This window comes from Microcoleus sp. B4-C1, assembly GCF_036705285.1.
In the GTDB taxonomy this organism is placed as follows: domain Bacteria; phylum Cyanobacteriota; class Cyanobacteriia; order Cyanobacteriales; family Microcoleaceae; genus Microcoleus.
Window position 1 is genome coordinate 38208 of record NZ_JAUBUC010000020.1, and the last position, 57671, is coordinate 95878.

Here is a 57671-nt window from a genome sequence, read left to right on the forward strand (position 1 = left end):
ATCCCATAAATATTGCTGTAGGGGCGGGTTTTACCAACCATAATTGCCTAAAATCAATAATCTCATAAACCCGCCCTTTCCGAGGCTAATTAATCCCATAAATATTGCTGTAGGGGCGGGTTTTACCAACCATAATTGCCTAAAATCAATAATCTCATAAACCCGCCCTCCACAACCCGTGAATCGGGGCTGGTTTATGTAGATAGTGAGTTGCAGTCAAATATTGTTTGTGAAATCATGTCCCGTAGCATCATCAGTTGGGGCGGGGCGGGTTTACGAGATTGTTAGTTTGAGACGTAAATAGTTGGTAAAACCGCCCCTACGAGCATGGGGATTTTAACATTTAGTCTATTTCATCTCCCGATGCGAGATTCTCCAATTTTTCCCAATCCAATACAATAATTTTACCGCCTCGACTGTAGGAGACAAACGGCTTGAGTTTCTTAAACAACCGCACGCATTCTTCGTAGGTAATTCCAATACTGCGAGCAATCTGATAGTAGGGAAAACGTTTTTCTAAACATACACTATTATCCGCAATCTTTGTACCTTGCTCGACGGCAAAGTAATGAATAAATCGGGCCAGCCGCACGATCGCCCTTTCCGACACCAAACCGTGCACAGTCTCGTGCAGTTGCTGCAACCGCTGATTAAACACCGCCAATATTCGCAAGGCAATCTCAGGATTTTCCCGAATTGCTGCTAGCAAAACTTCCCGTTCTGTGGTAAGAACTTCCACATCAGTTTCTGCCGTCACCGTTGCGGGGGCAATGCCGTTGCCTAGCAAAGCAGGTGCAGCAAAAATATCTCCCTGAAATAAAGTGCGGAGAATTGTTTCTTTGCCCGCCGCCGCTGTTTTTGCAACCCGCAGAGAACCGCTCAAAAGAGTGTATAATTTTTCGGGGATGCGATCGCCCTCATACATCACAACTTCTCCCTGTCGGTAACTCCGAATTACTGTGTGTTCTTGCAATCGCTCTAATTCAGTTTGGTTTAAGCTGGCAAATATTCCAATTTTAGCCAGTTGCTCGACATTTGCTTTCATAGATTTAACTCTACCCGATCCGAGTCCATTGAGAGTATAGTAACGGTGAATTCAGAATATATCGAGACAAGCAGAGCCATCTACGAAAAGGCAGAACCAGAATATCGGCGCTATTATTTTGATGAGATAGCTGGCGGATTTGTACTCGTCCACCAAGACCATAATCTTAATAATTCCGAAATTTTTGTGTCTGAAGTTTTGGCGAAAATGGGAAAGAGAGTTAGACTTTTGAGCGAACAAGCACCGTCGGGAACTAAAACTCCAGACGCTGACGTTGACGGTCAAATTTGCGAATTTAAGGAATTAACAAAAGAGTCGAGTAATTTAAAAAATAGAGTCCAAGAAGGGTTGGGAAAAGCCAAAAATCAAAGTGCAAATGCAGTAATTTTTCACGTAAATATAGAAATTTACGACATTCGAGAGATAGACGAAGGCATCAGGCAAGCCATATATTGGGATGTTAAGCATCTCATGCAAACTATCATTTTGGTTTTCAACAACCAATCTGTTCTAAAAATTACTAGAGAGGAATGGGAAAATGGGCAGCGTTTTTCAAGAATTTGAAGAAATCGTAAATAACGGTATAAAAAATAATATGCCGCGGGATGCAAGATTGATTATTGTTGGAGAGATCCTCTACGCAGTAACTCGGGACGAACTCACCAATAAAGAAGGTTGGCTGCTAGAAAATATGCTCGGAGGCAGAGAAGAATGGGAAAAGGGGCTAGAATATGCTATTTTTGGAGACCCAAAACACGGACACATAGCGCCACCCCTCACTATCTCCGATCGACCTCTGGTTATTGCCGGCAAAACTTTTCATTCTCGTTTGATGACGGGGACGGGAAAATATCGCAGCATCGCAGAAATGCAGCAAAGTGTCAACGCTAGCAGGTGCGAAATTGTGACTGTAGCTGTGCGGCGAGTGCAAACAAATGCTCCGGGGCATGAAGGATTGGCAGAGGCTCTCGATTGGACTAAAATCTGGATGCTGCCAAATACTGCCGGTTGTCAAACTGCGGATGAGGCGATTAGAGTAGCTCGTTTGGGGCGGGAAATGGCGAAACTTTTAGGGCAAGAAGACAATAATTTTGTCAAATTAGAAGTGATTCCCGATGCTAAATATTTGCTGCCAGATCCGATCGGCACTTTGGAAGCGGCAGAACAATTAGTTAAAGAAGGTTTTGCCGTTTTGCCCTACATCAATGCCGATCCCCTGCTGGCAAAACGCCTCGAAGAAGTCGGTTGTGCGACAGTCATGCCTTTAGGTTCCCCCATTGGTTCAGGACAAGGGATCAACAATGCGGCCAACATTCAAATAATTATTGACACGGTGAAGGTTCCTGTGGTTGTCGATGCGGGGATCGGAACCCCCAGCGAAGCGGCGCGAGCAATGGAAATGGGAGCCGATGCACTGTTGATTAATTCCGCGATCGCCAATGCCCAAAATTCCCCGGCAATGGCAAAAGCAATGTCCATGGCAGCAGAAGCGGGGCGGATGGCGTACTTAGCAGGCAGAATGCCGATCAAAGATTATGCGATCGCCTCTTCCCCCCAAACAGGCACCGTCACGTCAAAATAAATTCCTGAATTTTCCTGGGCGCTTTTTTGGTACAGTTGTAAACATCAAAAATATTAAGGATTGTGACTGATGCCTTACATCAAAGATGACGATGGACGCCTGAACAACTTTGCTAAAGAGCCGAAGGTGTATGAAGCCGTACCTCCTAACAAGAACCAGCAGCGGAACTACATCATCCTGGGTATTGCAGCAGCCATGTTAGTCGCCGGTTTGGTGTACGTGGCTGCCTCCGTCTGAAAACTGGCCTGAGACTCAAAGCTGCTTCAAATCGCAATTTTAAATAATCCTTCGAGAAACCATGTTTTCCTTTCCCAAGGAAACATGGTTTTTGTGTTTCAATAAAAGCAGGTAGTTGCGACAATCCTGAAGCGTGCCGAGCGAGCCCGAAAGCTAAATAAGACAAGCAGAAATTTGGTTTTTTCCTCTCTGCTTTCGGGTTCAGGGACTTGGGTTGCAAATACTAACACGGGTTCGTCACCCACATAAAATTGCCAATTGAACATCTACAATCCTTTAGTCATCACCGGTGCGATTGACAATCAAGCATCCAGGATACCCGCCACGTGATTCATTCCGAAAGCAGACTCAGGGCCCAGAAATAAAAAACCTGTATCCGATAAAGGAGCCCCCGAATTTATCCGTGCGGTCAAGGCTTCAATCTAAAATCTCAAATCTAAAATCTAAAATCCATTGACTACTGCCTTCTACCTTCAGAAGACGCTCAACGTCTATAATCAGCAAGTTAAATATTTACTGCAAGACATATGGAAGCACCACATAAAGATTTGCTACAACAAATAGCCCGACTATCGGAAACTTATGCTAATTTGGCCGATCGCCTATCAATGGCAGCAAAACAACTGCAAGAGTCCGGGCTTCCTCCCTCTGACAGCTTGCTGCAAGAAGTAGCCGCCTACAGCCGCAACTTTGCCGCAGTCCAAAAACAAGCTCTCGATCTCAACAAATCCGGTATCGCCCCAGGAGAAATTACTTCCCTCAAAGACATTCAAAACTTAGTCGAGACTGCAGCAGCTTCTGAAGGTAAAGCAGAAATTCGCGATGCAGCATTGAAAGTGATCGATCGAGTATTGGCGATCGCCCACCGCGAACAAAGCGACTTCGCACCCTTACAATCAGTTCATGCCAGAGCCCGCGAACTGCAGCGCGCGATTTCCGAATCAACCCCGACTCAACTGCATTCCGACGCAGAATCCTTAGTCAGCGGCAAACACCCAGTTTCAGCAGTGCTCGCCTTGGTGGAACAGCAAGACAAATTAGACGACGAACAGTGGGTAATTCTGGAAGAAACAGTCAGCGCCGCTTTTGGCAAACAAATAGCCGTAGCCATTTCCAGAGGCAAATTAACCATTGCTGAGATGGTAAAAGCAGCACCTGCAAAAGTCGAACCCGCATTTAAACCAGCGCCAGAACAAAAAATCAGCGCGGAACCTTTGCCAGAAGTGATTGTCATCCCGTCAGGAAATGTTGCACCGAAACAAGTTACAGTTGCGCCACAGATCCAGATTTTGGAATCCCCCGCACCTTCTGTCCCCATGCACGAGGTAATTATTGTTCCCAGCGTGGAAGTACCTAAGTCCCTCCAGACAACCGGTTCCGGGAACATTGTTTTTGGGGCACCTAGGGACATTCAACAACCGGTGGCAGTAGAGGGCGGTTTGGGAATCAAAGTTTTGGTGCACATTCAGGGAATTGGCGATCGAACTTTCGGTTCTCAAGAATACGCGGGTACTAAAGCTCAAGGGCGGCGCGTCGAAGGATTTCAAATTAATATCGATCCGCCAATTCCCGGCTTAAATGTCGAGTACATGGCTCACGTCGAAGGTGTTGGCGACACTCCTTGGCTCAGTCAGGGAGAATTGGCCGGTTTTCGGGGTCAAGCGAAACGAATTGAAGGATTTGCAGTGCGATTGAGCGGGCCGCAAGCTGATAAGTACGACGTATTTTATAGCGCTCACATTCAGAATATCGGCGACACCGACGTGTCCTCCAACGGCGAATATTGCGGTACTCGCGGCAAAGCTTTGAGAATCGAGGGTATCAAAGTTTGGATCGCGCCGTCTGCGAGTTCCCAAACAGCGGCGCCTGTGGGTTTAAAAGTGTTGGCGCACATTCAAGGAATTGGCGATCGAACTTTTAGCGATCGCGAATACGCGGGTACTAAAGCTCAAGGCCGCCGCGTGGAAGGATTTCAAATTAAAATAGAGCCTCCCGTTGCCGGTTTAAATTTGCAGTACATGGCTCACGTTGAAGGAGTTGGCGATACTGCTTGGATCTCGGAAGGAGAGTTAGCCGGTTTCCGGGGCAAAGCTAAGCGGATTGAGGGATTTGCCGCGCGGCTGACTGGGCCGCAAGCTGATAAATACGACGTATTTTATACGGCTCACATCCAGAATGTGGGCGATACTCCTGTTACTGCTAACGGTCAATATTGCGGCACTCGCGGCAAAGGTTTGAGGGTTGAGGGGATGACGGTTTGGGTTGAGCCGAAAGCGTAAAAATTAAGAATGAATGGAAAATTTGCAGTTGCATTTTCCATTCATTTAGCACCGGGTTTTTCAACCAAAATATGCCATGACAGTCAGGGTATTAGGTGAAAAAATCCGGTTTATCGCCACCCAACGACAGGAATTATAGCGCAGGATCTCAGAAACCTGGTTTCTGAGTGTATTTTTCGTACTCAACCGAAATTTGTCGCAGAAACCCGGTTTCTCGTCACCTGCAAAGTCTTGGCGCACGCTAATCTCACTACTATTTGTTAAATTGGTTGAAAATAATGCTTGAACCCTAGGTAAAAGCTTCAAAAACAATAGTTAAGTTTAATTAAATTTTGTAGATAGTGGTTTCTATGACTTGCATATTTAGCCCTTCATACCGTAAATCAGCAACGCCAGTTTTGGTTGGGTAGAGTTTCGATTCGCAATGTACTCGACAAAACTCGACAACCCGACCAATAATCCGTCACTCAACTCGATGACTTATTTCCCTTGCAACACCGTACCGTTCGAGGAGAATTGTAGCCGCGATTAATATCATTTACAGTAATTAATAGCGAAACAAAACCTATAATGGTCAACTAGAAAAAATTATGCCATACAGTCAATTTACTACGATCGCCAAAGCGAAACAAGCTTTCGGTCTCACAGTCCAAGAAGGCTCTCGCTTTATACCTCCGCTAAACCCGATCGCACCCTCAGACATCCTCAGCGGCACCCTCAAAGATAGCCTCCCCATCGTCGCTACATCGGGAAGTGAAAAAGCGCGATCGGAAGGAATTATCTATCCCGTACTGCTGGAAGTGAGGCGGATTCTCGATCGCCAAATTAGCCTTTTCTCCGGCGAAGACTTCACCATCGACGAAGCTGTCGGACTGAATGGAGTGTTTGATTTTCTGCTGACGCGATCGTCCGAAGTCCTAGAAATTGAAGCCCCCGCCGTTGTAATTGTCGAAGCAAAAAAGACCGACCTCAAAAGCGGATTGGGTCAGTGTATTGCCGAAATGGTTGCCGCTCAACGCTTCAATCAAGCCAAAGAAAAAAACATCCCCATCATCTATGGGAGCGTGAGTAATGGCATTCAATGGCAATTTATCAAACTCGAAAATCAAACTGTGACGATCGACTTATCCGTCTATCCTTTGCCCCCTGTCGAGCAAATCCTCAGCTTTTTCGTTTGGATGATGCAGAATGGTGCCGTTAACTCAGAAACAATTTAACCTTCCAAAGCCGCCAAAAGACACAGCAACAAAGCCTCCGTCCACTCGACTACAGCACCGTAAGTATCGCCCGTGTGGCCGCCCAAACGGTGGTTAAACCAGGCTCCGGCAAAAATTCCGATCGCACTTCCCCCCAAAGCCATCCCCACCGCCAACAGCCACCGATCGCCCTCCAAGACAACTTGCACCACACTCAAACTCAGCAGCAACAGCACTCCTGGGATAAAATCAAAAGGAGAATAAATCGATTCTTTGTGAAAAGCTCCCTTACCCTCAGCCCGGAGATAGGGATAGCGGGCGATCGCCACCAGTTGGGCCCACCTCCCCCAACCCGCGACACCCATCAAAGCCAGCCACCGATAGTTATTCAAGTCCGACAGAGCGGCAGTTTTCAGCAGCACGATCGCGATCGCAGCCATCGCCCCAAAGGCTCCTGTAACGCTGTCCCGCATGACTTCCAGCCTGCGTACCGGGTCGGGTACAGCCAGCCCGTCAGCCGCGTCCATTGCCCCGTCTAGGTGCAGCCCGCCAGTCACGGCGATGCCCAAGACTACCACCAAGGCCGATCGAGTCAGAGCAGGCATTCCCAACAACTGCAACCCAACATCCGCCAGTCCCACCATCCCCCCAATCAAAAGCCCGATCGCCGGTGCCAAGCGGGCAATGCCCCGAAACTCCAAAGTCCAAGACACCGGTACCGGCAAACAAGTATAAAAAGCGACTGCGGCTGCGATGGCAGCGCCTTGATTCCGGAAAAAGTCGATCGTAGAGCGAACCCATTTATCATGCACCATAAGATAGAAAATTTTTCATCTGGTATGCAGTTGTCAATCGATTAGCGTGTGCCAGAATTGGACTGTAACACCCTAGTTTTTTGGATCGAGCATTCCTCCTGTCGCCCGCTCTTTTCCCCGGAAAACCTCTGTCGGCAGCGATCCCCAAGCTCCCTATCTAAAAAGACTAAACTCAAGATCCGCGTTTCCCGTACCAAGAATTCTAGCTAACTCCCTGATTTTCAAGACGGGAAAATACTACAACAGAGGCTTTTACTCCATGAGTCACGATCAATTGAATAACAGGGTAGTTGCTCCTTGCATCATCGATACAGGGATCGTCGTCAACAAACGCGATATCAAAAGATTGCTGTTTGATTTAGGACGTGTCCGCTACCTTCACATACAAGATGGCCAGATTTATAGCGAAGGGGAAGGTTATGTACTCGAAGTCTTCGCCAACCCCCAGCGTTCTACCCTGATTGCCAACCATGCGCTTTATTTGAACGTGTATAGTTTTGATTACCTGGAACTGAAACAGTCTCCTGAAGATGGTGCTTATTTTGACCTGGTTCAAGACGGACGGCTGTTGCGGTTAATTCCCCTCTCCAATCCTTTGCAAGAGCAATTCGCCCGGAATTTAAATGCTGCGGCTTTGGATGCGGTTGTCGATCAGGTACTCTCAGGCAACTGGGATCTGCAATTGGACGAAGATGATTCCCCCTTTTAATGGTCAGTCACTCGATTTTAGATTTTAGATTTTAGATTTTAGATTTACTCGCAGCGCCGTGAATCTGGGAGATAGAACTAAGGTCTAAAATTTTTTGCCCTCCACGACGATTGTCGGAAACTTGTCTCCGTTTTTGGGCGGGGTCATGGTTTTTTTTGTCGCGATGTCATCAACAATAGATTAAATAACACTCACATCTTGCACCATTCTCGCTTAACAGGCTTTTCGGCCTGTTCCACAAAGAGTGAATTTTCTTGTGGAACAGGCCGAAAAGCCTGTTCCTAAACAAGTAATTGAGAATGGTGCAACATCTCAAATAACACGGACGGCCGAGTAGCGGTTAACGAGCATCGAGGACTAATGACTGAGGACAAGGCGAAATTTTCTTTTAAATGTCAGGCTAATTGCAGCCATACCCAAGCGCGTGCAGGGGTTTTTGCGACTCCCCACGGTGTGGTGGAAACGCCTAAATTTATGCCAGTGGGGACGCTAGCTAATGTCAAAACTTTGACACCGGCACATCTTGAGGCGGCGGGTTCTCAAATGGTTTTGGCAAATACTTATCACTTGCATTTGCAGCCGGGGGAAGCGATTGTCGCAGGCGCAGGTGGATTGCATAAATTTATGGCTTGGCCGGGCCCGATGCTGACGGATTCGGGTGGCTTTCAGGTGTTTAGCTTGAGCCAAATGCGGACTATTTCTGAGAATGGGGTGACTTTTCGCTCTCCCCGCGATGGCCGCATGATTAATTTGACGCCGGAACGATCGATCGAAATTCAGAATCAGTTGGGCGCCGATGTGATTATGGCCTTTGACGAGTGTCCCCCTTACCCAGCTACGCGGGAGGAGGTGGAGGCTGCCACAAATCGCACTTACCGCTGGCTGCAACGCTGCATTCAAGCTCACTCGCGCCCGGATCAAGCTTTGTTTGGCATCGTCCAGGGGGGCGTTTTCCCCGATTTGCGATCGCGCGCGGCGAACCAGTTGGTAGATTTGGATTTACCAGGCTATGCCATCGGCGGGGTTAGTGTGGGGGAATCGGGGGATTTGATCGCAGAGATTGTGAAGGTGACTGCGCCTCTGTTGCCGGCAAATAAACCGCGTTATTTGATGGGGATTGGGACTTATCGGGAAATGGCGTTGGCGGTGGCGAGTGGGGTAGATATGTTTGACTGCGTGATTCCGACTCGCCTCGCCCGCCACGGGACGGCTTTTGTTGGTGGGGAACGCTGGAATTTGAAAAATGCTCGGTTCCGGGAGGATTTTGCTCCGCTGGATGAGTCTTGTCCTTGTTATACCTGCCAAAAATTCAGTCGGGCTTATTTGGCTCATTTGGCGCGGGCTAACGAAGTGCTGGGGTATACTTTGCTGGCGATTCACAATGTGACGGAGTTGATTCGCTTTACTGGGAGGATGCGGGAGGCGATTTTGGCAGATCGATTTACTGAAGAGTTTGCCTACTGGCTTGCACCGACAGTCGATCGATCGTGATTGCCTTGGGTGAAGATATGCGACAATTATCTGAAAATTGGGTTTAAAACCCAGTCGTTGTAGGACGGCTTTTTCCACACCGTGCGAAGTCAGAAATCCTAGGTATTTGGGTAAACATATCCACGCGCTTTGTGTGGTATGCTATCGAGATCAGACAAGATTTAAAAACCTACCCCCGGACTGGGGGAAAGTCTACGCCCAAAACATTCTTGAGGAGACATGACTACGCACGTAACGTGCATACGTGGTCAGCCTGGGAACCCTAGCAATAGGGATATTAAGACTCAAAAGTCTTAAAAATCCTCACGCCTTTAGGCTGAGGAGTGTCAAGAAAATTGTGTTGGATAGGTAGGTTGATTCATGGAAGCTGCATTACTCTTAGCAAAACTGCCCGAAGCTTATTCGATTTTTGAGCCTTTGGTTAATGTTTTGCCGGTCATTCCCGTATTTTTCTTGCTGCTGGCTTTTGTTTGGCAGGCGGCTGTCGGATTTAGATAAGTTTGATTTTAATAAAAGCAGGGGCAATTCTGGAATTGCCCCTGATTTTACGTGTTGAGTTTTTGGGCTGATCTCGTTTACGGTTGTTTCGGAATGATTTAACCGCAGAGACCGCAGAGACCGCAGAGGAAGAGAAGAGAGAGATGAATAATTAATCCGTGTAGTGCCATCCTTCAGCTACCGCCGATCGCACTTTTGAATGCCGGTCTTTCTGAGATCCGCTTGATGTAATCTACAACGGCGGGATAAGCACTGAGGTCTAGTTTTAGCATCATCGGAATGTAGGCCAACATTGAGCCGACTGCTGCGTCAGCGACGCCAAATTCATCGCCCATTAAAAATGGCTGTTTCTCGAAGATTTCATTTAACGGTTTTAACAACTTGGGAGTTTCGCGATCGCGAGTTGCTTCAGTAAATATTCCCGGCCCCAACGTAGCGTTAGCAAACGTGACCCACTGCACGATTTGAGCTTGCTGCTCCAAAGTGTCTGGCATTTTACCATATTTTTGAGCTAAATACAGCAGAATTGCGCCGGATTCCCAAAGTTTAAAATCTCCGTCGGCGATCGCTGGTACTTTGCCGATCGGGTTAATTTCGAGAAACTCTGGCTGCAAGTGTTCCCCTGCTTGCATATCCAGCATGACGAATTCGTAAGGAATTCCTATTTCTTCTAGATACCACTTGACAATTGAGGCCCTGCTGCGGGCTCCGCCGTAAAGTTTCAGCACGAAATTTTTATCCTTTAACACAATATTGCTGTTATAGCATTTTTTGGGAATTGGGAATTGGAAATTGCAGCCCACAGAGACTTTGATGTCACTCTTCGACTAATAACTACTGACTAATGACTAATTGCCGATAACTAATGGCACTTCTGTCAAGTGCATAAACAAGATTCTGCTGCCAATGAAAATCAAAATTGCTCCGCCCACTATCTCAATTTTATTTGCAAATAAGTTGCCGCATTTGTGCCCGATAAACACGCCTGCAAAGGTTAAAAAGAAAGTAATAAATCCGATCGCAGTCACCGCAAGAGCAATAGAATCTTTCAGGACAGCAAATCCGAGGCCAACTGCGAGGGCATCGATACTCGTCGCCACCGACAGCGTTATCAAAGTCCCAGTATCTAAGGGATTGAACTTTTTCTCGCATTCTTCGCTGCTTTGCAGCGATTCGTAAATCATTCTCCCGCCAATGAAACTCAAAAGCCCAAAAGCTATCCAATGGTCGATCGGTGTTATCAAAAAACTAAAACTAAGACCGATTAACCATCCTAGCACGGGCATTAGAGCTTGAAAAAATCCGAAGAATAAGGCAATTTTTAAAGCTTTATTGACCTTCATGTGTTTGATTGCTAAACCGCTCGAAACAGCGACAGCAAAAGCATCTGCTGCTAGTCCCAAGGAAAGTAAAACGGTAGTGGCTGCATCCATTTTTGTAAAATGTTAGGTGTTATAAGGAGCGCGAATTAAATAACTTACAATTTTAATTGTTATTGTGGGATGGGCGTCCCGCCCGTCCTTTTTGGATGGGCCCGACGCCCATCCCACAAACTTGTGGAAGTTATTTAATTCTCATTCCTAAGTAAAGTATTCCTCTTGACTGTTTTAGTTTACACTAAGTTTTGATATAATTGCGTTTTTATCATAATCTATTCATTTTTGACTCACATTTATTTCACAATTGGCGAGGGTTGAAAAAATCAGCGCTTAGCTATATTCTGTAAAAGATTATTTATCAAGTAGCAGAATTGACTATGCCTCCATCTAGACCCTACCAGCCATTGCTGCTCAGGTTACTGCACGGGGTTAACGCTGCGATCGCCCTTTTAGCAATTTTGAGCGCATTTCTGGTTTACAACACCTACGATGGACGGTTTGGCAAAGTCCCCGTGCCTCAGATTGCAGATATTATCGGGATTCACGGCACTTTTGGCAAGATGTTGCTGTTAGGAATAATGCCGGCTTTTGCATTGTACAGTTTCCACGCAGGCCAAAAACGCTTGGTGCAGCCGGATTCTTTTGGGAAACTAACGCAGTTGGGAAAACCGATTTGGTGGTACAGTTTGCACCGGATTGTGAATACGTTGATGTTGCTAGCACTGACTTTTTCAATCGCTTCTGGCAGTATGGTTAAGGAAGAATGGCTGCCGGCTGGGGAATTGACGCGGGTTTGGTATTATTTACACGCTTCGGGTTGGGTGGTATTGGTATTTTGTCTGGCAATGCACTTGTTGATGAGTGCGAAGGTGGGGGGTTTGCCGCTAATTTTGTCGATGTTTGATGCCGCCTATCGCCCGGAAGATTCGCCGGCTGCTTGGTGGAAGAAAATTCGCTCTTTTGTCGATCGCTCTTAATATGAAAATGCTTAATGTGAAAATGAACAGAAATATTTTATTAATTGTTGCGGAAGTCTTGGTAATGGGAGGCTGGTTGTTTGCTGTGGTTGCACCTTTATTATTTCCCTAATCCTATGCTATCAATTTTTGTTAACAAATGATAGTTAGCTCTATACTGAGGACTTCAGCCCTCCGTTTTATGATGACTAAAGTCTTGACTATGGGATGAGAATTAAATAAAATCCACTTTTCATGACTGTTGTGGGATGGGCGTCCCGCCCGTCCTTTCTGGGCGGGCGGGACGCCCATCCTACAAGAAAAAAGGGAAATTATTTAATTGACGATCCTAGGAAGCCAAATTAAGCTTTTCGCGCCGCTTACTAGCAAGATTTGCGACGGGTTTTCCTGGCGGCAAAATGCGATATCAAACGATCGGCAATTTTACCATAAACTCAGCACCGCCCCCAGTTTGAGATTTAATTTGAGGTTGAACCGGAGATTCAACTTTCAGCCTGCCACCGTGCAATTCTACAATAATTTTATAGCACACCGACAGATCCAATCCTGTAAATTTTTTAAAGGATTTAGTAGGGCCAAACTCCTCAAATATTATTTGTTGAATTTCCGGCGGAATTGTTGAACCATTGTGGGCGATAGATACAACAATAAACCTACCTGTATCATCCTCGAAAATATCGGTTTTGATAGTAATAATTTGAGCCGATTTTTCAATACTTTTAACTGCATCTATAGCATTGATGATGAGACTCGCGAATACCTGGCTCAGTTGACCTGGATAACACAAAATTGGCGGCAGGTTGTTGTACTCCTTGACTACTAATATTTTTTGCTCCAGTCTGTGAGCCAGCAACAGCAAAAGATTGTCGATGCTCTCATTAACGTTGGCGTGTTCTTTGTTGGCTTCGTCAGGAAGTGAAAATTTTCGCAAAGCTAGGACTATCTGGCGAATGCCATCGGCTCCTATTTTCAAAAAATTGAGGATTTGTGGCAACTCTTTGCTGATAAAATCTAGGTCGCAACGCTCTATTTTTTTGGCAATTCGCGGCACAGGTTCGGGATATTGTTCGCGATAGAGGCGAATTATACTAAGCAAATCTTTGATATAATCGTTGAGGTGTATCAGGCGACCGTAAATAAAGTTAATCGGGTTATTGATTTCCTGGGCAACTTCGGCGGCTAGTTGACCCACCATTGTAATTTTTTCGCTTTGTACTAAATGCTCTTCGGTGATTCTGAGTTTGGCTAATACTTCTTCCAAAAGTTTGAGTTCTTCTTGAATTTGCCCGTGGAGTTGGGATTGGGAAATTGCGATCGCCAGCGAGTCGGCAATTGCTTCCAAAACTTGCACCTCGTCGGGACTCGCAAATCGGCGGTTTGCACAGGCGAACAGATATCCAAGCCGATGATTCTCAGTTAGTACGGGTACTGCTGCGTAGTGACTATTTGTAAGTTCGATATGGGCGTGTTCCTCAGACGCTGTGGCATCAGGGGCGGCGGTTTTATGTAGCAGTATCGTTTCGCAGCGGTGAAGCCGTGCAGCTAAATCTCCAGAGGGCCCTCCTGCAACACCAAAGATTCCCAAGCGCGTCGGCAAACCTTCCCGGCAATATTCCCAGCCAAATTCTAAAGTATCTTGTCGGGGATCGTACCATGCGAAAATTGCTCGATCGAGCTTCAGTAAAGTACCGAGTTCGTCTACTGTAGTTTGGAGGATGCGATCGAGCTCCAAGCAAGCGCGAATGCGGCCAGTCAAGCGGTGGAGAAGGGCTTCTGTGCGACTGCGAATGCCATTTAGGGCAAACAGCTTGAGCGCCACAATTGCACAGAAAATAGCTGCTGCAGCAAGTACGCCGGCGGCTACTGCTAGTATCTTGAAAGGAAGGAGTTCTTTTTCGAGATTGTCGCGGGGAATTACGAGGGCGATCGACCATTCAGCTTGTTCTAAAGGAAGATAGGCAACATAAACTCTGGCGTCGTTGATTTGAGTCAGCACAATGCCAGTTTTTTGATAAACCATCTCCCGCGCTACATTTGCCAAATTAGCATCTGCAGACTCTAAAAGACTGGGAGCCGAATTGTCGATATTTCCGATTAATCGAGCGTCGGGATGCACAATCGGCACTCCTTGAGAATTGAGAACAAAAGCGTAAGTTCCGGGGCCATATTCCAGCTTTCTTACTACTTGGGCAATTCGATCCATGCTAATGACGCCGTTCATTACGCCGATCGGCTTTTGTGCTGTTTTCTCAAGATTATTTGCCGAATTTGACCACACCGGAGCCGAAATGGGAACAATACTTTGTCCTTTGAGCGTGCGAGAAATGGTAGGATCGGAAACATAGACTTCCCCAGCCATTGCCTTTTTGAAGTGTGCGCGGTCGCTGACATTAATCAACGCTCTGCCGACTTTTGTGGTGAAATAAGAACCGTCAGGATCAATTAATGTGAAGTATTGGAATTTTTGTAGTCGATTTACTTCCGATTTTAAATAAGGCTCTGCCACTGACCAATTCATCGAACGAACGGGAGCAGTATTGGCGAGGACTTCGATCTCAGCCTTTCTAGTGCCGAGCCAGCGATCGATCTTGTTGGCCCGCTCCCTAACTTCTAACAAAGCATTTCGCTCGCTTTTGGTAATAATCAAGCGGCGAACGCTTTGATAGCTCATACAACCAGTGATGCTAGCTGCCAGAATTGTTACGCCCAAAATTAAGAGCGCAGTTTGGTACCCAATAAGGTATTCGCCCTTTAATCCCGCTGGCAATAGTCTAGTTAATTTCCACCACTTTACTCTCGCAAAGCTTCGCATGGTTTGACCAATTTGTGAGATTGAAATCTTTAGCTCACCTACGATATACTCGCCCGCCTGCCAGTAGTCTTAAACTACTAGCATTCAATAATTGCGGGGATTTTTTAATTTTTCCCGCCGAGCGGCTCCTATCGTTTGCGGTTACACTCCTTATGATATAAAGGACACGGCCGTGCCGTTTTCCTACCCAGATTAATTGTAAGGACACGGCACTGCCGTGTCGAAAGCGGTGGGTAATATTAATTCTGATGCTACTCGATTTGATATCACTTTGTTAAACAGGAATAATATTATACCACTTTTTTGACAAATTAAAAAAAATTATCAACTACTTAATTCTTTTTGACAGGCGTTAATAATTGATGTTATTTAGGTGATGTGAGAAGTAGACTTTTTAGGTTGAGATGCTTGGTGTGTGTCTTAATCAAAAGTCCTGACTGTTTTTACTTCGTAGTCTGAAACCCTAGATTTTCAGTTGATAGTTCGATTGCTGAATCGCCTTAAAACCCTTATTCTACGGTTGTCATCAAAAACTGTCAGCAGTATTGCTTGATAACGAAATATTGAAAATTTTTCGTTCATTATTAATGAAGGAAAAACTTGTTAAATATTTTATTTACATCTCAAAAATCAAAACTTTTTGCGGTGCATCCGCTGGCTGAGGCACTGTTAAATTGCCCCAGTTGCGGGATTTGTTTAAAGAACCTTGTGAGTGTGTTCGTGCTGTTTCACATTGTCTTCAGTACGAATGATGCGCTCGGAGTTGAGCACTCTTTTGCGTTCTAAGGAATAAGTAAAGTCGTTGCGAACTGTTCCCAAGGGAATGTGAAGTTGAGCTTGGGGGCGGATTTTGTAAGTGCGGGCAGCAGCGATCGCCCGAAAGCCAAATTCTTCACTAAACTGAGATGATGTCGGGAATTGTGGCAACATTTTGGGTGTTTCGCCGTCGAGCACTGCTCCCAAAGTCGTCCCGCAAATCATTAAATAGGATGTGGGAATTCCCTTCAGAATTGCTTCTAAAGCTGCTGAGGGAATAGCTTCGATTACTTGCACTTCAAAAACTTCGCCTTCTTCTTTGATGAAGCAGGTAGCTACACCGACTGCTATGTAGTCGTCGGTGCAGAGATCGGGAGCGTTGGGATAAACTGTTGCAGTCGTCATAAGAAAAGCTTGGTAGTGTGGAAACCGGAAACGAGAAATTAAGCGATTTTAGATTTGAGATTTGAGATTTATTCCACGATTTTTTTCGGGGATTTTACGTTAAAAATCTCAAACCGGCTGTTCTAATAGCTAAAATTTTTTGGTTAAGCTCCAAGGAGCCGATCGCACGATTGTGTCGATCGTACCACATCAAGGTAGATGGCGGATGATTCGGCAAGGATTCCCCGCCGCCACGACGTTTGCGGGAATATTTTTGACAACCACACTGCCTGCGCCGATCGTGCTATTGTCGCCAATAGTGACTCCTGGACAAATAATACTGCCGCCACCAATCCAAACATTATTGCCAATATTAATTTCAGCGGCGAGTTCTCGGCCAGAAAGTCTAATTTCCGGGTCTGTGGGGTGAAAAGCGGTGTAAATTTGTACATTTGGCCCGCACAGCAAATTCTCGCCAATGTTAACTCGATTGCAGTCGAGAATCACGCAGCCAAAATTCATGTACAATCCGTTTCCCGCATAAATATTGCTGCCGTAGTCGCAGTAGAAAGGTGGCTCGATTTCAACTTTTGGCCCAACTGCACCAAACCATTCTGCGAGAATTTCTAACCGTTTGTCTGGTTCGTCTTCGCGGGTAGAATTGTAGGTTCTGGCGAGGCGGCGGGCTCGCTGGCGCTCTAAAATTAATTGCTCATCAGCAGCTAAATACAATTCACCTGCGAGCATTTTTTGTTTTTCGGTTTTTTCCACAGTTTTTTCCACGGTAAGAATCGGCGGTTTCAACCGCTACTTCACCAACGAACTTCATCTCTAAGAGACTGAAAAATAATGTAGGGTGCGAAGGGCGCACCTTACCGCTATAAGCTGTTGCGGCATTTAAATTGTCTGTCAAAAAAAAATCTTGTGGGGAGTAGGGGTTGGGCGTCCCGCCCGCCCTGAATATACAATTTAAATGCGCGACAGCTTAATTAGCGCGTCAGATCATTTTTTGATTTTGTAGCATACATTTAGGGTTCAGGTTTGGCCTGCAAACAAGCAGCTAAATCCAGATTGGCTAATTGCTCAAAAGCTCGATCGATCGAGCCTTTTCCCCGCAAAAAACCAGTATTTGCACCGGGACAAATATACTGTAAAGTTTCTGGCGAAAATCGATCGATAATTGACTTCACGCTGTTAATTTGCCGGGGCCAGTGAAAAGTTTTTGGCGTCCACAGCGGTACTGGGGCGGCTTCTCGGTTGGGGAGCAAGTGCCTACCCGAAAACAGCACTCCACCGCTGCCACTATGATAAAGGCAAGAGGAACCAGGAGAATGGCCAGGAGTCCAAAATGCTTTGATTCGATCGCTCACAACAAATTCTCGCTCAAAAACCGTCACCTTCAAACCCGGCAGTAAATAAGCTTCCTGCTCTTGAATCAGGATCTCGCACCCCGTGGCTTCCTGAATCTCCCGCGCCAAGGCGATAGCGCCACGGTGGGTGAGAAACAGCAGTCGCACGCCGCCGTGTTCCCGCAAAAATGTTTGGTTAATCTCATCCCAAGCGGGACAATCCACCAGGATGTTAGTTTGGTTTTCTACAATGAAATAGGCTGTTGCACCCAGGGTATCCCGGTTAGGGGGGAAAGCCAGGATATTGTCGAGCACGGGCCTGGGTTGTTTGGAGACTGAACTCTGTTGTTTCAAGGAAGTATTTCAGAAGGGAATGGGATAAATATTATGTTCTTTTTACTATGGTTGTTCGTATTGGGGCTGATCTCGTACTACTTGTTGCAAAACGGCACCAGCCGCATCACCAAGACTCCGATATGGCTGCTGTGGCTGGTAATGATGGCGCCCGCGCTGATTTGGGGTGGTTGGATGTTAGTTTACGGCACGAGCAAAACTGTACCGCCGGAGTTGGTAATTATACCTTTTCTGGTTTGCCCTTTTTTGTATTGGTTTTTGGTACAGTTGGGGCGCAAGAAAATTACCGCCGAAACTGCACAGCAGGTAGCAGACTCGGAGACTGAACCTGCAAAGCCAAAACCGCCCGTGCGGCCGATCAATGCAGCAGAAGAAGCGAGTTTGCGCGATTGTTTTCCTTGGTCAATTTACTTTTTGCGAGATTTGGAATTTCGGCCGCAGGCTGTAATTTGTCGCGGACAGTTGCGAACCAACCCGGAGGCGGCTTATCAGGCAATTCGGGAGAATGTGGAGAGGCTTTTTGGCGATCGCTTTTTAGTAGTATTTCAAAACAGCTTGAGCGGTCAACCTTTTTTTGCTATAGTTCCCAATCCCAGCCACCAATCAGGGGAAACTCCTGTCAAAACCGAATCTGTAACCCGGCCATTTTTCGCATTAGCTTTGCTGCTGATTACGGTGTTTACGACTACCCTTGTCGGGACGCGACTTGCCGGAGTTAGTGAACAAGCTTTGCAGTCTAACCCATCAATGTTGCTGCAGGGTTTGGCTTACTCGCTGGCTCTAATTACATTTTTGGGAATTCACGAATCCGGCCACTATTTAGCGGCCCGATTTTACAAAATTCGCACGACTTTGCCTTATTTTATTCCGATTCCTTTTTTCTTGGGAACTTTTGGCGCCTTCATTCAAATACGGAGTCCCATTCCCAACCGCCGAGCTTTATTTGATGTTAGTATTGCCGGGCCCCTTGCCGGTTTAGTTGCGGCAGTGCCATTATTGATTTGGGGTTTGAATCATTCGACTATTGTACCGCTGTCTGAAAAGTCGGGAATGTTAAATTTTGACTCTTTCAAACCCAGTTTTTCGCTGCTGATGACTTTGTTGAGCAAGTTAACCTTGGGTGGTGCTTTCAATGCGGAAACTGCGATCGATTTGCATCCGGTAGCGGTGGCGGGTTATTTGGGTTTGATCGTGACGGCGTTTAATTTGATGCCGGTGGGACAACTCGACGGCGGGCACATTGTACACGCGATGTTTGGCCAGCGAGCGAGTATGGCGATCGGGCAAGTTGCTAGACTTTGTATGCTGCTGCTTTCTTTTTTGGAACAGGGTTTGCTGCTGTGGGCGATTATTTTGTTTTTCACGCCGCTAAACGACGAACCGGCGTTGAATGATGTCAGTGAATTGGACGATCGGCGGGATTTTTTGGGGCTAATGGCGATCGGGCTTTTGTTAATGATTTTGTTGCCTGCGCCCAGGGTACTCCTTGAGTGGTTAAATGTTTAGCAGGAAGAGGGAAATTCGGCAACGGATTCGCTCGACGGATTTAACTAACGGATGGATGTCGAAGTTCGAGGTAATAGAGAGGAAGGAAGAAAAGAGAGGTTGACAAAATCCTGCAAGGGTTGCTATACAAGCGAGTTTAGAATTTATCCACTCGCTTTCTATCTCGAAGTAATCTTTATTTTCACCGACTGATTAGAGAAATATGTCTTACAAATCCTTTACTTTCCAACAATTAGAAGAGCGATTTGGATTGGAGCTATCACTCAGTCCTATTTTGAGTGCCAAGGTGATTCCTGTAGAACCATCCGAATGGCTTTGGAGAGCAATCGAAATTAGTTCTAACACTGCTGTTACAACTGTAAAAGAACGTTCGGAACGGATTATTTCTCCTATTCTGTTAGAATTTAGAGAAAGGAATAACCGACAATTTTCTATTTTTTCTGGTTGGTCATTTGATGTAGATGCTGAGCTGGGATTGAATGGGGAATGCGACTTTCTATTGTCTTCCGTGCCGTTTGATTTTGAAATAAAAGTTCCGGTTTTTGTATTGAGAGAAACCAAAGGCGGAGAAATAGAATCTTGTCTGCCACAGTGTGCAGCACAAATGGTAGCTGCTCAGCTATTTAACGAACGCGAACACAATTCCATACCTGCAATATATGGCTGCGTAACTACTGGCGTTGTCTGGCGGTTTCTTAAATTAGAAGGAAAGAATTTAATTATTGATGTTGATGTTTATTGTCTAGATAATGTTCCTATGATTTTAGGTGTTTTGCAAACAATTGTTAATTTATACCAATAGTTTGACGACTATAATAAAATAGGTTTATAGGAAAAATCCCTGGTTATTACCAACTTAATAATCTTTTTTTACCAGAGGCAAGAGCGAAAAAAATTACCGAAAATCAAATACAGCATATTCCATGTATATGTGGTACACACAAGAAGAGAGACGCGAGTAAGGTGCGTCGCCACCCGTCAATCTGCAATCTTTATCAAAGATGAAGGAGCGACGCACCCTACGGACTAACACCACATAATATAGCTGCTCCTGTACTTCATGAACCACCGAATATGCTGTAATATCAAATCCCTTGGCATCGGAATGATTCACCTGTCTCTTCCGTTTCTCTGTATTCTCTGCGCCCTCTGCGGTTTAATCATTCCAATACAACCGGAATTCATTTAATATAGCTGTACCAATAATCGCAATGACTCCAGAAAAAACAGCGCTAATTCCGATTTATCGCGAGCAGTGGCGAGCAATTGGACTTTCGATCGCACCGATCGATCGCCCCAAGCGACAGCGGCCATCAACACCGCCTACAACATCATCCGCTATCTTGAACCGGAAATTATTTTCTGTGACAGCCATGACGCTGCTTTGCAAGCTTTTAAACCGCTAATAGAAGGCGATTTGGGCAGCGAGTTGGGCAGGGAAATTCGCGAGAAAATTCACATTGAATTGTACAATCAATTGAGGTATCAACTCGGCAGCGAACTGCAAAACCAACTTTACAGCCAACTTTACAACCGGCTGTACGACCCGATATATCAATTGCACAGTCAAATTAAAGATGAACTTCTAAACAGATTTATCGGCGAATTAGATAGTAGCGATTGGGACAGCATCCTGAACCGCCAATTTTACAACAATAACTGCATAGTTTCAGAATTGTCCGCTTTTAACGGCAGTTGGGTTGATTTTTGCATTTCAGTGTTAAATTTGGAGTTCGATCGCCCTTTATACTCAGCCTTTAAATCATTGGTGGAAAACTGCGGCTGGATTTACCCGTTTGAGAAAATGTGCTTTGTGTGCGATCGCCCGATCCAACTTCATTTTGATAGCGAATATTTGCTCCACGCTTTATGTCAACCAGCGGTTGAATTTGCTGACAAGTTCAGTGTATACTCTTATCGTGGCGTGCGACTGCCGGAAATAATCGGTCAAGTTCCGCCCCAATCTTGGCAAGCTTCATGGCTATTAACAGAACAGAATGCCGAAGTGCGGCGAGTTTTGATTCAGGCGATCGGCTATCCGAAAATTTGTCAAGAATTGCAAGCAACCGAATTGGATAAGTGGGTAGCCACGGGGGGCTACCCCTACCAAGAATATACTTTGTTGAAAATTGAGAATAATATTGACATAGAGCCAATTTATTTGTTAAAGATGACTTGTCCGAGTACGGGACACCTTCATGCTTTGCGAGTGCCGCCCAAAGTGCTAACGGCTAAAGAAGCGATTAGCTGGGTAAATTGGGGAATAGATCCCGAAGAATTTCAAGTCCAGACTTGAGGGGAAAGTTGAGAGTTTTGAGGGCGCGAGTTGACAGTTAAAGAATTACAGCGCCACAAAAGCAGCGTTCTGCACAAGTCCAGAACAATTAAAAAATGTAGAATTGCAGCCACCGCTTGATACTATGTACTCTGGCAGCTAAAACCCACAACTTCAAATCGACGTCAGGAACCTCAGCCCTGACGGCATGAGGCTTGAAAGAGAAATCTAACAAGCCATCCTGACCAGCCTAAGTCTTAACTGACTACGTTTTTTGAGTCACGACACCGGGCGGATGCGAAGCTAGTCCCCTGCTCTGTCGCTAGTAGTTAAACAACTTTAAGGTCACTGAAGTAGTGCTGCTAGCCTAACAAGCTCAGAAAACCTTGGCGAAGCTAACTTTACCCCAGAAATGGGAGTTTGAGGCAACCATACCTCATCGGAGGGGCAACGATACCCCTCCACCCCGCGAGGGGATTTAAATTAATGTAAAGCCGTGCTAAAAGCACGGGGTTTCTACCCATTTTTCTGATGAGCCAGCATTCAGACCGCATTGCCCCTCACGGCGGCATCCTGGTCAACCGCATTGCCACACTAGACCAAAGACAAGAATTTTTCGACAAAGCAGAGTCCCTGCCGCGAGTTCAGCTTTCAGATCGATCGATCTCCGACCTGCAAATGATCGCCATCGGCGCCCTGAGTCCCCTCAAAGGGTTCATGAACGAAGCTGATTATCGATCGGTCGTTAAACAAATGCGCCTCTCCAACGGCCTTCCGTGGTCGGTTCCCATCACCCTCTCGGTAACAGAAGAAGTCGCCGCCCCCCTGAAAGCAGGAACTTTAGTGCGCCTCGACACCCAGGCGGGCGAGTTTGTCGGCATCTTGGAACTTGCAGAAAAATATCACTACAGTAAAGAAGAAGAAGCCATCAACGTCTACCGCACCGACGACATCAAACACCCAGGTGTCCAAGTAGTAGACCAATCCGGGCCCGTTAACCTCGCAGGCGACATTTGGCTGCTGGAACGCGAACTAGATGTTCGCTTCCCCCAATACCAAATTGACCCGGCGAAATCGAGAATGCTGTTCACAGAAAAAGGATGGAAAACCATAGTCGGTTTCCAAACCCGAAACCCCATCCACCGGGCCCACGAATACATTCAAAAATGCGCCTTAGAAACAGTAGACGGCTTGTTCTTGCACCCGCTAGTCGGGACGACAAAAGAAGACGACATCCCGGCTGATGTGCGGATGCGCTGCTACGAAATTCTGCTAGAAAAATACTATCCAAAAGATCGCGTAATTTTGGCAATTAATCCGGCGGCGATGCGCTACGCCGGGCCGCGAGAAGCAATTTTTCATGCTTTAATTCGCAAAAACTACGGCTGCACTCACTTTATCGTGGGGCGCGATCACGCTGGAGTTGGCGATTATTACGGCACTTACGATGCCCAACATATTTTTGATGAATTTGAGCCGGGAGAATTGGGAATTGTGCCGATGAAATTCGAGCACGCTTTCTATTGCACACTGACGGAACAAATGGCTACAACTAAAACAAGCCCCAGCACTCCCGAACAACGGGTGCATTTGTCGGGAACCAAAGTTCGGGAAATGCTGCGCGCTGGAAAATTGCCGCCGCCCCAGTTTTCCCGGCCGGAAGTCGCTGCTGAATTAGCCAAGGCAATGAATATTTTTAGTTACGAGATTTAAATCTTGAACTTTGGTGGGGGCGACATTCTGAAGAGTTTTGAATTTTGAGTTTTGAGTTAAAATTTTATAATTTTAAACTTAAAGCTCAAAACTTAAAACTTAAAACTTATCTTAATACTAAACACTCACAACTTAATTAAATTCCCTAAAATTATTGCGGGGAATTTAACTAAAAAGTCACAACTTAAAATTCAAAGCTATTTAAAAATGGGACTCAAGCGGCGGGAATTTTTGCAGCAAGCTGGCCGGGTGCTGGCCGCCATCGGAATCGGCGAGGCCCTGTGGCTGCCGTTGGGCGATCGCTACCTCCAAGCCTTAGCGCAACCGACAGCCAGGAAATTGGCTTTGTTGGTGGGCGTTGACAAATATCCAGACTCGCCCCTGCACGGCTGCGTCACGGATGTGGAAATGCAGCGGGAACTGCTGATATATCGGTTTGGGTTTGTGCCGTCGGACATTTTGACTTTGACTGACGCTCAAGCTACGAGGGAGAATATCGAGACGGCTTTTGTGACTCACTTGACTCAACAAGCAAAACCCGGTGACGTGGTAGTTTTTCACTTTAGTGGCTGCGGTAGCCGAGTCAGTTTGGGCGAGTCTCCCGGAAAAATCCAAAACAGTTTGGTGCCGGCGGATGATGTTTTGCCGTTGTTAGCCAACCGGGCGGTGAACGATATTTTAGAGGAAACGCTGTTGCTGTTGATGCGATCGCTCGCGACAGAAAATGCGATCGCCATCCTCGACACCAGCTACCACTATCGGGGTTTCCCCACCAACGGCAATTTTCGCATTCGCTCCCGCCCCCGCCCCACCATCGGCGAGCCTCGCCTTGCAGAATTAACGTTTGCCCAAGGCCTCCGAACCCGCAAAAATCTCCGTCCTGCAGCCGCCGTACTTGCCGCAGGTGCGGATTCCCAACTCGCCGCCGAACAAGAGTGGGACGGATTTACCGCAGGTTTGTTTACCTACGCCCTCACCCAAACTTTGTGGTGGGCAACTCCCGCTAGCAGCTTCAGCGTCAGTTTCAGTCGTGCTGCGGGCAATGTTTACAGCAAGCTGGCGGGGTTATCGCAGCAACCGCAAATTCTCAATCACGATTTAACAATCGCGCCGGCGGTGAATTTTTCAAATTTAATGTTGAATTCCCCTGCATCTGACGGCGCTGTGACGGCGGTGGAAGAGGGGGGCAAAACTGTGCAGTTGTGGCTGGGGGGGTTGTCGCCCTCGGTTTTGGAGTTCTCCGAGGGTTCTGTGTTTGCTGTGGATTCCTCCGAGGGCGCGAGGCTTTTGCTGCGGGGACGCACGGGCCTTTCTGCTAAAGCCCAAGTTTTAGATGGGTCTGCTCAAACAGACGGCCAATTAACAGTCGGCGAATTGGTGAGGGAAGAAATTCGGGTATTGCCGCGAAACATCGGTTTGACAGTAGCTTTGGACTCGGGTTTGGAACGCATCGAGCGGGTGGACGCTACCAGCGCTTTTGCGACTGTGCCGCAAGTTTCGGCGGTAGGCAGCGAGCAATTGGCTGACTGTCGGTTCGGCAGAGTCCCGGAAACGACTTTAGCCGAAACTTCTTCGGCTCACGAGCCTGCTTTGTATCCCAGCCGTTACGGTTTGTTTTCTTTGGCTCAAACGCTGATTCCCGATACTGAGGGCGACGGGGGAGAAGCAGTTAAGGTGGCGGTGCAGCGCTTGACTCCGCAGTTGAAAGCGCTGCACGCTGGGAAGTTGCTGCGGCTGACAGCCAATGAGGGGTCTTCGCGCCTGAAGGTGCGGGCGGTTCTGGCAACTACCGCACCGCAAGCGCGGGCTGTGGCGCAGCGAGAGCCGGTGCGGGCCGGCGGTGATTATCGGCTGGAACCGCTGAGCGGAGAAAGTGAGAAATCCGCCAGTGCTCATATATTAAGTGTGAGCAACAGCAGCCGAATTCAGTGCAGATTGTATAACGACAGCGATCGCCCGGTTTACTTTGCGGTGTTTGACTCGGGCAGCGCGGGACGGCTGTCAGTGCTAGGCTATGAGGGCAAAGACGGTGTGGGGGGGATGTCGCGGCCGATCGCTCCGGGGGAGAATTTGATTGTACCGGCGGCTGGGGGGAGCGGATGGGCGGTATCCTTGCCGATCGGACTTGCGGAAACTTTCATTATATTTAGTGAGAGTCGCTTCGATCAAACTCTAGCTGCAATAGAAGCCGAGATCCAGCAAACGAGGGCTTCCTTGCCAATTCGAGTGCTGTTGAATCCTTTAAATGTGGCGCGGGCGGTGATCGAAGATTTGCACGCTGCTAGCATTCCGGGGGTGCAGAAAGCGGGGATATCGACGGACGATTTGGCTTTGGATGTGAATGTTTGGGCAACTCTGAGTTATGTTTATCGGGTGGTTTAATTGTTAAAAACTCCTCGATCAGAGTCGGCGATTGAAATCGCTTTTGATATTATGTCCGGTCGATTACCCCTAATACGGTAGGGGCGGGTTCACGAAAAAAAAATATCTGTCAATAATTGACAATCTCAAAAACCCGCCCTTTTAATCGCGGTCACTCGATCGGACTCGGACTTTGTTTGACTCTCGACAGCGGTTTCAACCGCCGCATCATAAAGGGGGTGGATTTCGCCGGATTTGGTATCAGAAATCAAGACTGATAAAGCTTTTCTACCATTTGAGCCAAGCGTTTCATAGCAGTTTCAATCTCATCATTTGTTGCAGTCAAACTGATGCGTATACACTCATGTTTGTGCTGCCAATCTTCCCGCAAACCGGGGAAAAAAGAACTTCCTGGCACCACAATTACGCCGACTTTTTTCAACTCTTGATACAGTTCCCAATCAGTCATTGGCAAATCTTTCAGCCACAACCACGCGAAAATTGCTCCTTCGCCCCGGTGCAAAAACCACGGCAAATCTTTCGGCATTGCTTGTTCTAGAGTGCTTTCTACGATCGCAAATTTGCTTTGATAGTACGGGCGAATTACGTTGATGGAGATATCGGCAAGAGCGCCGGAAGCAATGGCACGAGTTGCGATCGCCTGTCCGTATCTTGGCGAATGAATGCACATATTGGTCTGAAAACATTCTAATATTTGAATGATTTTTTCATCGCCGATCGCAATTCCGATTCTTTCACCCGGCAATCCGGCTTTCGACAAACTCATACAGTGCACGATATTGCCACCAAAAATCGGCGTCATTTCGGTAAAATTCAAGGACGGGAACGGAGGGCCGTAGGCAGAATCCACGAACACCGGTGCGTCAAAAGCGGCCGCTAAATCGGCAATTTTCTTCACTTCGTCGTCGCTGAGAACGTTGCCGGTGGGGTTGCAGGGACGGGAAAAAATGACGCAACCGGTGGTTTGGTCGATCGACAATTGGCTGAAATCCGGGCGATATTTGAACCTGTGGGCGGCCGCATCAATATCGAGGGTAGGTTTGCAGGCGACTACCGCTTCGGGAATCAAGCTCACGCCGCCGTAACCGGTGTAGTCTGGGCTCAGCGGTAGCACGATATTTTTAAGGCTACCCCCCCTAGCCCCCCCTTGGTAAGGGGGGGATTGATTGGCCGTTGCCCCCCCTTGGTAAGGGGGCGATTGATTGGCCGTTGCCCCCCCTTGGTAAGGGGGGGATGGGGGGGGTGCGGTGTAGCCGCCGAAAGCGTTGGCTGCGTAGAAGTAAATTGATTGACTTCCGGGAGTAATTAGAATATTGCGATCGGTCAAATTCAGTCCGTAACGCTGATTAAAATCCGCCAAAACCGCATTGATAAACGGCTGATAACCTTGACTGGAACCGTAGCGACAAACCACCTCGCCGTATTCCGGGCCCGCCAAAAGTTCCGCAGTGCAGTCGCGCCACAACTGCTCGACTTCCGGCAAAATCACCGGGTTTCCGGCGCTCAAATTGATAAACTCCTGCCCGCTGCCGGCTCTGAGAGTTTCAATAATATCTTTCATAATTGCCCGAACTCCCGTGAGGTGGGACATCTGAGCGCCAAATTGAGTCAGGGCAGGGTTCATAGCAAATGCAGCGACAATGATAGAAGTTTACAGTTTACCCATGATAACTCCAGTCGCCGGCGTTAGCCTAGCTGATCTGGGGCATGGGTTGTCGATCGAGCATCTGATTAATTCAATAAACTCGATGCACAGCGTTTTATTTCTTCCCCTGTGCGCCCGCCGGAGTATAAGATTGTGGCCATTTGTGGAGTTCGATCGAACTGAGATGTTGCACCATTCTCAATAAGCTTTTTAGGAACAGGCTTTTCGGCCTGTTCCACAAGAAAATTCACTCTTTGTGGAACAGGCCGAAAAGCCTGTTCTTGACAATGGTGCAAGATGTGAGATCGAACAGTGTTTTTTACCTAAAAATTAGCGAACCGAACAGCCATCTCTAATTCAAGAGTTGTGGTAAGATTTCACGCCGTCGCGCCCGATGAATTGCCGCTCCTTGACAACAACCATTGGGAGAATCTAAAATTAGTCGTAAAACCCGATCGCAACAGAATTTTATGGGAGCCTGTTACTGCTATAATTACAGGTTTAATCCAGCCTCAAAAATCCGATTTGTTGCTAGCTCATTTTCATGATTCGCGGTTTTTTGACAGCGGTGCATTTTATTATCAATCCGACTCAAGCCAATATCTGTCGTAAGATCGACCTTTGAGTGGCATTACATAACAAAAACGTAAATTTTCACCCAATTAATTGCCGTAAAATTCAATAAAACAATGACACACTTTCCACTTATAGAATACGAGCAACTTACAGATCCTAAAGCCAAAGCAGTGTACGAAGAAATCTTGACAGACTTGGGGTTTGGCATCGTCCCCAACCTGTTCAAGTCAATGGCAATCAACCCTGACATATTAGAAGCAAATTGGAAAAAATTCCGGGGAACAATCCTGCAAGGAGACTTACCCCGCACGCTTAAAGAAATGGTCGGCGTCGCTATTTCCCAATCAAATAATAGCGAGTACGCTCTCCAAGTTCACCTACACGGATTGTCAGCCTTGGGGATGAGCGAAGAACTACTGCGAACCCTAGTTTCTGACTTTGCCAACTGCCCTTTGCCAAAACGTGATAAAGCCGTAATTACCTTTGGCTTGCTGGCTGCTACAAAACCCCTGGAAGTGACAGAAAATGATTACCAAAACCTGCGGGATTTAGGGCTAGATGATTCTGAAATATTTGAGATTATTGCGACAGCAGACTTGTTTAGCTTTGTCAACCGATATACGGATGCAATAGCCCTGGAAATAGATGCTTTGTAATCTATATTGTATACCCCTATTATGGGCGATCGGCTAGAAGATCAAGATCGAGAAGAACTTCTGTTGACAGCCCGCCGTTTGTTAGCAGAAGCTCAAGCCCTTTCCATCCGCATTTCCGCCGTCAACGAAGTTGCCACTGCCATTAACCGCACCCTCGATCTGGGCCAGATTTTGCGGGTAGTAGGCAAGCAAGCCAAATGGTTGCTCGACTTTGAACACTGTAGCGTTTGCCTGCACAGCACTAATGCTTGCATGACTTTATTTGGCCCACATATTCCTGTAGATATTGCAGCCCTCCCAGAGGGCGGCCCTATTCACAAGGCCTTCAACACACGTCAACCTCAATTAATTCAAGAAGCAGAGGCTACTGCTATTTTATCCCCCTACGCTTCGCAAATAATCCTTCCTTTGGAAAGCGAAGGTAAGGTTTTAGGAACCATTAATTTTGCCACAACCAAGCCGCGAGCTTACACTCAAGAAGACTTGCGGATTGGCTATCTTTTGGCTTTGCAACTATCCTCAGCCATCCGCAATGCTGAACGTTTTAAAGAAATAAATAGGCTGTATTCCGAACTCGATGCCGAAAAGCACAAATCCGATCGGCTACTGTTGAATGTGCTCCCGGTTGAAATTGCCGAGGAACTCAAAAATAACGGCAAAGTGGAACCACTTTATTATGATAACGTATCGGTTTTATTTACTGACTTTAAAGGCTTTACTCAGTTATCTGAAAAAATGACGCCGCGAGAATTAGTTGACGAACTAGACTATTGTTTTTCTTATTTCGATCGCGTGATGGATAAATACTCTATGGAAAAATTGAAAACTATTGGCGACAGCTATATGTGCGCCGCAGGAATTCCTACGCCTCGCGCAACACACGCTTTTGACGCTGTACTTGCTGCCATAGAAATTCGACAGTTCATGGATTTGCGAAAAATACAGAAAGCTCAAGAAAATATCCCTTATTGGGATATCCGCATTGGCATTCATTCAGGCCCAATACTTGCTGGGGTAATTGGCAATAAAAAGTTTTCCTATGATGTCTGGGGAGATACAGTTAATACTGCATCTCGGATGGAATCTTCCGGCGTACCTGGAAATATCAATATCTCTCACGACACGTTTGAATTAGTTAGAGATTTTTTTGAATGCGAATACCGAGGCAAAATTTATGCTAAAAATAAAGGGGAGTTGGATATGTATTTGGTTCGCTATCTTAAATAAATTTGGGACTGGCTAATTGCTAAGGGAAAATGGCTAAGCGAGCCATACCATTTTAGATTTTAGATTTTAGATTTTAGATTTTAGAATTGGGGATTACTGATTACTATCACGGTTTGGATCGCTGGCCTACAGTTGCAGTTTTTTTAAGGGCTGTTAGATATTGCAATCCTTGCAGGAGTCGTAAATTTTTTACCCCACCCCAACCCTCCCCTTATAAAGGGGAGGGAGTAAGAAATTCACAAATGATGCGAGGATGGCTATATCGCTCGAAGTTTTTTTCAAAGTTCGGTATTGTATCGGATTGTCACCAAGCTATATTAAAATTATCGAGTTGTAGATTTTATTTTTTAATTATTTATGCGTATTTGGCAAGCCGATTTTTACCGCCGCCCTCTCCAAGACGAAACTGGTAAACCACTGTGGGAACTCTTAATTTGCGAATCGGAAGGCAGTTTTCAATTTAGCGCTGTTTGCAGCCAGGGGGACGCAAATTCTAATTGGCTAGCCTCGCAGTTGCAGCAGCAAGCTCAAACCCAGAAGTTGCCGGACTTAATTCAAGTATTTAGGCCTCAGTCTCTGGGCTTAATTGAGGCTGCGGGCAAAGTTTTGGGTGTCAAGGTGGAAGCGACTCGGCGCACTGCGGCTCTGAAATTGCTGCTGCAACAACGCGCAAAAGAATATTCGAGTCTGCCTAATTATACAGGTGAAACTTACAGTGCGATCGCCCTCGACTCGCCGCCACCCGTACCCTTACCCGAAAACCTCTGGGGCGATGGCTGGCGTTTTGCTTCCCTACCCGCCGGCGACATTGAAGAGGCTTTCCAAGGGCGTCCCGTGCCCATCTTGGAAATGCCAGAATTGCTGTTACCGCTGAATTTAGGCTTGGCCTCAACAGTACCCGTACCGGGAGTTGTAATTGACGGCGGACGCCAGTCTATGCGGTTGGCTAGATGGCTTCAGGATGCCAAACCTTTTGCTTTGAATTATATTGCTGGAGAACCAGACGGATTGATATTGGAAGCTGGGTTAGTAGATAGGTGGGTTGTGGCTACTTTTGAAGATAGCGAGGTGAAAGCCGCGGCCCAAATTTACCAACAGCGCAAGCAATTAAGTAAAGGATTACATTTTTTGTTAGTGCAGCCCGATGATAGTGGCATGACTTATACAGGCTTTTGGCTGTTGAATTTTGATCGATAAGATGTAAATAATATTATTTATGATGTTGATAAATCGCGCGCCGAAAAATAGTAAAACAGCGCTCGAACTCAGTTCCCGCCGATACAGACTCAAACACAAATTTTAAAACAGCTTCTGGAGCTAACAAGAGATTGTGCTGCCAAGTTATTCTACAACTAAAATCAATCCGTTTTGGATGCCCTGACACACTCGGTTGATGTGACACTGGTCTTTTTCGTTCAGACCTTTCTGGGCTAGCATGGCTGATTTCAGTAGCCGTCTGTCAAGGGGGGTAATTTGACGAAAAGCAAAGATGCGCTGGACGATCGCCTCGATCGAGATTTTGGGGAGGTTAGCAGAGCTGACTGTCATGGTCTTAACACGCTAAAAATAAGTAACAGAACTATGTACCTTTATTTTTAAAGATTTTGTGAAGCTACTTTGTGATTATGATCACAAAATTTTCGTGACAAAATAGTGTATGTGGGGTGACTGTTGTCACCAAATCTTCAATTATCTTTACACCAACTTAACGATGGCCCGATAGAATCACTGTGGTAAAACTCAAGCAGAGGGTAAAAATGGCACAAGCAAAAATCGGAATTATCGGCGGCAGCGGTTTGTATAAAATGGAGGTCCTCAAAGATATTGAAGAGGTGAAAATTGATACACCTTTTGGATCGCCATCCGATGCCGCCATTGTGGGAACATTGGACGGTACGCCGGTAGCATTTCTGGCTAGACACGGCCGCAACCACACTTTTTTGCCCTCAGAAGTGCCGTATCGCGCAAATATTTATGCCATGAAGAGTTTGGGAGTTGAGTATTTAATCTCAGCGTCGGCGGTTGGTTCCCTGAAAACAGAGGCGAAACCTTTAGATATGGTAGTGCCGGATCAGTTTATCGATCGCACAAAAAATCGAGTTTCTACCTTTTTTGGAGAAGGAATAGTCGGTCACATCACATTCGGCGATCCGGTTTGCGGCGAATTGGCTAAAGTGTTAGCAAGTGCGATCGAATCCTTGAATCTTCCCGACGTTAACCTCCACCGGGGCGGCACTTACGTCTGCATGGAAGGCCCCGCATTTTCCACAAAAGCAGAATCAAACCTTTACCGCAGTTGGGATGCCACAGTCATTGGGATGACAAATTTGCCGGAAGCAAAATTAGCGAGAGAAGCTGAAATTGCCTACGCAACTTTAGCATTAGTCACGGACTACGACTGCTGGCATACCGAACACGACAGCGTAACTGTAGAAATGGTAATAGCAAATTTGCACCGTAATGCAGAGAATGCTCAAAAAGTCATTCAAGAAACAGTCCGTAGACTAACAGAAAATCCACCTGTTTCTGATGCACATTCTGCTTTGAAATATGCAATTCTGACTCGGCTGGATCAAGTGCCGACGGCCACTAAGGAGAAAATGGGTTTGCTATTGCAGAAATATTTGTAAAACGAACCGCGAAGACGCAAACAGCGCGAAGGAAAAACTGCATCCCTTCTTTCTCTTCCTTCGCGTCCTTAGCGTCTTCGCGGTTCATTTAATCTTACGACTATTTGTTATCGTAGAGATTACGATTATTTCTGAAGGATTAATTAATCAACTGCTTGAATGCGTCATGTTCGCGAATCTTCTCCAAATCAGCTTCAGTTTTTGCCAACTCTTTACACACATTCGGATTGAGATTGAGGGCGCGCTTTAAATTTTCAATTGCTAATTCAATTTTACCTTGTAGCGCATAACATCGGGCTTTGTTGTACCAAATTCTGTAAAAATCAGGCCTGATTTTAGCAGCATTGTCGTAGGAAGCGATCGCAGCTTCGTATTTTTGCAATTTGGAGAGTGCAACGCCTCGATTGTTCCAAGCGTCAGTATAATCATTTTTAATTTGTAGGGCTTGATTGTAAGAAATTACTGCTTGTTCGTACTCCTGCATTTTGGAAAACGCAACGCCTCGGTTGTTCCAAGCATCGGCATAATCGGGTTTGGCTTGAATTGCTTGTTCGTAACAGCCGATCGCCTCCTGGTACTTCTGCAACTCCAACAATACCACGCCTCGATTGTTCCAAGCGTCGGGATAATTGGGGCGAATTGTAGTAGCTTGTTCGTAGGAGGCGATCGCCTCTGGATACCGCTGCATTCTTGTGAGCACTACTCCTCGGTTATTCCAAGTATCGGCTAAATCCGGCTGAATTTTCAGGGCCTGATCGTAAGCCGCGATCGCATCTTGATAACGGTTTTCAAAGAAACAAGCATCTCCCTGTTTAGCATAGTCGGCGGCCGTCAATAGCTGTTGGTAATTGCCATAGTTAACCGGAGCAAATTCTTGAATTTGGGCATCGGGGAATAAAAGGTCTGTTTCTGCCTCTGCCGAGTGATTTTGGTGTTGAATTTCGCCTAAGATAGTTTCAGCGTCGGAAATTAATAGTTTTAATTGAGAGATTGTATCGTAATGGAGACTTTCAATTTCTTGGCGGGCAATTGTTGTCTGCTTGGACAATTTGCTCAACAGAAACCAAACCCCGACTCCGGCTGCTGCCGGAAACAAAGTTAGGGCAATTACCAGCCCGTTAAGCAGTACCGCCGTGCGCCCGAAGGCAATGTCAACTTCTTCTTGAACTCGATCGCGAATTTCTTCTTTAAGTTGCTGCTGTGAGAATTGCTGCTGAACCAACAGTGCCGCCGTCGGTTCAGACGCAAAAACGGTATTGGCGCAGACTAGAATAGTCAAAAGGGCGATCGGGCTAATACTTTTTCTAAAGATACTTGACAAACGCATTGCCTTAGTGATACGCACCTGAGTTGCGATTTCCATGTGTCAAGAGATGCTGATAACGATGATCCCAGACTAGCCCATTTGTTCAAAAACTATTAAATACAGGATATCTGTTGTGCAGTCCCCTCCGATCAAATTGCTGACGCAAGAATTGCTAGACGAAGTTGCCGCTTCCTCCCGCCGCAGTCCCCGCCAGCGACAAAACTACAATTTCCATGATTTGTCTGAAAAAGTGCAGCGGTTTGTCAACGTGTTGCAACCAGGCACTTACGTCCGCCCTCACCAACACCTGCGCCCGCCTGCGGTTAACGGTTTTGAGTTTTTTGTGGTGATTCAAGGAGAAGTCGGTATTGTTATTTTGAACGAAAACGGTCAAATCCTCCGATCGTTGCGAGTCAGCGCGGCTGGCCCGACTCGCGCTGTCGAACTGCCAGAGGGTACTATTCACACGTTAGTAGCTTTGACACAGGATACTGTGATTTTGGAGTTTAAGGAAGGGCCTTACGACGTGGGGGCGGATAAAGACTTTTTGGCAGGTTTTCCTGCTGAGGGAACTGCGGCGGCGCGAGAATTAGTCCTGATTTGGGAAGCGGAATTTAACAGTTGACAGTTGACAGTTGACAGTTGACAGTTGACTGTTAAAAATCTAAAATCTAAAATCTAAAATCTATTGACTGTTGACGGTTAAAAACCTAAAATCTAAAATCTAAAATCTAAAATCGATGGGCTGATTACTAATTACTGATGAATCTAATTGTCGTCATCCGATTGTATAAATCTGGGGCGGTGCGAATGATTTTTCTCAGAAGTTCATCCGTCACCCAAAAGACGAGGGGAAACGAAAATTTTTTGCTGAATTCGCTGCATAATAGGTTGGTAGAAACGAGCAATCGATCGATCGGCTCCACTGATTCCAAACCGAGGAGCATTAAAGCTGGAGGCTGTTCCCCGTCTATTTCTGCTGCGATTGTCGTGTAGAGAGTTGTCGCCGATTTGGGCAAAAACAGTTGTCGCGGTTTCACGGGACAATTTACTTGCAGTCGATCGACTATTTGCTGCCGCAAAGCCAGCGAGTTGCAGTTGACTAAAACGAAAGAAAAGTAACCTTGGGAAAGACGGAGAGTCCGAATTAAAGTTGAGAACGACCGCTCGTTATATTTAGCTGAGTCGTACTTAGCTGAGTCGTACTTAGCTGAGTCGTACTTAGCTGTATTTTCAGAGCTTTGCTCGATAAACATAAATTGCATATTTTTTATCTAGTTTTAGAGATTTTCTAGATTAAATGATGTTTCTAAAGAAAATGTGAAGATCGGAAATTTATTTTTTATTTAAAAACATTTCGGTAACTATACCACGGTTTTAAATTAATATCAATAGTCCGATCGAAATATTCCGAGCGATAGATTTGGCTTGAACCACTCAAAAAGAACCTGCGACGGCACAACACAAGTATAGCCACGGCAGAACGAAGAAGCATATTTGGCAATGGTTTCAGCAATTAATAACGTTCTAAATATTTGGCACAATTGCTAGATTAAATGTAATTTAAAATACCAAAAAATTACCTAAAATTCTCAGCCAGCGGCAAAGTAAACCAAAAACTTGCCCCAGCACCGGGAGTGCTAATTACCCCAATTTGGCCGCCGTGAGCACCAATAATTTGCCGACAAAGATATAGACCCAAACCCAAACCGACGGAGTGTCGGGATTCATAACCCCTAACGTAAAGGTCAAAAAGATGTTCGCACTGTTCCGGCAATATTCCCGCCCCGTCATCTTTCACGGTACAGTAAATCATCCTACTTCCGGGATTGGGGATTGGGGATTGGGAATTGGTAATGGGGGATTGTGGATTAGTAATCGGTAATTTGTCGATGTTTTGTTTTGCTGTGCTTTGATTTATAGTTAATTTTTCCGCCTTGATTACTTGAGCAGAAACAGTTAAATTCAGTCCCGGAAAATTGTGTTTCAAAGCATTAGCTATTAAATTAGAGAAGACGCGCCACAACTGAGTTTTGTCCGCATTCACGGCTGGCAAATCATCCGGTACTAAATTTTTAAAAGTAGCTTTACCCTCATTCATTAAAGGTTCCAAATCTGTCGCAGCCGCTTCAACTATCGCTTTCAAGTCAACCGATTCGCAGTGCAAAACCAAACCGCGCAATTCCCCGGCGTGAACTTCCAACAGCGAATTTATCAAGCGCAATTGCTGCTCGCTACCTTGAATCATCCGCTCCAAAATAGAACGGGGAATTGCGATCGAATCCCCGGTTTTCGTTTGCCAATTTTTCAGTACCATTAACATTCCCGCTACCGGGTTTCGCAAGTCGTGAGAAAGAGCGTGGATAAACAGCCGCAGCGATTCTTGTGCTTGTTTGCGCTGCGTGATATCCTCAATTAAACCCTCATAATAAAGCAGGGCGCCGCTGCTGTCCCGTACCGCCCGCGCCTTCTCGGAAATCCAGACAATACTGCCGTCACAGCGGTAAATTTTAGATTCAAAATCCGATACTGTGCCGCTTTCCTCGATCGATCGCAAAAACTCATTTCTGCGAGCCGGATCGACGTACAACTGCCGCTCAATATCAGTAAACTTTGCCGTCACTTCTTCCGGGGAATCGCAGCCGTAAATCCGCGCCAAAGCTGGATTTGCAGTAATATAACGACCATCGGGAGTGCTTTGAAAAATCCCCTCGCCCGCATTCTCAAAAATGCTGCGGTACTTCGCCTCCGCCACCTCCAACTGCTGGTAAGCAGATTCCAACTCACGCCTGGTACTAAACTCTTTCCGTTGCAGACATTCGTACCAATAAACCGACAAATCGCAAATCAAACAAAACCAAAACAAATATAAGTAAAACCCGGTCAACTTAAAAGCAGTATACTTAGCAAAACTTAGATTTAAAACCAAATTTATCCCGACGTGGCAAAACAAAACGCCGAGTTGAGAAATCAGGTGGAGGCGCCAGCGGACGGGCATCAGCGTAGCTTGGATGAGAAACGCTAAACTCCAGGTAAAAATTGGTAATTCCCCAGCTTGTGCGACAGCTAGCCCAATCTGTACAACCACCGTCAGCGACCACGAAAAACCCAAAAATAGCAAACCGGGATAGCGCTGTCCGAAGGAGGTTTTTTGCAACACAAAACAGGTCAACAAACCCAACTCTACAGCAGCGCTCGTGTACAAATAAACACTTTCAAACTCCTGGCGAGCGAAGAATCTTTCGCCCATAAAATAGACCGTTATGCTGAAAGCAAAAAAGATGGCAATTCCGACAGCAGGGCGCAGGCGATCTCGGAGGAAGCGATCGCGCCACACCTCGTAAACCGTTAACGCCTGAACAGATTTTGCCTTGCCCAAAGAGTTCATACCATTTTAGATTTTAGATTTTAGATTTTAGATTGAGAAAGATCGATCGTCCGAGTTGACAGCAGGTAGGGAAAACCAGAAAGTCGAACCACCGCCGGGAGTGCTTTCGACGCCAATGAAGCCGCCGTGAGCTTTGATAATTTGCTTGGACAGGTACAGTCCCAAACCCAGCCCTGTTAATTGTCGGCTATTAGGGTCGTGAACGTAAAGTTCAAACAGAGATTCCCGCTGTTTGGCGCTGATTCCCACTCCATTATCTGTTACAGTACAGCGAACCATTTTTACGGTGACACCCGGCAATTTGCTGCCGATATTGCCAATTTGGCCCTGATAGCGGGGCATTTTGCAACTGCCGTCGAGGTTGAATTTGGCCAGGGTTTCCTGATTTTTCTGGGTGGTCTCGCCCATCCTACTCAGATCGCCCGCAGCAGGTATCCGGTTAGCGATACAGCGGGCAATCTGAGTAGTTGGAGATGTTAAAGCCTGGGAATTTTCTTCATAACTTAGCGCTGTTTCAATTTCAATTACCTCGGCTTTAAAAGTTATATTGACTCCCGGAGGATTGTGTTTAATAGCATTAGTCAACAGATTTTCTAGCACCCGCTGCAAGTGTTGGCGATCGGCATTGACTTGTGGCAAATCCGCCGGAATTTCAAACGTCAAAGTTGCTTGATTTTTGGCCAGCATCGGTTCTAAATCGGCAACAATGGCTGAAGCTAAAGACGGCAAATGCAGCGGTACAGTATGGAGAACAATCCCTTTCACCTCGCTAGCGTGAGCGTCGAGCAGGGTATTAACCATCGTCAACTGGTGTTCGCTGGCCTGAACGATGCGCTGCAAAATCGATCGAGAAACCGGAACATCTTGTAGAGAGTCAGAGGGCGATTTGTTGAGCAAATTTTTCAGCAGTATTAACATTCCCATAACAGGAGTGCGGAGATTGTGAGAAACTGCGTGCAAAAATAGGTCTTTCAGGCGGTTGCTTTCTTGCAACTCGTGCATTTTTTGCTGTAGTTGGCGGGTGCGTTCCTCCACTTGAGATTCCAAGTTGGCATTGAGAGCTTTTACCTGCTGCAAAAGTTGGGCTTGCTGTAGGGCGATCGCCACTTGGGTAGCGAGTTTTTCCAACAAATCAATTTCAAATTCCTGCCACTGGCGGGGCCCGGAACACTGGTTGACGGCCAAGATCCCGAACAATTCATCCCCCAGGAAGATCGGCACATTTAACGTCGCTCTAATTTGATAATCGCTGTACAATTGGGCAATTGGAACGCTCTGTTGAACGCTAGCAGTATCGGAGATAGCTCGGACGCGGTTGTTAGCATAAAAAGTTTTCTGGTTTTCTAGCTGATTCTCGTCAGCGAGTACCCACCCCAAAAGAGAACGGCATTGGCCTCCCACAGACTCAGCCACAACCTTACCGTACACCGGGCTAGGAAGATTTACCCCGTCCGTGTCCACAATACCGATGAAAGCGCGGTCTGCCTTGAAAAATTGCCGGACTTCGGCAACAGTAGTGTTGAGAATTTCTTCGAGGTCGAGGGAGTTGCGAATTCGCAGGGCGATTTCTGAGAGCAAGCGATCGCGATCGGAGGACGCCCGCAAAGCGGTTTCCGCGCGGTGGCGTTCGGTAACGTCTTGGACTGTGGCGGCGATCGCCCCTGACTCAATTGCCGACTGTTCGCAGACAGTGCGTTCGGAGCCATCTGGCAGCACAATTCGGTAGTTAATGCAATAGGCTTGGCGTTCCAACATAGCTTGGCGCTGCGATCGCGCCACCAATTCTCTGTCTTCTGGATGTACAGCTTGCAAAAAAACGGATGGTGTCGGTTTGACAGTTCCAGGAGCAAAACCCAAGAGGCGGTAAAGTTCGTTTGACCACCGCAATTCGATATGGGATATATGATGTTCTGCGGATTCTTGGCAGTTGTAAGTTGCTGTGAGGGCGGCGCAATTTAAATCCCAATTTCCCAACTGAGCGATGCGCTGAGCGTTGGCTAAACTAGCTTCGCGATCGCGCAGCCGGGCCGCCGTGCGGCGCACCTCTACCAGCGCTTGCTGGCGTTCTGCTACGGCGGCGGCCAACATCAGAGCCACAAGGGCGATCGTACCGGTAAAAGCTTGTAAAAATAAAACCGCCTGTTTGAGATTATCGCTTTTGGCCAAAAACGGGCCGCCTCCCTGTACTGCTCCCCAAATCGCGATGTAAGAGACGATCGAATAAGCAAAAATCGCTCCTGCCGGTTGAAACCGCAGAGCGGCCCAAACTATCAGAGGAAAAGGCAGATACTCCAGCGGATACAGAGCGATCGCCGCTTGTGTTTTTGAGCAAAAAAACAGCCAGCTCACGCTCAGCAAGAGAGTCAGCCAGAGCGCGATTTCGGAATAATTAACAATTAAAAATAGAAGATTATAGCGGTTTGACTTTGCCGAAAATCTCCTGGGATAATTTGTAACTTGTGATGGGTAACTGTCCCAGTTAAAAAATGTTTTTAAACTTGAAATAATCCCAGGTTTTATCTCACATTTTACACCATTATCAAGGACAGGCAAGATGCCTGTTCCACAAGAAAATTCATCTCTTGTGGAACAGGCATCTTGCCTGTTCCTAAACAAGTAATTGAGAATAATGAAACATCTCAGTTTGAGTGGAAATTTAAAACTGTTAACCGCGTGGTTCAAAGTCAGCAGCACGGGCGTCACAATCAAAATTCCCATGCCGTCTCCCAGCCACGTAGTCCACCAGTTGCGAGAGAAATTGCTCCACTGAGCCCAACCAAAAATGCACGTACCCAAGTTGCCGAGGATAGAGCCGAGGAAAGTAGACCCGATGACAGCGCCCGCTACTAAAGCCAAAACATCTCGCAATCGATCGAGTTTAGTAGAAAATCCGCTCCAAGTCAGCAAAGCCTCTCCAGCCAGCGCTTGCAGGGTGACGCTAAAGGCCGATGTGGCAATGACAGCCGACGGTACACCGCCGGTAGAGTTTAACAGCACTGAACCGAGGACAATTCCCGGCCACATCCGTCGCCCTTGCAGTAGCAGTGCCGCTAGAGCAATACCGGCGGGCGGCCACACGGGGGAGGCTTCGGCTTTCACCAGTCCCAGCATCGACGCTGCGAGTTTTCCGGTAACAAAGTAGGCCAGCGCCAGGATGCCGGTGTACAGAAGCGTTCGAGTGCGGCGGTTGAGCAGTTTCATGTTTAGGTGCGATCGAATCCTCCATTCCTAGTTTTTAATTTAGGCGGCCGATCGGCGATCGAACTTCCTCCTGACGACTCACCTGACTGGGGGAGTGGGAAGTAGGGGAGAGGGGGAGAGAGGGAGAGTGGGAGAGGGGGAGAGTGGGAGAGTGGGAGAGTGGGAGAGTGGGAGAGTGGGAGCATTTTTTATCTTCCCTCTTCTGACTAATGACTAATGACTGATGACTGATGACTCATGACTTCTTAAAATCCAAAAGTCCGCTTACCATCCGGCTTAACAGTAAGCCAATTGGTCTTTGCCATTGCCAGTTGTTCGTCAGAAACTGTAGCGTTGGTAAGATTCGCCCCGCACAAATTTGCTCCCCGCAAATTCGCCTTAGTCAAATAAGCCCCCGTCAAGTCAGCACCTCGGAAATCCGCCCCTTCAAAATTGGCAGTGCTGCAATAAGCCTCAGTCAAATTAGCATCTCGCAAATTCGCCTGAATTAACCGGGCGTGACCCAAATTCGCCCCCGACAAATCCGCTGCTTGCAAATTTGCCTTCACCAACCTAGCCTGATAAAAATTACTTCCCGCTAACTGCAATTTTTGCAGTTGCAGGCCAGACAGTTCGCAGTCAGCAAAATCGCGCTTGCCTTTAAAATATGCCGCTCGCAAGCTGTTGGTGTCCCACTTAGGAGCAACTTTCGATACCTTTGACGCTGCTAAATTGCCGCTAGAATGTCCAACCGTTCCAAAAGTTCTGCCTGACTCAGCCAGAGTCCGGGAAACTCGGGGCTGCATCCCTGTGTTCCCAGATTGGCCGAAGGAAGTTCTACCAGCGCGAGTGTGGTTCGATCGTAAATCTTGATTAATTTTACTCCTCGGCGGTGACCACGAAGAACCCTCGTCATTAAATATTGTCGGTTCTTCAACAGTACGAGAAGAGCCGTTGAATTGAGTTGCCAAGCCATCGACAAGACTTGGGTCTTCAAATTCGCCAGAGAGAGCTCTGAGGACATCTGCTGCCGATTGGAAGCGGTGGCCAACCATCGGCTTCAGCATTTTTTCGAGAATCCGCGCAAAATATGCGCTTACCTGAACGTGGGGCTGCCAAACAATTTCGCCGGTTACTCCATCAAAATCTAAATCCTTGGGCGACTTTCCTGTCAACAAGTACAAGCAAGTCATCCCCACCGCGTAGATGTCGCTGGCAAATATCGGCCGCAGCGCCATTTGTTCCGGCGGAGCAAAACTAAATGTGCCGACTGAAAATTTCGTGTTGGCGCTTTGGTCGGCGGGGTCTAATAATATTGTTTGGCTAACTTGGTCTTTTACCGCTCCGAAATCAATCAGAACTAAGTGCCCGTCTTGAACTCGGCGAATAATATTTGCGGGTTTGATGTCTCGGTGAATTACTCCTTGGCTGTGGATATATTGCACTACTGGCAGAATTTCTAATAGAAAATTTTTAACATCCGATTCGTTGAAACGGCCTGAGTGCTTGACTTCTTGTTTCAAAGTCGAGCCTTTAACATACTCTTGAACTAAGTAAAATTGCTGTTCCGTTTCAAAATAGTCTAGCAGCCTCGGTACTTGCGGGTGGTCGCCCAGTTGACCCAGGGTTTTTGCCTCTCGCTTAAATAATTCCCGCGCCATTTCTAAAACTCGCGGCGACGAACTACTGGGTCGCAGTTGCTTGACTACACAACTCGGTTGACCGGGCAATGAGATGTCTTTTGCCAGAAATGTAGCTCCAAAACCTCCTTGTCCTAACGGTTCAATAACTCGGTAGCGAGCGCGCAGCAATAACCGCGCACCGCACGTCTGACACTGGAGAATAGAGTCAGCAGGGTTTTGAGGATGGGGACAGCCCGGATTTACGCAGTAGCTCATATTGATTGAGTTTGCCTATGTTGTTCTGATCTTGTCAGCGTCGCTCGACTGCACAAATAGCTGGTTCCTGCTTCTGGTAGACATACTAATCTATCAGTTTTCGGCAAACCGTGCCTTCGATCGCGAATTGGAATTGCACCTAAGTCTTTTAAGCCAATATCTTTTCCCTATTTTGATTATCTCGCTGGTTTGAGTGTTTTCGGTTGATTATCCTTGAAGATAGTTTAAAGACTTGCTAAAGTTGTGCTTTTTTGTGTAAAGTCTTTCTAAACTTAAGTGCTTTTTGCGTTGTTAGATGTATCTAGCATACCTCATTCTCTGAATAAGAATGCTACTCATCCCCCAGTAGCCATCGACCTTTGGGCAGATCCCTAGTTTTTGCTGATGTGTACCATAACAGTCTTGACAAAATTGAATTTGTATGCTATGAAAAGCTTTCCCGAATAAATTCTGGGACTCAAAAGTCGTAGCCCGTCGGCGCCGACTAATGACTAATAACTACAGAGCACTGACAACTAACTACTGACTAAATTATGCGTATTTCTCTAAAGTGGCTGCAGGAATTGGTGGATGTGGCGATATCGCCGGAAGAATTAGCCGAAACCCTGACAATGGCAGGCTTTGAAGTTGAAGAAATCGAAGACCGCCGGCCGTGGGCAAGCGGCGTAGTTTTGGGCAAAATCATCGCCTGCGAACAGCATCCGAATGCAGACAAATTGAGAGTTTGTCAAGTCGATGTCGGCTCTTCAGAAGCTTTGAATATTGTTTGCGGTGCACCCAACGCTAGGGCAGACATTTACGTGCCTGTCGCTGTTGTCGGAACTTATTTATCGACTATTGATTTAAAGATTAAACCTGCTAAATTGCGGGGCGTTCCTTCCGAAGGAATGATTTGCTCTCTGGCAGAATTGGGACTATCTAAAGAGTCAGCCGGCATTCACATTTTTGAGTTAGAAAATCCCGAATTGGGCAGCGATATTCGCCCACTTTTGGGTTTAGATGATGTGATTTTAGACTTGACAGCAACTGCCAACCGTGCTGACGCTTTGAGCATGGTGGGTGTAGCGCGGGAAGTGGCGGCGCTGACTGGCGCGAGTTTGAGAATTCCCGAAGCGAATGGTGTGGCGATTGAGGGCAAAGAAACTCCTGGTTTGGCAGTAGAAATATCCGAACCGCAAGGATGCCCGATTTACATCGGCACGGCAATTGAATGTGTGAAAATTGCTGCTTCTCCAGCTTGGTTGCAGCAGCGGTTGCAGGCGGCGGGAGTGCGGCCAATTAATAATGTGGTTGACGTGACTAATTACATTTTATTGGAATGGGGACAACCGCTGCACGCTTTCGATCGCGATCGCCTGCAATCTTTCACTGGTACTCAAGATATCAGCATCGGCGTCCGCTTTGCCAAAACAGGGGAATCCTTCAAAACCTTGGACGGACAAAACCGCAATTTGCAAGCACAAAATCTGTTAATTACTGCTAGCGACAAACCTGTTGCCTTAGCTGGGGTAATGGGTGGCGAAGATACGGAAGTTCACGAAGGAACGCAAAATTTAGTCCTGGAAGCAGCGATTTTTGACCAGGCAACGATTCGCCGTTCTGCGCGCGCTCAAGGCCTGCGGAGCGAGGCATCGATCCGCTACGAGCGGGGGGTGAATCAGGCGGCTTTGACGACGGCTTGCAACCGCGCTGTTGCCCTGATTTTGGAGTTGGCTGGAGGCACGGCGACGGTGCAGAAAACGGCGAGTTCGGGCGAGGATTTGAGTTTTTCGCGATCGCTCGAATTGCGTTTAGACCGAGTAAATCTGGTTTTGGGGCAGTTGAAAAGAGGACAAACGGGCGGTTCTAAATATCTGGAACCGGAAGAGGTGAAAAATATTCTCACAGCTTTGGGATGCGAAGTTGTTCCAACGGAAAAAGAACGGGTGTTTGCGATAACTGTTCCTCCTTACCGCTACCGCGATTTAGAAAGGGAAATCGATTTAATTGAAGAAGTTGCCAGACTCCACGGTTATGACAATTTCTGCGATACTTTGCCCAGCAAAACGGAACCAGGTTATTTGTCACCAGAATACGCGGCAATTCGGAATGTGCGATCGGCTTTTCGGGCGGCTGGTTTGACGGAGTTGATGCACTATTCTTTGGTGAAAACTGAGGGGGATAATCAGGTGGTGCTGGCGAATCCGCTGTTTGTGGAGTATTCAGCTTTGCGGACAGAAATGCTGTCGGGTTTGATTGATGCTTTTCAGTACAATTTGGAACAGGGAAATGGCGCACTAAACGGTTTTGAAGTCGGCCGCATTTTCTGGAAAGATGGGGATGCAATGAAGGAAGCCGATGCAGTGGCGGGGATTATCGGCGGCGATCCGACTGTGTGGAAATGGCAGCAAGGAGGGCGCGATCGACCTTTGACTTGGTTTGAAGCTAAGGGGGTTTTAGAAAGCGCGTTTCAGGAGTTGGGTTTGTCGGTGGAATATCAAAGCGATTCCTCGAATACACGCTTGCATCCGGGCCGCACGGCTGCGTTATCGTTAAACGGGAAACATTTAGGAGTTTTTGGACAGTTGCACCCACAATTGCAGCAAGAAAAGGATTTGCCTGAGCAGGTTTACGTGTTTCAATTAGATTTAGCCGTGCTGTTGGGTGAGTTAGGGCGATCGAGCAACTTAACTCGCAAATTCGCTGGTTATTCGAGTTTCCCCGCTTCTGACAGAGACATTGCATTTTTCGCACCGGTTGAAGTTCCGGTTGTAGATATGCAGAGTGCGATGAAAAAGGCTGCGGGTAGTTTGCTGGATTCGGTGGAATTGTTTGACGAATATCGAGGCGACAACGTGCCGGCGGGACAGCGGAGTTTGGCTTTTCGGTTAGTTTACCGCGCGGGCGATCGAACTTTGAGCGAAACCGATGTCGAACCGGCACAGCAAAAAGTTCGCGATGTTTTAGTTGAGAAATTCGGTGTCAGCCTAAGAAGCTAATTGTAGGGGCGGTGCTAAAAGTGCCGGCCCTCTCTCGACTTCTTACACGCAAACACTAAGAAACCGGGTTTCTTCCAAGATGTACCGCCATCAACCAAATATTAACAGAGAAACCCGGTTTCTGCGGCCAAGCGAGTCCTAAATTTGTTGAACAAGTTAATAACTTAACGGCCGCAACATCTCCCGCACAAAAAAAGAACAATCAGGAAACCGCAAAAGAGAAATACTATCACCATCCGCAAGAATCACCCGACTTTGATAACCATCCTGACTCGGTTCTCGAAAAACGTGGAGTTGCCGATTATTCACATCCAAAACCCAATAATCAGTAATTCCCGACTCAGCATAAATTTTCGCTTTAATTCCGCAATCCGTTCTCAGCGTAGTATCCGCAACTTCAATAATCAGATAAATTTCTGAAGGAATTGGATGGTGGTCTTCATAGTAAAGTGGATCTGGTATAACTACAGAAATATCCGGTTCAGGTTGCGAGTAATTATTCATCCGAACGGGGTCTTGCAGTCGCACAAAAATCTGTTCTCCTAAACGGTTATCCAGTAATACTTTCGTGCGCGCAATCGCCGCACCGTGTGCTGTTCCTTTCGCTGCCATCTTTACTATCTGTCCTGCTAGTAATTCTACCCGTTCATCCTCATCAAAAATACCAATTTCCGTCATCCGGTCATATTCATGAACAGTCAGCAGCCGAATATCTAATAAAGTCATAGTAACCTCCTTCTCTCTAACAAACCTCTCTCTTCTTCCCCTCTCTTCCTCAGCGACCTCTGCGCCCTCTGCGGTCAATTAATCTTAATCCTTAAAAATTTCGTTAAATCCTGTTACTCCTATTGTACAATAACTTTTAAACAAATTCATCTAAGGCTCAAAACCGTGACCAAATATGTAATGTGGGGAAGTTACTGCGAAGACGTTCTAGAAAAACGCGCTCCGTTTCGAGACGCTCATTTGGCTGGATTGGCTAAGCAGAAGGAATCGGGCGTGTTAAGTACGATCGGGCCAACAAAAGATTTAACAAAAGTTTTTGCAATTTACGAAGCGGAAGATGAGGCGGCCGTGCGACAATTGGTGGAATCCGATCCTTATTGGGTAAATGGGGTTTGGACTGAGTACGACGTGAAAGAGTGGATTCAAGCTTTTTGAAGGGGTTAACAGGGTGAACATCTTAAGATTGGATGACAGCGATTTAGTTCCAGTGGACTATGGCGATTTGCTGGACAAGATTTTAGAAACATTGCAGACTAAAAATCCGTTTAGCGTATCAGAAGACAGCCGCCGCTTGCTAATTGATATTGATGCCATTGCTGCCGATGTTTCCAACAAGCAAGTGCGGCAACCCTTGGGTTCTTTTGAACGCCAAGCAGATTCTGCCACTGTTAATTTTCCGCCGGAAATAGAAGAGCATTTTGGCAGTGAAATTAGGCAGATTCAACAGTGTTTGCGGCACCAACTAGAATTTAAACTTCCTCAAAATACCTCGATTGAAAGGTTTGTCGCTAATTTGATTAGTCCCTTAGACTCACCATCTTTTCGGGGAAGCGGCCAAGAGTTAGGCTTTAAATACGATTTTGGCACCCGCCACCCTTCTTTAGAAAAAGAAAGGCTAACTTTGGAAAGCCGAGGTACTGGAAGCCATGCAGCTTTAAAATTGCACAAATTGACCGTTACCGTCCGAAATACGGATATTTTTGAACAAGAACTCAAGCAGGGTTTACAAAATTATATCAATGAAAATGCCGAGACTAGCAGTGAGAAAGAAGACCTTAACCACCGTCTTGATGAGATGGTTAAAAATCCTGACTCGGATTTTCACAAATTAATCCGACTCGTAGACAAAGAAACTCTCGGCAAAATTCAAAAAGAAGCTAAAATAACCTACTTGGAATACCTGCTAGAACACATCCGCGCTAGCAGCAAAGATACTGTAGGCATCATCTATTTAGAAGACTTGATTCGCCGCATCAGATTGATAGAAGAATACATCAACGACCCAACTAAATCCGATGGCGAGTACGAAGTTAATTATGCTGGTTTTCGAGTTAATTATCGAGAGATATTTGCCCGATCCGAATTTTTAGATGCACTGCCAATTATTCCCATTGTATCAGGTTACTTGGGAGAAAGTACGGACAATTCTCGTAACGAGCGTAAGTTTATCTTTGGCCTCAAAATCAAATTTGATAACTCAGTTCAAGCGCGCGGTGGAAAAGATGTATTTGAGTATTATCTGAACCTGCTAAATCCCGACAGTGAAGAACATCAAGCAGAATTTGATGAGGATTATCATCCCGAAACCTTCGTCCGCAAACTGTTAAAAATAGCATTGCTCTACTATTTTGTGCTGGCTTCCCGCAATGACCCACTAGCACAAAATTACGACCCGGAATCTGAACTAAATCATCAGCCTAGAACCCTATTTGAACAAAGAGTCTTGCCCGTTTTGCAAGGTTCTAACGATGAGCAAAAAAAAGAGCTTTTTCGCAACTTTATTAAAGGGCTTAATCAGTTTAACATAAAACACAAAATTACGCATCTGAGAAGAATGCTAAAAGGCTTTCTGGATCGTCAAACAATTTTACCAACCCGCACAGAAACGCGACACGTAAACCTCAAAATAGGTCTGGTAGAAGATATTGACAATATTTTGACGAATGGTAAATTTTTTAATGACATTATGGAGCGAAATTACAAGCAAACGCTTCATTATATTACCGTCAAAGAACCTAGTGTCGATGAAAAATCTATTTGTCAGCTACCCGTCAATATCAGCATCGAAGATGTCCGGTATTTCCCAACTGATGAACGCCAAAATTTCAGCATGGAATATAATATCAAAGGTGTCGATGTTTTGCCTGTACTTTCTGCACCTAAAGCCCCTCGCTCTAGAGAAATCTACGAAAAACATTTTCAGACCAAATTAGTTGTGTTTCCCTATGACGATAGACGACTAGACTGCGGCGATAAAGGTTTACAACCTGCAGCAATTTTTGTGTATAAGTTTACCATGTTGCTGCTGTCCTATATCTGTCTGAGGATATTGCTCGAAAGTGCTGCGGACAACTTGTTTATTCCGATGGTGAGGCTCCACGAAGGCGACCACAATCACCCTTCGCCGTCAGAAGTGTTTATGGCTAACCTTTCTAAAACATTGTCTCATATTTTGAGTGAAAAACAACGCTCAACTTCTCAAGGATTTCGGATTAGAAAAACGCCCAATGGTTACACAATTCGTAACGGTTTGAGTTCCCTGTATTCAATCCTTCCTAAAAAGTTTCGATTCAATGATGTACAGCTAGCTCCTGAGTTGGATAAATTGGCAATTATTGTCGTTTCCAGCCGGGATAGTGATGCGAAAAGAAGCAATCAAAACCGCTTCCAAAGACAAGCCAGCTTAATCGGAGAAATTGTCGTAATCAATCGCCTAGATGACAGTACAATTCAAGTCGAAATGCGGAAAACTCTTTCCGAGAATTACAGTGTCAGCCGTCTTTATTCTGAGCCGTTAATCCTTGAAGATGCAATGAGTCAGCTTTATCAGCAAGGATATCGAAATTTCGCATATATTTCGCAAGCACCTTACATGAGTACGCTACATATTACCAAGACTGAGGAAGACGAGGAATTGTCTTTTATGTCAAAAAAATTGCTCCGAACTTTGAAGGGAGAGCGACGAGATATCAAAATTTATCCGATGTTTTTTGATAAATACTATGTCCGCAGTTTCCTAGGCGATAGGGAAAAATCTTTTTACATTCAGGATGCAATGGAGCTGGAAAGCTTGTTTGCAGATACCAGTCAGCAAGCTGTGATGTTTTTAAACTTGTTTAACGGAATTAAAGTCAAGGAGGAAAAGAACTTTTATAACGGTGTGATTTCCTACTCGACGCTGTTGCATATATACGAAGGTATTCTGGATGACCAAGACATTCACCAAGGGTTGATTTACGACGGTGCAATTAAAGATACTTTGCTACATTATTTAACAATCTTTCACTTTTATCGCTATGAAGCTCGCAAGAAAAATCTGAGTTTTAAACTTGATCCCTACGAGCAGATTATCGGTGATGAATCGGTGGGTGCTTTGTCTGTATTTAGTCATGCTGGCGGTAGTGCAGATTTTAATTCCCTGGCATTTTTGAATAAAGTAAGAGAAGTCTTGAATGTGGATGATGGAGGTATTAATCATGATTGGTGAAGATTTTGGGCGGCTGTTTGAGGTGGGATTTAATATTGGGATTCTGGCGTATATTCAGCGTGAAAATATAGCTCACAATTTCGGAGATTCCTACCGTCTCGATTTACAGAAACTAGAATTGCCAAAGATGATGGCGGAAATAACTAGGGAAGCTAATCTCCTCGGTAGTTTGGATGCTAAAATTGTTGAGAAGTGGAGTCTATTTTTTCTCCAAAAAGGCTTTATTGGTGGGTTGAATTTCTTCCGGGAGTACCTCACATCTACGGGCTGGACTTTAAGGTTATCGCAAATCTTGTATTTTCAGTGCAGTTTGAGTTGTACTAACAGTATTAGAACCCAGAATGACGATGAGACAGAAGTTTTTAAAGCGTTTAAGAAGGTATTATCTCAGTTTGAAACAGCGCAACCAAATTTCTCAGACGATGAGATTAACTCCTACATCCGCCGCTACAAGAAAAAAGGCGAGTTTTTGCAAGCTGATACCCTGATTTTGTTGCAAAATGGTAAGGATTTTAGAATTCTGTGCGTTGATTTGTCTGTGTTTACTCCTCCGTTGACTTCGGAAAAAGTCGATAATCTCAACGAAATAGAGGTGATGCGGAAGTCTTTGCTCAGAGAAATTAGCTATTTGCGATCGAAAAGTGTTTTTTCTAATCTGCGAATCGATACTAGCACTTTAGGTATTGACTTTTCGGAGGGTTTAAACCGCTATTTTACGGCTTTTAAGTATAAGGATAAGGAAAGCGCTAAGTTGATTCAGGCTGGTAGCTACGCTCACAGCTTCTACGGTTTTCTGCAAACGACTGGTATGATTCCTGATGGTGCTGAGGTGTTGTTGAATGTTGTCGGTTATAGCGATCGCACAATTAGCGCAATTTCCCTCCGCAGTGATAAAATTGACATCTTGGCGAATTGTGCCAAAATCTACCAGCAGGAAGCGAAAAATAAAGAGATTAACGATGCTCGCGGCGATGTTTTAGATACGATTCAACTCAACGCAGCTCGCAGTTTTCAAAATGGCAAAAAGTTTGTCAGCGATTTGTTGACGATTGGCAAAAGTTCTACACCTGTACGTAATACAGAGCGGATCGATAATTTTGTTAATTCCATAGATATTATATCAGATAAACTGGCCGATGATTTGCAAATCGATCGCGGATTACATCTGAGAAATGCTCACGCTCAATTGATTGTCAAAGCACTGCAATCTGATGAAACTTATATCTTTTTGACGGGGAATCCAGGAATTGGGAAAACAACTGCGATCGCAGATTTCCTCAAAACCCATATAACCGACGGTTTCTTGTTCTTTTACGTCAGTCCCCGCAAGCAAGTCAACTTAGATATCATCGATAAATTTCGAGACAAAAAGACTGGTTTGCTGTGCGACAATCGCTTATTTTGCATTAACTCAAGTTCCGATACTATAGACAGCAATTTTGGACAATGTACCGTCAACTACGTGGCAAATAATCATCACGAAAATTTTCAACAAAAAAGTGTCCACTTCATCAACAACAGGGCCGAAATGCAGCGGAAGGAATATCACCATCCGCAACTTCAAAGGAAGGGAGAAACAGTAATCAAACCTAGGATAGGCAAAAAGCATGGAGTGCTAAATAGCGTTTGTGAGGGAATATATTCGCTCATCAATCGTAAAACATCGAACAATATCGTGGCTACCGTTTCCATTCAGTCTTTAAAGGTGACAGAAACCGGAAAAAATACTCTCCAGCATTTAGAGAAAATATTTCAAGATGCTTACAACAAGGGGGAAAAAGCAGTCATTTCTCCTAAAATGCAAGAAATCTCCAGCCGCATCAAACACATTTTCATTATGATCGATGAAATTACTGGAGACGACGGCGGCGTTGAGTTTTTGCATGGAATTGGTAGGCTGCTTAACAAATATGACTTGCACAACCCAAAACACGGTTTTAATACTAAAATTATTGTAGCCGATGCTTCGATTGTTGACCCGGATGTGATTAAACAACACCTCGATGATACCTCGCCGGAACCGGATAAAATCTATTTCAAAAAGCTCCCAAAAACTTCTCAGGAAATCCCGCCTTTACAAGTTATTCCTTTTGAATTTAAACGCTTAGCTGCTAAACTTATCAATACGAATTCCTATCCGGCTAGCAGTTTAGAGATAACTTACAAGGTGTTTATAGAAGCTGTTAAGTTCACTGAAGCTATTTCTTTAAAACTAAATTATGATTTGGTAAAACGGGTACAGTCTCAAATAATTGAGGATATCAATCAGCGGTTAGCAATACCGGGAGTTGAACAAATTATCGTCTACATTCAGGATAAGCGAAGATTGGCGGAGTTGATTGATAAAATCCAAAATGAGCGAGAATTTAATCGCTATACCGATTATCTGGAAGTCCACGCGAATATCTCGGAAGAGGAGAAGGAGCAAATACAAAAGTGCAAAAATACAGCTAAAGTAATTTTTATGACTGCATCGGGAAGTCGCGGCTTATCTTTCCCGAAAACTAAGCATATTTTAGTAGATATTCCCCGCTTTCAGATTGAGAAAAATCTGATGGAAGTCATACAGGTGATTTATCGGGGACGCGGAGAATATGACAACGGTAAAACCCTTGATGGTGAAGATAAGGAATTGGTTTTTTATCTGTCTGATACAGCAGTTTATTACGCTGATGATGCGGAACTTTCTTTACAAGAAAGCAAGTTGAGTTTGTTGAATTTACTGCTAATTCTGAAGACTGCGGTGATGACGCGGATTGTGGGATATGGATATTTGGGTAGGGATAAGTTTTTGATGATTCCGATTGGCGGTAAGTCGGTTTCCGCAGTCGGGGATACTTTTAGCAGCAAAATGGCGGCTCTAATTAAGACATTAAAGAGCGAGAGCCAGCGAGGAAATATGTTGTTTAAGGAGGTTTATACGAGTCTGGAACAGCTTTTGAGTCGCGGGGATTATGTTTTGAAAAATTCTGATAATTCTCGTCAAAAGGGCGATTTTTATCTGGAAATGCGGGACGATTTTAATCGTAAGTTTTTGGAAAAGTGCAATCCTCTTGATGGTTTGTTGAGCTATGATAATTTAGAACTCGGTCATGTTTGCGGTAGTTTGTTGCTCGTACCTCTAGCTAAGCAAAATTTGGTAGAAACGTACCAGATGTCGCTTCATCGAGAAATTAAGGAATGTCTAGAGAAGAAGTTGTTGGAGAAAATGTATGGAATCAGGGATAGCGAGTCGTCCCCGGAGAATGTACGATCGGCAATTAGAGGAGGTGCGATCGAGCTTTTGCAATTTCTCAACGGCGATGTGGAGAAAACTCAGTATTTTGAAGAGCAGAGTCAGCAGTTCGATCGCTATTATGCCATACCGCTGTTTGCTTTTGTCAGCGGGGAGGAGATGCAGGAGTATTTTGCTGACAGCCAACTGGAAGAACCGGAAGATAGGCGGTTTCGGGATATTTTGTCGGCTTATGTGCGATCGATCTACCCTATAGACAGTGTAATGCCGATCGGACACAAGTATCGAGATTTCCCATTTATCGTGTTTAGAAGCTACAGTTTAGAGCAAAGTCGAGAAAAGATTTTTACAGATAAATATCTTTTAAGTTCCAACGAATTGAACGTGCTCAATTTAATTTTGTCGAAGCAGGTAAACTGAAAATTGTAGGTGCGTCAGACTATTTTAGATTTTAGATTTTAGATTTTAGATTGGGAATCAAGGATGACCGAAAGCATCAGGATACAAGCCCCCGGATTCATCCGTCCAGAAATAGAAAACCTGTATCCGATAAACACGCCCCCCAATTTATCCGTGGGGTCAAGGCTTCAATCTAAAATCTAAAATCTAAAATCTAAAATCGATTGACGCGCCATACTTACTACTTGCTAACTTCAAACGGCGTGTATTTCCCCCCCAAAGCTTCGACGATGGCGCGAGTATTAGCCGACATCATTTTCACATAAGAATCACCCTCGCTTCCGGGGGTCCCAATCGAATCGGAATAAAGTTGCTGCGCCGCCAATTTCACCCCCGCTTCCTCCGCCACTGTTCTAATCAATTGCGGGTTAATTGTAGTCTCAGCAAAAATAGCAGGAACTCCCGCAGCTTTCACCGATTCAACTAACTTTTGCACCGTTTGAGCGCTCGGCTGTTCCTCGGTACTAATCCCGATCAAACTGTTAGGACTTCCCAATCCGTAGGCGCGGCTGTAATATTGAAAAGCATCGTGACTTGTGACTAATTTGCGCTGATTTTCGGGAATAGTTTTAATCTGTTGTTCGATCCAACTATCCAAGCGTTTTAACTCTTCAGTAAGTTTCACAGCATTCTGCGTAAACTTCTCCCGATCTTCCGGCGACAGTTCGATTAGCGCATCCCGAATCGCTTCCACCATTTGAACTGCATTTTCCACATTTCCCCAAACGTGCGGATCGGGTACGGTATTGCCTTCTTTATTCAATAGCAAAGGCTTGACAACTTCCCCCACTGCTAATTTCCGTGCCTTAATTCCGGCGGCATTCATCATCCTAATTAATCCCGGCTCCAAATTGTAACCGTTATACAAAATTAAGTTAGCTTGTTCTAAAGCTTGAGAATCTTTTGGCACCGGTTCGTAAACGTGAGGATCGGTTCCCGGCTGCAAAATTCCTGTTAGCTGAATTTCGTCGCCCGCTACTCGATCGGTCAAATCCTCAATAATTGTGCTGGTAGCAACTACCTTCGGTTTAGCATCTGCCTCTGGAGAGAGGCGATCGCCCTGAGTTGAAGCACAACTAAATAAACCCACAGTCAAAATGCCGCAAGCAATAGTTCTAATCCACAATGCCTTGGGCTTGTCCAATGCAGGGCGGGCGGTTTCAATCCCCGACTCATCGCTAAACTCCCCTTTATCGGATTGCTTCACAATTGCCGTCGGTTTTAATTCACATTTTGCACTCTTCTCCACCAGAGGCAAGATGCCTGTTTCACAATTATTCAATATTCTTGTGGGGTGGGTCAATAGCCCGCCCCGATCGCGATCGTTGAGAATGGTGGAAGATATAAGTTTTAACTGACTTGAGATTTTCGCCGCCAAACCTATGGTTTCAGGGGTTTCGAGCTTGCACTGTCCCATTATCTACCTCTCCTGCGTTCCAGATTATTCCTATTTACCGATGATTTCATATTCTTTTCATTTTTACAGTAAACTTAATAAAAAGGAGATAGACTCACCCCAATGAATACCGCCGCCTTCCCCAACGAGAATCCTTGGTCTAAAATGGTTTGCCACCTCAAAGACACCGCTACCGACACTGAAATTATCGCTGTTAAGCACTTAGCAGTAAACTACCGCACGGTAGAGGCACTCAGAGATATCAATCTTTCCGTCAAACCGGGAAGGCTGACGGGTATTATTGGCCCCAACGGTGCCGGCAAAAGCACCCTAATCAAAGCAATGTTGGGCTTAATTCCCGCCGATCGCGGCACTGTTACCTGGGGCGAAGAAGCGATCGCCGATCGACTCGAAACAGTAGCCTACGTGCCCCAGCGATCGCAAATTGACTGGAACTATCCCGCCACCGTTTGGGATGTCGTGATGATGGGAAGAGTCAGAAAAGCCGGATGGTTTCGCCGCTTTTCGGCAGCTAGTCGCCGCACCGCTGCCGATGCCCTAGAAAGAGTAGGCATGACTGCTTACAAAGACAGACCGATCGGACAACTTTCCGGCGGACAGCAACAGCGAGTATTTCTAGCTAGAGCATTAGCCCAAGAAGCCGCTATTTTCTGCTTTGACGAGCCGTTTGTCGGCGTTGATCAAAAAACTCAAAATATCATTTTCGACATCTTCCACCAGCTAGCAAATGCCGGGAAAATCGTTTTAGTAGTTAACCATGACTTAGGCGAATCAATCACCAATTTTGATGATTTAATTTTGCTAAATACAGAACTGATTGCCGCTGGTTCCCGCCAAGAAGTGCTAACAAAAGAAAACCTTTACCGCGCCTACGGCGGACAAGTAATGTTTTTTGCCGGACAAGCCGCTTAATTAGCTAGCAGTCATTAATCTACGAGTTACGCTTTTGAACCCAGTTTCTTGGGTAATATTGGGTTTGGCAACGATCGATCTCCCCTTAAACCCGGTTGCTTTAGTTGTTAGTCATTAGTTAACTGTGATGTTATAATTTTATGCTACAAACCTTAATTGAGCCGTTGCAGTACGGATTCATGCAGCGATCGCTCATAATTGCCATTCTCGTCGGCATCGTCTGCGCGATCGTCGGCAGCTACCTAATGGTACAGCGGCTGGCCTTGCTCGGAGACGCCATCAGCCACTCGGTTTTGCCCGGATTGGCGATCGCATTTATCCTCGGAGCAAACATCTTTATCGGTGCGTTTATTGCGGGAGTTTTGAGTACAGTCATCATAGCTTGGATCAAAGCTCGATCGACAATCAAAGAAGACGCCGCAATGGGCATCGTATTTTCAGCCTTCTTCGCCCTGGGCATCACCCTAATTACGATCGTCCAAAAAGACAACAAAATCGACCTCAACCACTTTCTTTTCGGCAACATCCTGGGCGTTACCGCCCAAGATGCGATCGACACAGCCGTCATAGTCGCCGTAGTCTTATTAGTTGTAGTAGTCTTTTACAAAGAACTGCTATTTTACACATTCGATCCATTAGGCGCACAAGCCACTGGTTTGCCAGTAAACCTGCTCAACTTCGGACTGATGGTACTCATCGCCCTCACAATAGTTGCCAGCCTCAAAGCCGTTGGCGTAGTGCTAGTTTTGTCCCTATTAATTACACCTGCAAGTACCGCCTATCTCCTAGTTACTCGCCTGCACCAAGTAATGATTTTAGGCGCAATAATCGGAGTTATTTCCAGCATTAGCGGAATGTATCTCAGCTACTTTTATAACTTACCCTCTGGCCCCGCAATAGTTTTAGTTGCATCGGGATTATTTGTGCTATCATTGCTGTTCAGTCCCACTCAAGGAATCCTCACCCAGCCCCGCACAAACTCCGGCCAACTTCCTCCAATCTGGCGGGAATTAAAAAATTTAACCAAAGGCAGATAACAAATAACTTTGTAGTAACTCACATCTTGCACAATTCTCGCTTAACAGCCAAGATGCCTGTTCCACAATAAAATTCACTCTTTGTGGAACAGGCATCTTGCCTGTTCATAAAAAGCTTATTGAGAATGGTGCAACATCTCAGATACTCCCGAATCGGGCGATCGCAACTGCGAACAATTGCTCAAAAAAACTGTACAATAACAAAAGTTAAAATTTCACGCAAACAGATCTACTAAGTTAAAAAAAACATGACCGTCAAAGTAGGAGACACCGCACCCGATTTTACCTTACCCTCTCAAACTGGCACATCAGTCAGCCTCAAAGATTTTAAAGGTAAAAAAAACGTCATAGTCTACTTTTACCCCAAAGACGACACACCCGGATGCACGACTCAAGCTTGCGCTTTTCGAGATAGCTACGAAGTCTTCAAAGACGCAGGCGCAGAAGTCATAGGAATTAGCGAAGATTCGCAACAATCGCACCAGCAATTTTCTGCCAAATATCAGCTACCCTTTACACTGCTGAGCGATACTGGCAACAAAGTTCGGCAATTATACGGAGTTCCAGCTACACTGTGGATTATGCCCGGTAGAGTAACTTATGTCATTGACAAAGAAGGCATTGTCAAGCATATTTTTGACTCCATGTTAGACTTCAAAGCACACGTTGCAGAAGCACTCAAAACTTTGGAAACCATCAAAAGTTAGGTGGATTTGCTTAAATATATTGTTGGTAGTGAGGACGAAAGTCATCAGGGCTGTTTCTGGGCAACCACGGGGGGATTGCTACGGAAAACCAGGATTTTGTAGGGGCGGTGCGACCCCTACTCCCCGTGCCCGCCCCCAGCCACAGATGATTTCAGGGGAATTTCAGGCATCGGGGCAACCACGGGGGGTTTGCCCCTACAAGAAAATGAAACCGCCCTGCAAAAGTCCTCATCCCTCATTGTCTAAAAAAACAAGAAAAAACTAAATTCGTGACTGCGAACTAACAGTTTGTAGTGAGGAAGAAAGTTCTGAGACTAGAGATTTTCCCGTACCCAATTTTTAAAAGCTTGAATAGCGTGGGTTCTGCCAGCAACTTGACTCTGCTGAGTGTACTGATTCACCAGTTCGACAATAGGGATATTAGGGAAAGTGGGACTAACATCAGACTCAATATATTGTTCGGCTTGC

The 57671-nt window shown here is 45.9% G+C and carries 47 protein-coding genes (1 of these 47 only partly in view); 27 read left to right on the top strand and 20 right to left on the bottom strand.

The window, feature by feature from the left end; translation table 11 throughout:
• Positions 1-343: 343 nt before the first annotated feature.
• The gene (locus QUB26_RS10780) at positions 344-1045 is read right to left on the bottom strand and encodes a Crp/Fnr family transcriptional regulator (RefSeq protein ID WP_333317887.1); all 702 of its coding nucleotides are present in this window, start codon (positions 1043-1045) and stop codon (positions 344-346) included.
• A 45-nt stretch (positions 1046-1090) separates the two neighbouring features.
• Between QUB26_RS10780 and QUB26_RS10785 the strand changes: the two genes are divergently transcribed.
• From QUB26_RS10785 to QUB26_RS10805, 5 genes are all read left to right on the top strand, one after another.
• Positions 1091-1609 (top strand): CdiA C-terminal domain-containing protein, encoded by a 519-nt coding sequence (locus QUB26_RS10785; protein ID WP_333202832.1) that lies wholly within the window; start codon positions 1091-1093, stop codon positions 1607-1609.
• Positions 1584-2627 (top strand): thiazole synthase, encoded by a 1044-nt coding sequence (locus QUB26_RS10790; protein WP_333202830.1) that lies wholly within the window; start codon positions 1584-1586, stop codon positions 2625-2627. Before QUB26_RS10785 ends, QUB26_RS10790 begins: the two co-directional genes overlap by 26 nt.
• Before the next feature lie 69 nt (positions 2628-2696).
• Entirely contained in the window at positions 2697-2864 is a 168-nt protein-coding gene (psb34, locus tag QUB26_RS10795) for a photosystem II assembly protein Psb34 (protein WP_333103838.1), read from the top strand.
• Between the two features lie 527 nt (positions 2865-3391).
• Positions 3392-5143, top strand: a complete 1752-nt coding sequence (locus QUB26_RS10800; RefSeq protein ID WP_333317889.1) for a hypothetical protein — start codon at positions 3392-3394, stop codon at positions 5141-5143.
• Between the two features lie 590 nt (positions 5144-5733).
• Positions 5734-6360 (top strand): hypothetical protein, encoded by a 627-nt coding sequence (locus tag QUB26_RS10805; protein WP_333240064.1) that lies wholly within the window; start codon positions 5734-5736, stop codon positions 6358-6360.
• Here QUB26_RS10805 and cobS read toward each other — a convergent pair.
• Positions 6357-7154 carry an adenosylcobinamide-GDP ribazoletransferase gene (gene cobS, locus QUB26_RS10810; protein WP_242722367.1) on the bottom strand — a complete coding sequence of 266 codons (798 nt, stop codon included), beginning with the start codon at positions 7152-7154 and terminating at the stop codon, positions 6357-6359. The two genes, QUB26_RS10805 and cobS, sit on opposite strands and share 4 nt — an antisense overlap.
• Positions 7155-7413: 259 nt before the next feature.
• Here cobS and QUB26_RS10815 point away from each other — a divergent pair, with 259 nt between their 5' ends.
• From QUB26_RS10815 to QUB26_RS10825, 3 genes are all read left to right on the top strand, one after another.
• Positions 7414-7863 (top strand): hypothetical protein, encoded by a 450-nt coding sequence (locus QUB26_RS10815; RefSeq protein ID WP_333053847.1) that lies wholly within the window; start codon positions 7414-7416, stop codon positions 7861-7863.
• A gap of 360 nt (positions 7864-8223) precedes the next feature.
• Entirely contained in the window at positions 8224-9354 is a 1131-nt protein-coding gene (tgt, locus tag QUB26_RS10820; protein ID WP_333240068.1) for a tRNA guanosine(34) transglycosylase Tgt, read from the top strand.
• Positions 9355-9714: 360 nt separating this feature from the next.
• Entirely contained in the window at positions 9715-9852 is a 138-nt protein-coding gene (locus tag QUB26_RS10825; protein WP_006634808.1) for a photosystem II reaction center protein K, read from the top strand.
• A gap of 173 nt (positions 9853-10025) precedes the next feature.
• Here QUB26_RS10825 and QUB26_RS10830 read toward each other — a convergent pair whose 3' ends face one another.
• Entirely contained in the window at positions 10026-10580 is a 555-nt protein-coding gene (locus QUB26_RS10830; RefSeq protein WP_333317943.1) for a glutathione S-transferase family protein, read from the bottom strand.
• A 120-nt stretch (positions 10581-10700) separates the two neighbouring features.
• Positions 10701-11285, bottom strand: a complete 585-nt coding sequence (locus QUB26_RS10835) for a manganese efflux pump MntP family protein (protein ID WP_333317891.1) — start codon at positions 11283-11285, stop codon at positions 10701-10703.
• Positions 11286-11608: 323 nt separating this feature from the next.
• Here QUB26_RS10835 and QUB26_RS10840 point away from each other — a divergent pair, with 323 nt between their 5' ends.
• A complete protein-coding gene (locus QUB26_RS10840; RefSeq protein WP_333317893.1) occupies positions 11609-12208 on the top strand; it encodes a cytochrome b/b6 domain-containing protein in 600 nt (199 codons plus the stop codon).
• A gap of 406 nt (positions 12209-12614) precedes the next feature.
• On the opposite strand, the gene QUB26_RS10845 is transcribed toward QUB26_RS10840, so the two are convergent.
• The 4 genes from QUB26_RS10845 to QUB26_RS10860 all read right to left on the bottom strand — a co-directional run bounded on the left by QUB26_RS10845 (position 12615) and on the right by QUB26_RS10860 (position 17863).
• Positions 12615-14879, bottom strand: coding sequence for a cache domain-containing protein (locus tag QUB26_RS10845; protein WP_333317895.1), 2265 nt, complete (start codon positions 14877-14879; stop codon positions 12615-12617).
• A gap of 837 nt (positions 14880-15716) precedes the next feature.
• A complete protein-coding gene (locus QUB26_RS10850; protein WP_333317897.1) occupies positions 15717-16181 on the bottom strand; it encodes a hypothetical protein in 465 nt (154 codons plus the stop codon).
• A gap of 189 nt (positions 16182-16370) precedes the next feature.
• On the bottom strand, positions 16371-16931 hold the full coding sequence (locus QUB26_RS10855) for a sugar O-acetyltransferase (RefSeq protein WP_333317899.1): 561 nt from the start codon (positions 16929-16931) through the stop codon (positions 16371-16373).
• Between the two features lie 257 nt (positions 16932-17188).
• A complete protein-coding gene (locus QUB26_RS10860; protein WP_333317901.1) occupies positions 17189-17863 on the bottom strand; it encodes an MBL fold metallo-hydrolase in 675 nt (224 codons plus the stop codon).
• 33 nt (positions 17864-17896) lie between these two features.
• Between QUB26_RS10860 and QUB26_RS10865 the strand changes: the two genes are divergently transcribed.
• From QUB26_RS10865 to QUB26_RS10885, 5 genes are all read left to right on the top strand, one after another.
• A complete protein-coding gene (locus QUB26_RS10865; protein ID WP_333317903.1) occupies positions 17897-19369 on the top strand; it encodes a site-2 protease family protein in 1473 nt (490 codons plus the stop codon).
• 202 nt (positions 19370-19571) lie between these two features.
• A complete protein-coding gene (locus tag QUB26_RS10870; RefSeq protein WP_333317905.1) occupies positions 19572-20171 on the top strand; it encodes a hypothetical protein in 600 nt (199 codons plus the stop codon).
• A gap of 453 nt (positions 20172-20624) precedes the next feature.
• Positions 20625-21665, top strand: a complete 1041-nt coding sequence (locus QUB26_RS10875; protein WP_333317908.1) for a DUF6745 domain-containing protein — start codon at positions 20625-20627, stop codon at positions 21663-21665.
• Positions 21666-22175: 510 nt separating this feature from the next.
• Entirely contained in the window at positions 22176-23357 is a 1182-nt protein-coding gene (sat, locus tag QUB26_RS10880; protein WP_333240085.1) for a sulfate adenylyltransferase, read from the top strand.
• A 207-nt stretch (positions 23358-23564) separates the two neighbouring features.
• Positions 23565-25739, top strand: coding sequence for a caspase family protein (locus QUB26_RS10885; protein WP_333240087.1), 2175 nt, complete (start codon positions 23565-23567; stop codon positions 25737-25739).
• Between the two features lie 247 nt (positions 25740-25986).
• Here the strand turns inward: QUB26_RS10885 and QUB26_RS10890 are convergent, their stop codons facing one another.
• Both QUB26_RS10890 and QUB26_RS10895 read right to left on the bottom strand, forming a co-directional pair.
• Positions 25987-27363, bottom strand: a complete 1377-nt coding sequence (locus tag QUB26_RS10890) for a valine--pyruvate transaminase (protein WP_333240089.1) — start codon at positions 27361-27363, stop codon at positions 25987-25989.
• 107 nt (positions 27364-27470) lie between these two features.
• Positions 27471-27623, bottom strand: a complete 153-nt coding sequence (locus tag QUB26_RS10895; protein ID WP_333253641.1) for a hypothetical protein — start codon at positions 27621-27623, stop codon at positions 27471-27473.
• 127 nt (positions 27624-27750) lie between these two features.
• Here QUB26_RS10895 and QUB26_RS10900 point away from each other — a divergent pair, with 127 nt between their 5' ends.
• From QUB26_RS10900 to QUB26_RS10915, 4 genes are all read left to right on the top strand, one after another.
• The gene (locus tag QUB26_RS10900) at positions 27751-27996 is read left to right on the top strand and encodes a hypothetical protein (RefSeq protein WP_333240091.1); all 246 of its coding nucleotides are present in this window, start codon (positions 27751-27753) and stop codon (positions 27994-27996) included.
• Positions 27997-28073: 77 nt separating this feature from the next.
• A complete protein-coding gene (locus tag QUB26_RS10905) occupies positions 28074-28616 on the top strand; it encodes a peroxidase-related enzyme (protein ID WP_333240093.1) in 543 nt (180 codons plus the stop codon).
• A gap of 6 nt (positions 28617-28622) precedes the next feature.
• Positions 28623-29843, top strand: coding sequence for an adenylate/guanylate cyclase domain-containing protein (locus QUB26_RS10910; protein WP_333317910.1), 1221 nt, complete (start codon positions 28623-28625; stop codon positions 29841-29843).
• A gap of 357 nt (positions 29844-30200) precedes the next feature.
• Positions 30201-31040, top strand: a complete 840-nt coding sequence (locus tag QUB26_RS10915; RefSeq protein ID WP_333317912.1) for a Tab2/Atab2 family RNA-binding protein — start codon at positions 30201-30203, stop codon at positions 31038-31040.
• 144 nt (positions 31041-31184) lie between these two features.
• Here QUB26_RS10915 and QUB26_RS10920 read toward each other — a convergent pair whose 3' ends face one another.
• The gene (locus tag QUB26_RS10920) at positions 31185-31391 is read right to left on the bottom strand and encodes a hypothetical protein (protein ID WP_333069727.1); all 207 of its coding nucleotides are present in this window, start codon (positions 31389-31391) and stop codon (positions 31185-31187) included.
• A 209-nt stretch (positions 31392-31600) separates the two neighbouring features.
• Between QUB26_RS10920 and QUB26_RS10925 the strand changes: the two genes are divergently transcribed.
• Positions 31601-32473, top strand: coding sequence for an S-methyl-5'-thioadenosine phosphorylase (locus QUB26_RS10925; RefSeq protein ID WP_333317914.1), 873 nt, complete (start codon positions 31601-31603; stop codon positions 32471-32473).
• Positions 32474-32612: 139 nt separating this feature from the next.
• Here QUB26_RS10925 and QUB26_RS10930 read toward each other — a convergent pair whose 3' ends face one another.
• Positions 32613-33836, bottom strand: coding sequence for a tetratricopeptide repeat protein (locus QUB26_RS10930; protein ID WP_333317916.1), 1224 nt, complete (start codon positions 33834-33836; stop codon positions 32613-32615).
• Between the two features lie 76 nt (positions 33837-33912).
• On the opposite strand from QUB26_RS10930, the gene QUB26_RS10935 reads away from it, so the two are divergent.
• Positions 33913-34404 carry a WbuC family cupin fold metalloprotein gene (locus QUB26_RS10935; protein WP_333317918.1) on the top strand — a complete coding sequence of 164 codons (492 nt, stop codon included), beginning with the start codon at positions 33913-33915 and terminating at the stop codon, positions 34402-34404.
• Between the two features lie 127 nt (positions 34405-34531).
• Here the strand turns inward: QUB26_RS10935 and QUB26_RS10940 are convergent, their stop codons facing one another.
• The 5 genes from QUB26_RS10940 to QUB26_RS10960 all read right to left on the bottom strand — a co-directional run bounded on the left by QUB26_RS10940 (position 34532) and on the right by QUB26_RS10960 (position 42245).
• A complete protein-coding gene (locus QUB26_RS10940; protein ID WP_333317920.1) occupies positions 34532-35044 on the bottom strand; it encodes a hypothetical protein in 513 nt (170 codons plus the stop codon).
• A 314-nt stretch (positions 35045-35358) separates the two neighbouring features.
• Positions 35359-37167 (bottom strand): PAS domain-containing sensor histidine kinase, encoded by a 1809-nt coding sequence (locus QUB26_RS10945; RefSeq protein WP_333317922.1) that lies wholly within the window; start codon positions 37165-37167, stop codon positions 35359-35361.
• A 27-nt stretch (positions 37168-37194) separates the two neighbouring features.
• Positions 37195-40368, bottom strand: a complete 3174-nt coding sequence (locus QUB26_RS10950) for an MASE1 domain-containing protein (RefSeq protein ID WP_333317925.1) — start codon at positions 40366-40368, stop codon at positions 37195-37197.
• A 2-nt stretch (positions 40369-40370) separates the two neighbouring features.
• The gene (locus tag QUB26_RS10955; RefSeq protein WP_333317927.1) at positions 40371-40553 is read right to left on the bottom strand and encodes a hypothetical protein; all 183 of its coding nucleotides are present in this window, start codon (positions 40551-40553) and stop codon (positions 40371-40373) included.
• Positions 40554-40613: 60 nt separating this feature from the next.
• Positions 40614-42245: a serine/threonine-protein kinase gene (locus QUB26_RS10960; RefSeq protein WP_333240117.1), complete on the bottom strand. Its 1632-nt coding sequence runs from the start codon at positions 42243-42245 to the stop codon at positions 40614-40616.
• Positions 42246-42778: 533 nt separating this feature from the next.
• Between QUB26_RS10960 and pheT the strand changes: the two genes are divergently transcribed.
• Entirely contained in the window at positions 42779-45223 is a 2445-nt protein-coding gene (gene pheT, locus QUB26_RS10965) for a phenylalanine--tRNA ligase subunit beta (RefSeq protein WP_333317929.1), read from the top strand.
• A gap of 156 nt (positions 45224-45379) precedes the next feature.
• Here pheT and QUB26_RS10970 read toward each other — a convergent pair whose 3' ends face one another.
• Entirely contained in the window at positions 45380-45949 is a 570-nt protein-coding gene (locus tag QUB26_RS10970; RefSeq protein WP_333317931.1) for a Uma2 family endonuclease, read from the bottom strand.
• A 165-nt stretch (positions 45950-46114) separates the two neighbouring features.
• Between QUB26_RS10970 and QUB26_RS10975 the strand changes: the two genes are divergently transcribed.
• Genes QUB26_RS10975 through QUB26_RS10985 form a run of 3 tightly spaced genes read left to right on the top strand, consistent with a single transcriptional unit; the run spans position 46115 to position 53091 of the window.
• Complete coding sequence (locus tag QUB26_RS10975; protein WP_333053901.1) at positions 46115-46384, top strand: YciI family protein; 270 nt, start codon at positions 46115-46117, stop codon at positions 46382-46384.
• A 13-nt stretch (positions 46385-46397) separates the two neighbouring features.
• Complete coding sequence (locus QUB26_RS10980; protein WP_333317933.1) at positions 46398-49436, top strand: hypothetical protein; 3039 nt, start codon at positions 46398-46400, stop codon at positions 49434-49436.
• Complete coding sequence (locus QUB26_RS10985; protein ID WP_333317935.1) at positions 49426-53091, top strand: helicase-related protein; 3666 nt, start codon at positions 49426-49428, stop codon at positions 53089-53091. The genes QUB26_RS10980 and QUB26_RS10985 overlap by 11 nt, the downstream gene beginning before the upstream one ends.
• 220 nt (positions 53092-53311) lie before the next feature.
• On the opposite strand, the gene QUB26_RS10990 is transcribed toward QUB26_RS10985, so the two are convergent.
• Complete coding sequence (locus QUB26_RS10990) at positions 53312-54547, bottom strand: metal ABC transporter substrate-binding protein (protein WP_445299601.1); 1236 nt, start codon at positions 54545-54547, stop codon at positions 53312-53314.
• 102 nt (positions 54548-54649) lie between these two features.
• Here QUB26_RS10990 and QUB26_RS10995 point away from each other — a divergent pair, with 102 nt between their 5' ends.
• The 3 genes from QUB26_RS10995 to QUB26_RS11005 all read left to right on the top strand — a co-directional run bounded on the left by QUB26_RS10995 (position 54650) and on the right by QUB26_RS11005 (position 57203).
• Positions 54650-55459, top strand: coding sequence for a metal ABC transporter ATP-binding protein (locus tag QUB26_RS10995; protein WP_333317937.1), 810 nt, complete (start codon positions 54650-54652; stop codon positions 55457-55459).
• 140 nt (positions 55460-55599) lie between these two features.
• Positions 55600-56496: a metal ABC transporter permease gene (locus tag QUB26_RS11000; protein ID WP_333317939.1), complete on the top strand. Its 897-nt coding sequence runs from the start codon at positions 55600-55602 to the stop codon at positions 56494-56496.
• Positions 56497-56744: 248 nt separating this feature from the next.
• Entirely contained in the window at positions 56745-57203 is a 459-nt protein-coding gene (locus QUB26_RS11005; protein WP_333240128.1) for a peroxiredoxin, read from the top strand.
• A 314-nt stretch (positions 57204-57517) separates the two neighbouring features.
• Here QUB26_RS11005 and QUB26_RS11010 read toward each other — a convergent pair whose 3' ends face one another.
• On the bottom strand, positions 57518-57671 hold the final stretch of the coding sequence (locus QUB26_RS11010; protein ID WP_333240129.1) for a Uma2 family endonuclease. The gene runs 485 nt beyond the window's last position; the window shows 154 of its 639 coding nt (coding positions 486-639); its start codon lies off the right edge, out of view — the gene reads right to left on this strand; it ends in the stop codon at positions 57518-57520.

What these genes read in the sequence shown, in the direction of transcription:
- QUB26_RS10780 (WP_333317887.1), bottom strand. Translation starts at nt 1,045, where the DNA reads ATGAAAGCAAATGTCGAGCAACTGGCTAAAATTGGAATATTTGCCAGC.
- QUB26_RS10790 (WP_333202830.1), top strand. Translation starts at nt 1,584, where the DNA reads ATGGGCAGCGTTTTTCAAGAATTTGAAGAAATCGTAAATAACGGTATA.
- psb34 (WP_333103838.1), top strand. Translation starts at nt 2,697, where the DNA reads ATGCCTTACATCAAAGATGACGATGGACGCCTGAACAACTTTGCTAAA.
- QUB26_RS10800 (WP_333317889.1), top strand. Translation starts at nt 3,392, where the DNA reads ATGGAAGCACCACATAAAGATTTGCTACAACAAATAGCCCGACTATCG.
- QUB26_RS10805 (WP_333240064.1), top strand. Translation starts at nt 5,734, where the DNA reads ATGCCATACAGTCAATTTACTACGATCGCCAAAGCGAAACAAGCTTTC.
- cobS (WP_242722367.1), bottom strand. Translation starts at nt 7,154, where the DNA reads ATGGTGCATGATAAATGGGTTCGCTCTACGATCGACTTTTTCCGGAAT.
- QUB26_RS10815 (WP_333053847.1), top strand. Translation starts at nt 7,414, where the DNA reads ATGAGTCACGATCAATTGAATAACAGGGTAGTTGCTCCTTGCATCATC.
- tgt (WP_333240068.1), top strand. Translation starts at nt 8,224, where the DNA reads ATGACTGAGGACAAGGCGAAATTTTCTTTTAAATGTCAGGCTAATTGC.
- QUB26_RS10825 (WP_006634808.1), top strand. Translation starts at nt 9,715, where the DNA reads ATGGAAGCTGCATTACTCTTAGCAAAACTGCCCGAAGCTTATTCGATT.
- QUB26_RS10835 (WP_333317891.1), bottom strand. Translation starts at nt 11,285, where the DNA reads ATGGATGCAGCCACTACCGTTTTACTTTCCTTGGGACTAGCAGCAGAT.
- QUB26_RS10840 (WP_333317893.1), top strand. Translation starts at nt 11,609, where the DNA reads ATGCCTCCATCTAGACCCTACCAGCCATTGCTGCTCAGGTTACTGCAC.
- QUB26_RS10845 (WP_333317895.1), bottom strand. Translation starts at nt 14,879, where the DNA reads ATGAGCTATCAAAGCGTTCGCCGCTTGATTATTACCAAAAGCGAGCGA.
- QUB26_RS10850 (WP_333317897.1), bottom strand. Translation starts at nt 16,181, where the DNA reads ATGACGACTGCAACAGTTTATCCCAACGCTCCCGATCTCTGCACCGAC.
- QUB26_RS10865 (WP_333317903.1), top strand. Translation starts at nt 17,897, where the DNA reads ATGTTCTTTTTACTATGGTTGTTCGTATTGGGGCTGATCTCGTACTAC.
- QUB26_RS10870 (WP_333317905.1), top strand. Translation starts at nt 19,572, where the DNA reads ATGTCTTACAAATCCTTTACTTTCCAACAATTAGAAGAGCGATTTGGA.
- sat (WP_333240085.1), top strand. Translation starts at nt 22,176, where the DNA reads ATGAGCCAGCATTCAGACCGCATTGCCCCTCACGGCGGCATCCTGGTC.
- QUB26_RS10885 (WP_333240087.1), top strand. Translation starts at nt 23,565, where the DNA reads ATGGGACTCAAGCGGCGGGAATTTTTGCAGCAAGCTGGCCGGGTGCTG.
- QUB26_RS10890 (WP_333240089.1), bottom strand. Translation starts at nt 27,363, where the DNA reads ATGAACCCTGCCCTGACTCAATTTGGCGCTCAGATGTCCCACCTCACG.
- QUB26_RS10905 (WP_333240093.1), top strand. Translation starts at nt 28,074, where the DNA reads ATGACACACTTTCCACTTATAGAATACGAGCAACTTACAGATCCTAAA.
- QUB26_RS10915 (WP_333317912.1), top strand. Translation starts at nt 30,201, where the DNA reads ATGCGTATTTGGCAAGCCGATTTTTACCGCCGCCCTCTCCAAGACGAA.
- QUB26_RS10920 (WP_333069727.1), bottom strand. Translation starts at nt 31,391, where the DNA reads ATGACAGTCAGCTCTGCTAACCTCCCCAAAATCTCGATCGAGGCGATC.
- QUB26_RS10925 (WP_333317914.1), top strand. Translation starts at nt 31,601, where the DNA reads ATGGCACAAGCAAAAATCGGAATTATCGGCGGCAGCGGTTTGTATAAA.
- QUB26_RS10930 (WP_333317916.1), bottom strand. Translation starts at nt 33,836, where the DNA reads ATGGAAATCGCAACTCAGGTGCGTATCACTAAGGCAATGCGTTTGTCA.
- QUB26_RS10940 (WP_333317920.1), bottom strand. Translation starts at nt 35,044, where the DNA reads ATGCAATTTATGTTTATCGAGCAAAGCTCTGAAAATACAGCTAAGTAC.
- QUB26_RS10945 (WP_333317922.1), bottom strand. Translation starts at nt 37,167, where the DNA reads ATGAACTCTTTGGGCAAGGCAAAATCTGTTCAGGCGTTAACGGTTTAC.
- QUB26_RS10950 (WP_333317925.1), bottom strand. Translation starts at nt 40,368, where the DNA reads ATGAAACTGCTCAACCGCCGCACTCGAACGCTTCTGTACACCGGCATC.
- QUB26_RS10955 (WP_333317927.1), bottom strand. Translation starts at nt 40,553, where the DNA reads ATGCTCCCACTCTCCCACTCTCCCACTCTCCCACTCTCCCACTCTCCC.
- QUB26_RS10960 (WP_333240117.1), bottom strand. Translation starts at nt 42,245, where the DNA reads ATGAGCTACTGCGTAAATCCGGGCTGTCCCCATCCTCAAAACCCTGCT.
- pheT (WP_333317929.1), top strand. Translation starts at nt 42,779, where the DNA reads ATGCGTATTTCTCTAAAGTGGCTGCAGGAATTGGTGGATGTGGCGATA.
- QUB26_RS10970 (WP_333317931.1), bottom strand. Translation starts at nt 45,949, where the DNA reads ATGACTTTATTAGATATTCGGCTGCTGACTGTTCATGAATATGACCGG.
- QUB26_RS10985 (WP_333317935.1), top strand. Translation starts at nt 49,426, where the DNA reads ATGATTGGTGAAGATTTTGGGCGGCTGTTTGAGGTGGGATTTAATATT.
- QUB26_RS10990 (WP_445299601.1), bottom strand. Translation starts at nt 54,547, where the DNA reads ATGGGACAGTGCAAGCTCGAAACCCCTGAAACCATAGGTTTGGCGGCG.
- QUB26_RS10995 (WP_333317937.1), top strand. Translation starts at nt 54,650, where the DNA reads ATGAATACCGCCGCCTTCCCCAACGAGAATCCTTGGTCTAAAATGGTT.
- QUB26_RS11000 (WP_333317939.1), top strand. Translation starts at nt 55,600, where the DNA reads ATGCTACAAACCTTAATTGAGCCGTTGCAGTACGGATTCATGCAGCGA.
- QUB26_RS11005 (WP_333240128.1), top strand. Translation starts at nt 56,745, where the DNA reads ATGACCGTCAAAGTAGGAGACACCGCACCCGATTTTACCTTACCCTCT.